The organism is Pseudomonas sp. DTU12.1 (assembly GCF_009873475.1).
Classification (GTDB): domain Bacteria; phylum Pseudomonadota; class Gammaproteobacteria; order Pseudomonadales; family Pseudomonadaceae; genus Aquipseudomonas; species Aquipseudomonas proteolytica.
Genome location: NZ_CP045254.1, coordinates 627,629 through 685,299 on the forward strand (window position 1 = coordinate 627,629; position 57,671 = coordinate 685,299).

Annotated in this window: 52 protein-coding genes (2 of these 52 running past the window's edge); 20 read left to right on the plus strand and 32 right to left on the minus strand. The window is 62.1% G+C overall.

Features of this window, described 5'->3' with window-relative positions:
• A protein-coding gene (locus GDV60_RS02755) for a response regulator transcription factor (RefSeq protein WP_092237281.1) crosses the window boundary here: on the plus strand, window positions 1–474 show its 3' portion. Its footprint begins 189 nt before the window's first position; the window shows 474 of its 663 coding nt (coding positions 190–663); the start codon falls outside the window, past its left edge; the stop codon is at window positions 472–474.
• A gap of 54 nt (window positions 475–528) precedes the next feature.
• On the opposite strand, the gene GDV60_RS02760 is transcribed toward GDV60_RS02755, so the two are convergent.
• The 10 genes from GDV60_RS02760 to GDV60_RS02805 all read right to left on the minus strand — a co-directional run bounded on the left by GDV60_RS02760 (window position 529) and on the right by GDV60_RS02805 (window position 13,519).
• The gene (locus GDV60_RS02760) at window positions 529–1,149 is read right to left on the minus strand and encodes a TetR/AcrR family transcriptional regulator (RefSeq protein ID WP_092232884.1); all 621 of its coding nucleotides are present in this window, start codon (window positions 1,147–1,149) and stop codon (window positions 529–531) included.
• A 32-nt stretch (window positions 1,150–1,181) separates the two neighbouring features.
• On the minus strand, window positions 1,182–2,864 hold the full coding sequence (gene phaC / locus GDV60_RS02765; protein WP_029296033.1) for a class II poly(R)-hydroxyalkanoic acid synthase: 1,683 nt from the start codon (window positions 2,862–2,864) through the stop codon (window positions 1,182–1,184).
• A gap of 102 nt (window positions 2,865–2,966) precedes the next feature.
• On the minus strand, window positions 2,967–3,824 hold the full coding sequence (gene phaZ / locus GDV60_RS02770) for a poly(3-hydroxyalkanoate) depolymerase (protein ID WP_029296035.1): 858 nt from the start codon (window positions 3,822–3,824) through the stop codon (window positions 2,967–2,969).
• A 195-nt stretch (window positions 3,825–4,019) separates the two neighbouring features.
• Window positions 4,020–5,699 carry a class II poly(R)-hydroxyalkanoic acid synthase gene (gene phaC, locus GDV60_RS02775; protein WP_029296037.1) on the minus strand — a complete coding sequence of 560 codons (1,680 nt, stop codon included), beginning with the start codon at window positions 5,697–5,699 and terminating at the stop codon, window positions 4,020–4,022.
• A 249-nt stretch (window positions 5,700–5,948) separates the two neighbouring features.
• A complete protein-coding gene (locus GDV60_RS02780) occupies window positions 5,949–6,326 on the minus strand; it encodes a gamma-butyrobetaine hydroxylase-like domain-containing protein (protein WP_159906204.1) in 378 nt (125 codons plus the stop codon).
• Between the two features lie 168 nt (window positions 6,327–6,494).
• Window positions 6,495–7,832 (minus strand): ATP-dependent protease ATPase subunit HslU, encoded by a 1,338-nt coding sequence (hslU, locus tag GDV60_RS02785; RefSeq protein WP_029296041.1) that lies wholly within the window; start codon window positions 7,830–7,832, stop codon window positions 6,495–6,497.
• Between the two features lie 38 nt (window positions 7,833–7,870).
• Entirely contained in the window at window positions 7,871–8,401 is a 531-nt protein-coding gene (gene hslV, locus GDV60_RS02790; protein WP_017738857.1) for an ATP-dependent protease subunit HslV, read from the minus strand.
• Window positions 8,402–8,656: 255 nt separating this feature from the next.
• Window positions 8,657–9,358 carry an SPOR domain-containing protein gene (locus GDV60_RS02795; protein ID WP_029296044.1) on the minus strand — a complete coding sequence of 234 codons (702 nt, stop codon included), beginning with the start codon at window positions 9,356–9,358 and terminating at the stop codon, window positions 8,657–8,659.
• A 1-nt stretch (window position 9,359) separates the two neighbouring features.
• The gene (argS, locus tag GDV60_RS02800; RefSeq protein WP_029296047.1) at window positions 9,360–11,096 is read right to left on the minus strand and encodes an arginine--tRNA ligase; all 1,737 of its coding nucleotides are present in this window, start codon (window positions 11,094–11,096) and stop codon (window positions 9,360–9,362) included.
• Window positions 11,097–11,299: 203 nt separating this feature from the next.
• Window positions 11,300–13,519 carry a primosomal protein N' gene (locus tag GDV60_RS02805; protein WP_029296049.1) on the minus strand — a complete coding sequence of 740 codons (2,220 nt, stop codon included), beginning with the start codon at window positions 13,517–13,519 and terminating at the stop codon, window positions 11,300–11,302.
• A 202-nt stretch (window positions 13,520–13,721) separates the two neighbouring features.
• Between GDV60_RS02805 and rpmE the strand changes: the two genes are divergently transcribed.
• From rpmE to GDV60_RS02820, 3 genes are all read left to right on the plus strand, one after another.
• Window positions 13,722–13,952 (plus strand): 50S ribosomal protein L31, encoded by a 231-nt coding sequence (gene rpmE / locus GDV60_RS02810; RefSeq protein WP_029296053.1) that lies wholly within the window; start codon window positions 13,722–13,724, stop codon window positions 13,950–13,952.
• A gap of 14 nt (window positions 13,953–13,966) precedes the next feature.
• Window positions 13,967–14,773: a thermonuclease family protein gene (locus GDV60_RS02815; RefSeq protein WP_159906206.1), complete on the plus strand. Its 807-nt coding sequence runs from the start codon at window positions 13,967–13,969 to the stop codon at window positions 14,771–14,773.
• 182 nt (window positions 14,774–14,955) lie between these two features.
• Window positions 14,956–16,224, plus strand: a complete 1,269-nt coding sequence (locus GDV60_RS02820; RefSeq protein ID WP_159906208.1) for a malic enzyme-like NAD(P)-binding protein — start codon at window positions 14,956–14,958, stop codon at window positions 16,222–16,224.
• Window positions 16,225–16,405: 181 nt separating this feature from the next.
• Here GDV60_RS02820 and GDV60_RS02825 read toward each other — a convergent pair whose 3' ends face one another.
• Window positions 16,406–18,850, minus strand: a complete 2,445-nt coding sequence (locus tag GDV60_RS02825; protein WP_371128933.1) for a penicillin-binding protein 1A — start codon at window positions 18,848–18,850, stop codon at window positions 16,406–16,408.
• A 220-nt stretch (window positions 18,851–19,070) separates the two neighbouring features.
• Between GDV60_RS02825 and pilM the strand changes: the two genes are divergently transcribed.
• The 13 genes from pilM to GDV60_RS02890 all read left to right on the plus strand — a co-directional run bounded on the left by pilM (window position 19,071) and on the right by GDV60_RS02890 (window position 35,370).
• Window positions 19,071–19,724, plus strand: a complete 654-nt coding sequence (pilM, locus tag GDV60_RS02830) for a type IV pilus biogenesis protein PilM (RefSeq protein ID WP_133714080.1) — start codon at window positions 19,071–19,073, stop codon at window positions 19,722–19,724.
• Window positions 19,724–20,275: a PilN domain-containing protein gene (locus tag GDV60_RS02835; RefSeq protein WP_029296063.1), complete on the plus strand. Its 552-nt coding sequence runs from the start codon at window positions 19,724–19,726 to the stop codon at window positions 20,273–20,275. The genes pilM and GDV60_RS02835 overlap by 1 nt, the downstream gene beginning before the upstream one ends.
• Window positions 20,272–20,892 carry a type 4a pilus biogenesis protein PilO gene (locus tag GDV60_RS02840; protein ID WP_104911417.1) on the plus strand — a complete coding sequence of 207 codons (621 nt, stop codon included), beginning with the start codon at window positions 20,272–20,274 and terminating at the stop codon, window positions 20,890–20,892. Before GDV60_RS02835 ends, GDV60_RS02840 begins: the two co-directional genes overlap by 4 nt.
• The gene (locus GDV60_RS02845; RefSeq protein ID WP_159906210.1) at window positions 20,889–21,404 is read left to right on the plus strand and encodes a pilus assembly protein PilP; all 516 of its coding nucleotides are present in this window, start codon (window positions 20,889–20,891) and stop codon (window positions 21,402–21,404) included. The genes GDV60_RS02840 and GDV60_RS02845 overlap by 4 nt, the downstream gene beginning before the upstream one ends.
• Before the next feature lie 69 nt (window positions 21,405–21,473).
• Entirely contained in the window at window positions 21,474–22,805 is a 1,332-nt protein-coding gene (locus GDV60_RS02850; protein WP_092232908.1) for a type IV pilus secretin PilQ, read from the plus strand.
• A gap of 4 nt (window positions 22,806–22,809) precedes the next feature.
• Window positions 22,810–23,328: a shikimate kinase AroK gene (gene aroK, locus GDV60_RS02855; protein ID WP_029296072.1), complete on the plus strand. Its 519-nt coding sequence runs from the start codon at window positions 22,810–22,812 to the stop codon at window positions 23,326–23,328.
• A 147-nt stretch (window positions 23,329–23,475) separates the two neighbouring features.
• On the plus strand, window positions 23,476–24,576 hold the full coding sequence (gene aroB / locus GDV60_RS02860; protein WP_092232911.1) for a 3-dehydroquinate synthase: 1,101 nt from the start codon (window positions 23,476–23,478) through the stop codon (window positions 24,574–24,576).
• Window positions 24,577–24,586: 10 nt separating this feature from the next.
• On the plus strand, window positions 24,587–26,161 hold the full coding sequence (locus GDV60_RS02865; RefSeq protein WP_104911419.1) for an SPOR domain-containing protein: 1,575 nt from the start codon (window positions 24,587–24,589) through the stop codon (window positions 26,159–26,161).
• A 351-nt stretch (window positions 26,162–26,512) separates the two neighbouring features.
• Complete coding sequence (gene gltB / locus GDV60_RS02870) at window positions 26,513–30,958, plus strand: glutamate synthase large subunit (protein WP_159906212.1); 4,446 nt, start codon at window positions 26,513–26,515, stop codon at window positions 30,956–30,958.
• Window positions 30,959–30,990: 32 nt separating this feature from the next.
• On the plus strand, window positions 30,991–32,409 hold the full coding sequence (locus tag GDV60_RS02875; protein ID WP_010213750.1) for an FAD-dependent oxidoreductase: 1,419 nt from the start codon (window positions 30,991–30,993) through the stop codon (window positions 32,407–32,409).
• Between the two features lie 243 nt (window positions 32,410–32,652).
• On the plus strand, window positions 32,653–33,720 hold the full coding sequence (gene hemE / locus GDV60_RS02880; RefSeq protein WP_029296084.1) for a uroporphyrinogen decarboxylase: 1,068 nt from the start codon (window positions 32,653–32,655) through the stop codon (window positions 33,718–33,720).
• Window positions 33,721–33,842: 122 nt separating this feature from the next.
• Complete coding sequence (locus GDV60_RS02885) at window positions 33,843–34,106, plus strand: helix-turn-helix transcriptional regulator (RefSeq protein WP_224791169.1); 264 nt, start codon at window positions 33,843–33,845, stop codon at window positions 34,104–34,106.
• Window positions 34,099–35,370: a type II toxin-antitoxin system HipA family toxin gene (locus tag GDV60_RS02890; RefSeq protein ID WP_159906214.1), complete on the plus strand. Its 1,272-nt coding sequence runs from the start codon at window positions 34,099–34,101 to the stop codon at window positions 35,368–35,370. The genes GDV60_RS02885 and GDV60_RS02890 overlap by 8 nt, the downstream gene beginning before the upstream one ends.
• Before the next feature lie 238 nt (window positions 35,371–35,608).
• Here GDV60_RS02890 and GDV60_RS02895 read toward each other — a convergent pair whose 3' ends face one another.
• On the minus strand, window positions 35,609–36,841 hold the full coding sequence (locus GDV60_RS02895) for an MFS transporter (RefSeq protein ID WP_240160215.1): 1,233 nt from the start codon (window positions 36,839–36,841) through the stop codon (window positions 35,609–35,611).
• A 155-nt stretch (window positions 36,842–36,996) separates the two neighbouring features.
• Here GDV60_RS02895 and GDV60_RS02900 point away from each other — a divergent pair, with 155 nt between their 5' ends.
• A complete protein-coding gene (locus tag GDV60_RS02900) occupies window positions 36,997–37,890 on the plus strand; it encodes a LysR family transcriptional regulator (protein ID WP_029296092.1) in 894 nt (297 codons plus the stop codon).
• Between the two features lie 87 nt (window positions 37,891–37,977).
• On the plus strand, window positions 37,978–38,361 hold the full coding sequence (locus GDV60_RS02905) for a type II toxin-antitoxin system PemK/MazF family toxin (RefSeq protein ID WP_159906216.1): 384 nt from the start codon (window positions 37,978–37,980) through the stop codon (window positions 38,359–38,361).
• 236 nt (window positions 38,362–38,597) lie between these two features.
• Here GDV60_RS02905 and GDV60_RS02910 read toward each other — a convergent pair whose 3' ends face one another.
• The 20 genes from GDV60_RS02910 to GDV60_RS03005 all read right to left on the minus strand — a co-directional run bounded on the left by GDV60_RS02910 (window position 38,598) and on the right by GDV60_RS03005 (window position 56,585).
• Window positions 38,598–39,047 carry a hypothetical protein gene (locus GDV60_RS02910; RefSeq protein ID WP_159906218.1) on the minus strand — a complete coding sequence of 150 codons (450 nt, stop codon included), beginning with the start codon at window positions 39,045–39,047 and terminating at the stop codon, window positions 38,598–38,600.
• 27 nt (window positions 39,048–39,074) lie between these two features.
• A complete protein-coding gene (locus GDV60_RS02915; RefSeq protein ID WP_070996545.1) occupies window positions 39,075–40,301 on the minus strand; it encodes a beta-ketoacyl-ACP synthase in 1,227 nt (408 codons plus the stop codon).
• A complete protein-coding gene (fabG, locus tag GDV60_RS02920; protein ID WP_159906220.1) occupies window positions 40,301–41,029 on the minus strand; it encodes a 3-oxoacyl-ACP reductase FabG in 729 nt (242 codons plus the stop codon). Before fabG ends, GDV60_RS02915 begins: the two co-directional genes overlap by 1 nt.
• The gene (locus GDV60_RS02925) at window positions 41,022–41,486 is read right to left on the minus strand and encodes a hotdog family protein (RefSeq protein WP_159906222.1); all 465 of its coding nucleotides are present in this window, start codon (window positions 41,484–41,486) and stop codon (window positions 41,022–41,024) included. The genes fabG and GDV60_RS02925 overlap by 8 nt, the downstream gene beginning before the upstream one ends.
• Window positions 41,483–42,649, minus strand: coding sequence for a beta-ketoacyl-[acyl-carrier-protein] synthase family protein (locus tag GDV60_RS02930; protein WP_159906224.1), 1,167 nt, complete (start codon window positions 42,647–42,649; stop codon window positions 41,483–41,485). The genes GDV60_RS02925 and GDV60_RS02930 overlap by 4 nt, the downstream gene beginning before the upstream one ends.
• Window positions 42,646–43,128: a DUF3261 domain-containing protein gene (locus GDV60_RS02935; protein ID WP_159906226.1), complete on the minus strand. Its 483-nt coding sequence runs from the start codon at window positions 43,126–43,128 to the stop codon at window positions 42,646–42,648. Before GDV60_RS02935 ends, GDV60_RS02930 begins: the two co-directional genes overlap by 4 nt.
• On the minus strand, window positions 43,125–43,859 hold the full coding sequence (locus GDV60_RS02940; protein ID WP_169870417.1) for a class I SAM-dependent methyltransferase: 735 nt from the start codon (window positions 43,857–43,859) through the stop codon (window positions 43,125–43,127). The genes GDV60_RS02935 and GDV60_RS02940 overlap by 4 nt, the downstream gene beginning before the upstream one ends.
• Before the next feature lie 11 nt (window positions 43,860–43,870).
• Entirely contained in the window at window positions 43,871–45,118 is a 1,248-nt protein-coding gene (locus GDV60_RS02945) for an NAD(P)/FAD-dependent oxidoreductase (protein WP_224791170.1), read from the minus strand.
• A 57-nt stretch (window positions 45,119–45,175) separates the two neighbouring features.
• The gene (locus GDV60_RS02950) at window positions 45,176–47,488 is read right to left on the minus strand and encodes an MMPL family transporter (protein ID WP_159906230.1); all 2,313 of its coding nucleotides are present in this window, start codon (window positions 47,486–47,488) and stop codon (window positions 45,176–45,178) included.
• Window positions 47,478–48,128: an outer membrane lipoprotein carrier protein LolA gene (locus GDV60_RS02955; protein ID WP_159909173.1), complete on the minus strand. Its 651-nt coding sequence runs from the start codon at window positions 48,126–48,128 to the stop codon at window positions 47,478–47,480. The genes GDV60_RS02950 and GDV60_RS02955 overlap by 11 nt, the downstream gene beginning before the upstream one ends.
• 395 nt (window positions 48,129–48,523) lie before the next feature.
• Window positions 48,524–48,952, minus strand: a complete 429-nt coding sequence (locus GDV60_RS02960; RefSeq protein WP_029296114.1) for a thioesterase family protein — start codon at window positions 48,950–48,952, stop codon at window positions 48,524–48,526.
• Window positions 48,945–50,489, minus strand: a complete 1,545-nt coding sequence (hutH, locus tag GDV60_RS02965; protein ID WP_104911427.1) for a histidine ammonia-lyase — start codon at window positions 50,487–50,489, stop codon at window positions 48,945–48,947. The genes GDV60_RS02960 and hutH overlap by 8 nt, the downstream gene beginning before the upstream one ends.
• Window positions 50,470–51,408, minus strand: a complete 939-nt coding sequence (locus tag GDV60_RS02970; RefSeq protein ID WP_104911428.1) for a glycosyl transferase — start codon at window positions 51,406–51,408, stop codon at window positions 50,470–50,472. The genes hutH and GDV60_RS02970 overlap by 20 nt, the downstream gene beginning before the upstream one ends.
• Window positions 51,405–52,139 (minus strand): glycosyltransferase family 2 protein, encoded by a 735-nt coding sequence (locus GDV60_RS02975; protein WP_133713952.1) that lies wholly within the window; start codon window positions 52,137–52,139, stop codon window positions 51,405–51,407. The genes GDV60_RS02970 and GDV60_RS02975 overlap by 4 nt, the downstream gene beginning before the upstream one ends.
• A 218-nt stretch (window positions 52,140–52,357) precedes the next feature.
• Window positions 52,358–54,028 carry an acyl-CoA synthetase family protein gene (locus GDV60_RS02980; RefSeq protein WP_159906232.1) on the minus strand — a complete coding sequence of 557 codons (1,671 nt, stop codon included), beginning with the start codon at window positions 54,026–54,028 and terminating at the stop codon, window positions 52,358–52,360.
• Window positions 54,025–54,570, minus strand: coding sequence for a hypothetical protein (locus GDV60_RS02985; RefSeq protein ID WP_159906234.1), 546 nt, complete (start codon window positions 54,568–54,570; stop codon window positions 54,025–54,027). Before GDV60_RS02985 ends, GDV60_RS02980 begins: the two co-directional genes overlap by 4 nt.
• Entirely contained in the window at window positions 54,567–54,821 is a 255-nt protein-coding gene (locus GDV60_RS02990) for an acyl carrier protein (RefSeq protein ID WP_003209389.1), read from the minus strand. Before GDV60_RS02990 ends, GDV60_RS02985 begins: the two co-directional genes overlap by 4 nt.
• A 9-nt stretch (window positions 54,822–54,830) precedes the next feature.
• The gene (locus GDV60_RS02995; protein ID WP_070996513.1) at window positions 54,831–55,100 is read right to left on the minus strand and encodes a phosphopantetheine-binding protein; all 270 of its coding nucleotides are present in this window, start codon (window positions 55,098–55,100) and stop codon (window positions 54,831–54,833) included.
• Entirely contained in the window at window positions 55,078–55,890 is an 813-nt protein-coding gene (locus GDV60_RS03000) for a 1-acyl-sn-glycerol-3-phosphate acyltransferase (protein ID WP_159906236.1), read from the minus strand. Before GDV60_RS03000 ends, GDV60_RS02995 begins: the two co-directional genes overlap by 23 nt.
• A complete protein-coding gene (locus tag GDV60_RS03005; RefSeq protein WP_159906238.1) occupies window positions 55,866–56,585 on the minus strand; it encodes a beta-ketoacyl synthase chain length factor in 720 nt (239 codons plus the stop codon). Before GDV60_RS03005 ends, GDV60_RS03000 begins: the two co-directional genes overlap by 25 nt.
• A gap of 348 nt (window positions 56,586–56,933) precedes the next feature.
• Here GDV60_RS03005 and GDV60_RS03010 point away from each other — a divergent pair, with 348 nt between their 5' ends.
• Window positions 56,934–57,671: the 5' portion of a ParA family protein gene (locus GDV60_RS03010; protein WP_159906240.1), read on the plus strand. 33 nt of this gene lie beyond the right edge of the window; the window shows 738 of its 771 coding nt (coding positions 1–738); its start codon is at window positions 56,934–56,936; its stop codon lies off the right edge, out of view.

The window sequence follows — 57,671 nt, forward strand, 5'->3', positions numbered from 1 at the left end:
ATCCAGGCGCTGAACAGGCGTTTCAGGCAGTGCCGGCCGTTGATTGTCTGTTCGCACTACACGCCGGCCACGGTTTCACTGTCATTGAAAGCCGGATGTTGGGGGATTCTGGGTAAAACCCAGAACTTGACGGAGTTGATTACGGCGATTCGCACCGTCGCCCAGGGCCGCATATACCTGCAACCTTGTATGGTGCCAGCCCTGCAGGGCATGCAATCGGTGCTTGAGGTCGCGAGCATGAAGTCGAAAATGGACTTTGCAACGCCGTTGCAATTGAACGCTTGTCTCTCACCCAAGGAGCAAGAAGTACTGCGGTGTTTTTTGGATGGTATGTCGGTGAACTCAATTGCGGCAAAGTTCTCGCGTAGTGCAAGTACGATCAGCACACAAAAACAATCGGCTTATCGAAAGTTGGGAATCAGCAGCGACAGTGAACTGTTCAAGTTCACGCACCAGTTCAGGAAGTCGGGATAACCTGACGGGAGGCTGAACCTGGCCCCTTCCACAGGCGGGGTTCGGCCTTGACCGTCAAACCGGGTCATCCAGGTAACGCAGGGCGAAACGCTCGGTCGCCAAGCGTGCGGGCATCAACAGGTGCGGGGCCACCAGCATCATCACTTGATAGACCACGACTCGCACCTCAGCCTCGCGATCAAGAATCCGCTGGTAATCCAGGGAAAACAGCAGGGTCATGGTGATCTGCTCCACCAGTTGGCCCAGGGCCTGGGTTTCGCTGACCAACTGGCCTTCGGTCTTGAGCCGCGCCAACAGTGAAGCCAGGGTGCGCTTGAGTGCGGTCAGCAGGTTGCGAATGCCCTTGGCCAGCTTCGGCAAGCGCCCGGCGAGGTTCGACAGGTCCTGGAACAGGAACCGATAGTGCGCCATGCGTTCGACGATCAAGTGCAGGAACAACCAGTAATCCTCCGGCGCCAACTGCACTTGCGCCGGTGGGTCGAGCAGTGGGGCCAGTTCGCCCTGGAAGCGCTCGAACAGCCCGATGACCAGGGGTTCCTTGCCATGGAAGTGGTAATAGAGGTTGCCGGGGCTGATCCCCATTTCATTGGCCACTTCCATGGTTGAAACATTCGGCTCGCCCTTTTGGTTGAACAACTGCAGGGCACATTCAAGGATACGGTCGCGGGTTTTCATCCAGTCTTCTTAGTGTTCAAGGGGCCAGGGTGTCAGCGAACCCGCACATAGGTGCCGGGCGCCGCCTCCATCGGTGGGTAGTTCTGGTTGCCCAGGGCCGTCAGGGTCTCGCGCTGCACTCCGGAGCGTTGCTGGATCCACTCAAGCCACTGCGGCCACCAACTGCCCTCGATATGGCTGGCGTCGTAGTACCAGGCGCGCGGGTCGCTGCTCAGCTTGAGGTTTTCGACAAAGTTGGCCTTGGGGTTGCCCGGGGGGTTGAGGATGCTCTGGATGTGCCCGCTGTTGGAGAGCACGAAGCGTTTTTCACCGCCCAGCAGCAAGGTCGAGCGGTAGACTGCGTCCCACGGCGTGATGTGATCGTTGATCCCGGCCACGCTGAAGCTGTCGACCGTGACTTTCTGCAAATCGATGGGCGTACCACACACTTCCAGGCCACCGGGATGGCTCAGCGGGTTGTGCTTGAAGAAGTCCAGCAGATCGCCGTGCAAGGCTGCCGGCAAGCGGGTGTTGTCGTTGTTCCAGTACAGGATGTCGAACGCCGGTGGTTCCTTGCCCAGCAGGTAGTTGTTGATCCAGTAGTTCCAGATCAGGTCGTTGGGGCGCATCCAGGCGAAGACCTTGGCCATGTCGCGGCCATCCAGCACCCCTTGTTGGTAGGAGCGGCGCTTGGCTGCCTCCAGGGTCTGTTCGTCGGCAAACAGCATGGCGGGGCTGTCGATCTGGCTGTCCAGCAGGCTGACCAGGTAGGTGGCGCTGGCGACCCGGCGTTGTTGGCGCTTGGCCTGCAGGTGGCCTTGCAGGGCCGCGATGGTCAGGCCACCGGCGCAGGCGCCCATCAGGTTCACTTCACGGGCGCCGCTGATTGCCCGGCAGATATTCAGCGCTTCTTCCAGCGCCGCCACATAAGTGGACAGGCCCCATTCGCGATGGCGCACATCCGGGTTGCGCCAACTGACCATAAACACCTGCAGGCCGTTCTTCAGGGCGTACTGCACGAAACTGTTGGCCGGGCTCAAATCGAAAATGTAGTACTTGTTGATTTGCGGCGGCACCACCAGCAGCGGCTTGGCGTACTGTTTTTCGCTCATGGGCTTGTACTGGATCAACTCCAGCAGTTCATTGCGAAACACCACCGAGCCTGGCGTGGTGGCGACTGTCTTGCCCACCTCAAACGCCTGCTTGCTGACTTGGCGCGGCAGGCCGTTGTTGTGCAGCACGTCATCGAACAGATTGCCCATGCCGCGTACCACGCTGTTGCCACCGGAGTTGAGCAACTCCTTGATCGCCAGCGGGTTGAGCAGGGTATTGGACGGCGACACCGCATCGTTGAGCAACGAGAAGACAAAGTGTGCACGCGCGCGATCGTCGTCACTCAAGTGGCTGTCGTCGATCCAGTGCCGGGTCTGTTTCTGCCAGCTCAAATAGGCTTGCAGGCTGCGCCGGTACAGGGGGTTGAGTTTCCAGGTGGGGTCGGCAAAGCGGCTGTCGTGGGGGTTGGGCTCATGTACGGTTTCACCCAATAGCACCCGACCCAGTTGCCCACCCAGCGCCAGGGCATGGCGGGCGCTGTGCAACGGGTTGCGCAAGCCATGGGCCGCGACACTGCGCAGGGTCGACAGCAGATCCCGGCCGCGCAGGCCGGTGATTGCACTTTGTGCATTGATGAACGCGGCGGGTGTGGGGGCCGGGACATTTACGGGTCTGTCACGCATGGGTCAACACTCCTTCGTCAATTCGCCAACAAGCACGCCAGTTCAGAACCATAGTCGGTTCTGGCCAAGTTGCGCGTAAGGGTCGTCCTGACCCGCTACTGCTCAGGTATTGCTGTAGGGCGCCGGCTGCGGATGGATCACCGCACGCAAGCGTTCTTCCTGGAGAAACTTCATGATGATCGGTGCCACCGCTTCGGCCCGGGTAATCAGAAACAGGTGGCCGTCGTCGATGATGTGCAACTGCGCATTGGGAATGCGCCAGGCCAGCATGCGCATATTGACCAGCGGGATCAGCGGGTCGTCGTCGCCGGCCAGCACCAGGGTCGGCTGCTTGATCTTGTGCAGCCAGTGAATGCTGGTCCAGCCCAGGCCTGCGAACAGTTGCCAGTAGTAGCCCAGCTTGCCCGCCGAGCGCACTTTGCTCGCGTGCTCGGCGGCCAGCTTTGAATCCCGGCGGAACGAGCCGCCATAAATCATTGGCGCGATGCGCACCACGTGGGACGGTTGGATGTAGCGCCGGGGGCTGGCCATCAGCCACAGCACTTTTGGCTTGCCCGGCACCATGAAGGCGCCGGCGGCGGTGGCGGCCAGGATCAGTTTCTTGCAGCGTTCCGGGTAGTCATAGGCAAACTGCTGCGCCAGGGCGCCGCCCCAGGAAACCCCAACGGCATTGACCTGGCCGTAGTCCAGGTAATCGAGCATGCGCGCGGTGAGCTTGGCCAGGCCGGGAAAGCGATAGGGGCGGCTGGGTGTCGACGAGCCGCCGACCCCCGGTACATCGAAGGCAATCACTTCCAGGTCCGGATCCAGGGCCTGGACGAACGGAAACACCAGCTCAAGGTTGGCGCCGATGCCGTTGAAAATCAGCAGTGGCGTCAAGTGAGACTTGCCCGGTCGTACCGCCGTGCGGATGGTCTGGCCATCCAGGTCGATGGTACGGAAGATGAACGGTTGCGGCATGCTCAAACCCTGTGAAGTGTTACTGCTGGAATGCGGCCCATGTAGGAGCGGGCTTGTGTGGGAGCGGGCTTGCCCGCGATGGCATCAACTCGGCCTGACAGAGACACCGTGTTGCCTGCATCGCGAGCAAGCCCGCTCCCACCCTGACCGAGTTCCCACATTTGATCCCATTTCAATCGCGCAAAAGTGTTTGCCTTAGCGCTCGTGAACGTATGTGCCGGGTGCAGCCTCTGCCGCTGCGTAGGTCTTGTTACCCAAACTCGTAGGTGCTTTCTTTAGCTTGCCCGAGCGTTCCCCTATCCAGCCCTGCCAGTGCAGCCACCACGAGTCGGTATGTTTGGTGGCGTTTTCCTGCCAGTCCAAGGCCTTCTCGCCCATGCTCTCGCTGGTCTGGTAGCGCGCCTTCGGGTTGCCGGGCGGGTTGAGGATGCTCTGGATATGCCCGCTGCTGGACAATACGAACTCGACCTTGCCGCCAAACAATTGCGCCGACTTGTAGCAGGACTGCCACGGTGTGATGTGGTCGTTGGTGCCCGCCAGCGAGTAGATGTCGGCCGTCACCTGCTTGAGATCGATTGGTGTACCGCACACTTCCAGGGCATTGGCCCGTATCAGCGGGTTGTTCTTGAACAGCTCGATCAGGTCGCCATGGAAGGCTGCGGGCAGGCGCGTGGTGTCGTTGTTCCAGAACAGGATGTCGAACACCGGTGGCTCATTGCCCAGCAGGTAGTTGTTGACCCAGTAATTCCAGATCAGGTCATTGGGGCGCATCCAGGCGAAGACCTTGGCCATGTCCCGGCCTTCCAGGACGCCGGCCTGGTAGGAGTGGCGCTTGGCTGATTCCAGGGTCTGCTCGTCGACGAACAGGGCCACCTGGGTGTCAAGGGTGGTGTCCAGCACGCTCACCAGCAAGGTCAGGGCGTTGACCTTCTTCTCGCCCAGCGCCGCATAGTGGCCCAGCAGCGCGGTGCAAGTGATGCCACCCGAGCAGGCGCCGAGCATGTTGATGTCTTTGCTGCCGGTAATCGCGGTCACCACATCGACCGCCTCTTTGAGCGCCTCGATGTAGGTCGACAGGCCCCATTCGCGCTGGGCCTTGGTGGGGTTGCGCCAACTGACAATAAAGGTCTGCTGGTTATTGCGCAGGCAAAAGCGCGCCAGGCTCTTGTCCGGACTCAGGTCGAATACATAAAACTTGTTGATCTGCGGCGGCACCACCAGCAGTGGCCGTTCGTGCACCTGCTCGGTGATCGGTTTGTACTGGATCAACTCCAGCACGTCATTGCGAAACACCACCGCGCCTTCACTGGTGCCCAGGCTCTTGCCCACTTCAAAGGCGCCCATGTTCACCTGGCTCGGCATGCCGCCGTTATGGACCAGGTCCTTGGCCAGGTGCGAGAGGCCATCGAGCAGGCTCTTGCCACCGGTTTCAAAGAAGCGTTTGACGGCGGCCGGGTTGGCGGCACTGTTGGTTGGCGCCATGGCCTCGGTCATCAGGTTGATGACGAAGTGCCCGCGGCTGATGTCCTGTTCCGACAGGTTGCTGTCGCCGATCCAGTCGTGCAATTCCTTGCGCCACGCCAGATAGGTTTGCAGGTAGCGCTTGTAGAGCGGGTTCTGGCTCCAGGCCGGGTCGTTGAAGCGACGGTCATCGCTTTCCGGGGCAAGTTCGGACTTGCCGAACACCACGTTCTTCAATTCGACGCCAAAGTGGGCGACGTGCTTGACGCTGTGTAACGGTTGCTTGATGGCCTGGGTCAGCACCATCCGCGCAGAAGCCAATAAATCCTTTTTGCGTAACGCGATGATCGGGTTCAGCCCCAGGGTGTTTTCCGAGGCCTGGCGTTTCAAGTCATCGTTATTCTTATTACTCATCTACGACGCTCCATTGTCCGAAAGACGAGTACCGGGTACCGCTGTGCCCCAACTATCGAGGCACAACACAAGCCTGGTACTGCTGCTCGGGTGACCGTTGATACCACATCGTCAAATGCAGGGAACTTGCCAATTCCATTGGTTACCCGAGTTTTATTTAATGCGCAAGCGGGCCAATCGTTGGCCACACGACAGGGCATTCAAGCAGATGAAATTAGAAAATGCCCACTAATGAGCAAGAAGCCTGAGTTAGAGCATCAGCTTGACGACGGACTGGCTCGGGTCGCGGGTTTTTCCGGCCGCCTTGAGCTCGGCAAGATAGTCGGCCCACAACGCGTCCTGACGTACGGCGAGTTGGTAGAGGTAGTCCCAGGTGAACAGTCCGCTGTCATGCTCGTCATCGAAGGTCAATTTCAGTGCGTACTGCCCGGCGGGTTCGATCTTGGTCAGGCCGACATTGAGCTTGCCGAATTGCAGGATCGGATTGCCGTGGCCCTGGACCTCGGCGGAAGGCGAGTGCACCCGCAGCAGTTCGGCACTCAGGTGATAGACCTCGTCCGGCCCGTAGGTCAGCGACAGGGTCTTGGAGGCTTTGTGCAGGTTGATGGCGGTGGGCATTTTAGACATTGGGGGAACCGCTCATGGATGATCCTGAAGGAACCGGCTTTAAAATGTGGGAGCGGGCTTGTGTGGGAGCCGGGCTTGCCCGCGATGAGATCGCCGCGGGGTGTCAGAAACACCGCAGTGATCTCATCGCAGGCAAGCCAGCTCCCACACAAGCCCGCTCCCACAGGCTTACAGGATATAACGAGACAAGTCTTCGTTCTGCGCCAATTCGCCCAGGTGGCTGTTGACGTAGTCGGCGTCGATCTTGATCGCCACGCCATTCTGCGCGCCCGCCATGTCGCCGGCGCTGAAGGAAACTTCCTCCAGCAAGCGCTCAAGCAAGGTATGCAGGCGACGGGCGCCAATGTTCTCGGTCTTCTCGTTGACCTGCCAGGCAATCTCCGCCAGGCGCTTGATACCGTCCGGCAGGAACTCGATGCCCAGGCCTTCGGTCTTCAGCAGCTCGCGGTATTGCTCGGTGAGCGAGGCGTGCGGTTCGCTGAGAATGCGCTCGAAATCGCCAGGGGTCAGCGCCTTGAGTTCCACGCGAATCGGCAGGCGGCCTTGCAGTTCCGGCACCAGGTCGCTTGGCTTGCTCAGGTGGAACGCGCCAGACGCGATAAACAGGATGTGGTCAGTCTTGACCATGCCCAGCTTGGTATTCACCGTGCAGCCTTCGATCAGCGGCAACAGGTCGCGCTGTACGCCTTCGCGGGACACATCGACGCCCCCGGAGTTACCCCGCTTGGCCACCTTGTCGATCTCGTCGATAAACACGATACCGTGCTGCTCGACGGCTTCCAGGGCCTTGGCCTTGAGTTCTTCCTCGTTGACCAGGCGCCCGGCTTCTTCGTCGCGCACCAGCTTGAGGGCGTCCTTGACCTTGAGCTTGCGGTTTTTCTTCTTGCCCTTGCCCATATTGGCAAACAGGTTCTGCAACTGGCTGGTCATTTCTTCCATGCCAGGCGGAGCGGAGATGTCGACGCCAGCGTGTTCGGCGACTTCGATCTCGATTTCCTTGTCGTCCAACTGGCCTTCACGCAAGCGCTTGCGGAACAGCTGGCGCGTGTTGGAATCCGAGGCGGGAGCGGCGTCTTCATTGAAACCGGTACGTGCCGGTGGCAGCAGGGCATCGAGGATGCGCTCTTCGGCAGCGTCTTCAGCGCGATGGCTGACCTTGGTCATTTCCTGTTCGCGCAGCAGCTTCAGGGCGGCGTCGGCCAGATCACGGATGATCGACTCGACGTCACGGCCCACATAGCCAACTTCGGTGAACTTGGTGGCTTCGACCTTGATGAACGGCGCGTTGGCCAGCTTGGCCAGGCGACGCGCGATCTCGGTCTTGCCGACACCGGTCGGGCCGATCATCAGGATGTTCTTGGGCGTTACTTCAACGCGCAATTCTTCGGGCAGTTGCATCCGGCGCCAGCGGTTACGCAGGGCGATGGCAACGGCGCGCTTGGCATCGTCCTGGCCGATGATATGGCGATTGAGTTCATGGACGATTTCGCGGGGAGTCATGGACATAGTGGTGTGTGGTCCTCAAGCAGGAAAAAGCCGACGGCTTATTCCGCGAGGTCCTGCTCCTCAATGGTCAGGTTGTGGTTGGTGAACACGCAGATATCGCCGGCGATACCCAGGGCGGTCTCGACGATTTCCCGGGCCGACAGGTCGGTTTTCTTCAGCAGTGCGCTGGCTGCGGCCTGGGCGTAGCCGCCGCCGGAACCCATTGCGATCAGGCCGTTCTCGGGCTCAACCACGTCACCGTTGCCGGTGATGATCAGGGACGCGTCTTTGTTGGCGACGGCGAGCATGGCCTCGAGGCGGCTGAGGGAGCGATCGGTGCGCCACTCCTTGGCCAGCTCGACAGCGGCGCGCACCAGATGGCCCTGGTGTTTTTCCAGTTGGCCTTCAAAGCGTTCGAACAGGGTAAAGGCGTCAGCGGTGGCCCCTGCAAAACCGGCAAGGACCTGGCCGTGGTACAGGCGACGCACTTTTTTGGCGTTGCCTTTCATCACGGTATTGCCAAGGGAAACCTGGCCGTCGCCGCCCATGACGACTTTGCCGTGGCGACGAACTGAAACGATGGTGGTCAAGGGGAGAGTCTCCACGCTGCGGGGCGAAAATGCCCTGATGGAACTCATATGGGGGTGGCGAGGGAGATTTCAACCGTAGGACGCATACGCGCACGAGTGGTGTCTAGCGGGCTGGCACAGGCTTGAGCGCACTATAAAACCAGTGTGGGAGCTGGCTTGCCTGCGATAGCGGTGTACCAGTCACTGAAAATATTGACTGATACACCGCTATCGCAGGCAAGCCAGCTCCCACATTTGATTCGTGTTGACTGTGGATCAGCGGCTCTGGCGTTGTTGTAACAACAGGTTGCTAAAGCCAGCACCCGCCAGTTGTTTCTGCGCCACGGTCAGCTGTTCACGGTTGCTGAACGGCCCGACCAACACGCGATACCAGGTCGCCTCCTTCACCGTCCCGGACTCCACCGTCACCGTCTGCCCGAGCAGGATGATCTGCGCACGCACCCGATCGGCATCCGCCTGCTTGGGGAACGATCCCGCCTGCAGGAAGAACTTGGTCACCGGCGCCGCCTTGGTGGTGGCGACCGGTGGTGCCGGCGGCGGGGTAATCCCGGCCAGTGCCGCCTGGGCGCGCGCGGTGTCGATCTTCGCTGCTTCCGCCGGGGTTACCGGGGTGGTCGGCACCTGCGGTGTCGGCAGGGTTTTCTCCGGCACGGCGTCTTGCGGCACGATCACTTCCGACTCCGGCAGCAGCGTGTAGAAGTCGTATTTCGGCTTCACAGGCGCGGTCGGGCTCGGTGGCGTCTTGTTCGCTTCGGCGATCTTGCTGGCCTTCTGTTGCTCCTGCTTGACCCGCTTGACGTCTTCACCCTGGCCCGGCTCCAGTTTCATCAGGAACACGATAAACGCACCGACCGACAGGCCGATGGCCAGCCACATCCAGCCCGGGATCGGTTGTTTGGCCGGTGCCTGGTAGCGGCTGGCGCCGCGCTTGGGTGCAGGTTTTTTCTTGGCTGCCAACTTACATACGCTCCAGAGTTTCCAGGCCCAACAGTTCCAGGCCTTGCTTGAGGGTCCGTCCAGCCAGTGCGGCGAGGCGCAGGCGGCTTTGCTTTTGCGTTTCGTCGTCGGCACTCAGAATCGGGCAGTTCTCGTAGAAGCTGGAGAACAACCCGGCGACTTCATACAGGTAGGTGCACAGGATATGCGGCGTGCCTTTCTCGCCCACGCTGTTGAGCACTTCGCCGAACTGCGCCAGCTTGGCGGCCAGGTCATGCTCTTGCGGCGCTTGCAGGATGATCTGGCCGTCGACTTCGCTGAAATCCTTGCCCAGCTTGCGGAATACGCCCGCCACACGGGTGTAGGCATAGAGCAGGTACGGCGCGGTGTTGCCTTCGAAGTTGAGCATCAGCTCGAAGTTGAAGCTGTAGTCGCTGGTACGGTGCTTGGACAGGTCGGCGTATTTCACCGCGCCAATCCCCACCACCCGGGCGATGTTGCGCAGGTCGGCATCGGCCAGTTCCGGGTTCTTTTCCTTCACCAGGTTGTAGGCACGCTCCTGGGCTTCGTTCAGCAGGTCGATCAGCTTCACGGTGCCGCCGTCGCGGGTCTTGAACGGACGGCCATCGGCGCCGTTCATGGTGCCGAAGCCCATGTGTTCCATGTGCATCGGGTGGGTGACGAAACCGGCGCGGCGCGCCACTTCGAACACTTGCTGGAAGTGCAGGGCCTGGCGCTGGTCGACGAAATACAGCGCACGGTCGGCCTTGAGCACGCCGCTGCGGTAGCGCACGGCCGCGAGGTCAGTGGTGGCATACAGATAACCGCCATCGGCCTTGACGATGATCACTGGCAGCGGCTCGCCGTCGGCGGTCTTGAATTCGTCGAGGAACACGCACTGGGCGCCGTTGCTTTCAACCAGCAGGCCCTTGGCCTTGAGGTCGTTGACCACATTGATCAGGTCGTCGTTGTAGGCGCTTTCGCCCATGACGTCGGCCATGGTCAGCTTGACGTTCAGCAGTTCGTAGATTTTCTGGCAGTGGGACAGGGAAATATCGCGGAAGCGTGCCCACAGTTCCAGGCATTCCTGGTCGCCGGCCTGCAGCTTGACCACCAGGCCACGGGCGCGGTTGGCGAACTCTTCGGATTCGTCGAAGCGCTTCTTGGCGGCGCGGTAGAAGTTTTCCAGGTCCGACAGCTCGTTGCTGGTGATGGGGTTTTCTTGCAGGTACGCCATCAGCATGCCGAATTGCGTGCCCCAGTCGCCCACGTGGTTCTGGCGGATCACGGTATCGCCGAGGAACTCCAGGACCCGCGCCACGCCGTCGCCAATGATGGTCGAGCGCAGGTGACCAACGTGCATTTCCTTGGCCAGGTTGGGGGCCGACAGGTCGATGGCCACACGCTGTACCGGGCCGGCCTTGCGTACGCCGATTTTGGCGTCGGCCAGGGCGGCGTCCAGGCGTGAAGCCAGGGCCTGGGTGTTCTGGAAAATATTGATAAAGCCGGGGCCGGCGATTTCGGCCTTGCTCACCTGCGGGTCGGCCGGCAGTGCGGCAATGATTTTTTCCGCAAGGTCCCGCGGTTTCATGCCAGCAGGCTTGGCCAACATCATTGCGATGTTGCTGGCGAAGTCACCGTGGGTCTTGTCTCGAGAGTTTTCCACCTGGATCGCCGGCGTCAGGCCTTCAGGCAACACACCTTCGTTGACGAGTTGGGTGAGGGCTTGTTGGATCAACTGGCGAATTGTGTCTTTCATGGTGTTCTCTTTCGACCGCAAGCGGCGGTGCGCGATGCGCAGGTGGAAAAACTGGACATTATCCGGTGCGAGGGCGGGCTTGCCAACCATTCAGACCAGTTGGCGGACCTGCGGCCCTTATCGCAGGCCAGCCCGCTGCCACATTTGACGGCGTTCACCGTTCAAATGTGGGAGCTGGCTTGCCTGCGATAGCAATTTATCTCTCAGTACAAATCCACCGGATCGACATCCAACGACCATCGCACCTGTCGCCCGCTGGGCATTTGCTCCAGCGCAAGCAACCAGCTACTTAATAGCCGATGCAGCGGTGCGCGGGCGGTGGCTTGCAACAGGAGCTGTGCGCGATAACGCCCGGCGCGCCGTTCCATCGGTGCTGGCACAGGGCCCAGCAACTCGATGCCGCTCAGACCCAGCTCACCGAGCAAACGTTCAGCCGCGCTGCACGCTTCATCCAGGAAACTTTCGGCCTGCCCCGGCTTATGGGCTTCGGCGCGTAACAGTGCGAGGTGCGCAAAAGGCGGCAGGCCGGCGGAGCGACGCTCGCTCAGCGCCTGCTCGGCGAAGGCGAAGTAGCCTTGTTCTGTCAGTTGAATCAGCAGTGGGTGGTCGGCCAAGTGGGTCTGGATGATCACTTTGCCCGGTTCCTCGGCACGCCCGGCGCGGCCTGCGACCTGCACGATCAGTTGTGCCATGCGTTCACTGGCGCGAAAGTCCCCGGAGAACAACCCGCCATCGGCATCCAGGATCGAGACCAGGGTCACGCGTGGGAAGTGATGGCCTTTAGCAAGCATCTGCGTGCCGACCAGGATGCACGGCTGGCCTTTCTGGATGGTGGCGAACAACTGGTTCATCGCGTCCTTGCGCGACGTACTGTCGCGGTCTACACGCAGCACCGGGAAGTCCGGAAACAGAATCCCCAGGCGCTCCTCGGCGCGCTCGGTGCCTGCGCCTACTGGCCGCAGGTCGACTTTGCCGCATTGCGGGCAATGGCGTGGCACCCGTTCCACATGGCCGCAGTGGTGGCAGCGCAACTCGCCGGAGCGCTGGTGTACGGTCATCCGCGCGTCGCAACGGTTGCATTCCGACATCCAGCCGCAGTCGTGGCACAGCAGGGTCGGCGCAAAGCCCCGGCGATTGAGGAACACCAGCACTTGCTGGCCGGCAGCCAGGGTCTGGCCGATGGCTTGTTGCATCGGCCCGGAAATACCGCTGTCCAGTGGCCGGCTTTTCACATCCAGGCGCAGGAAACGCGGTTGCTTGGCACCGCCCGCCCGTTCGTTGAGGCGCAGCAGGCCGTAGCGCCCGGTATAGGCGTTGTGCAGGCTCTCCAGGGAGGGCGTGGCCGAGCCCAGCACAATCGGGATGTTTTCCTGGCGTGCGCGCACCAGGGCCAGGTCGCGGGCGTGGTAGCGCAGGCCTTCCTGCTGCTTGTAGGAGCCGTCGTGTTCTTCGTCGATGATGATCAGGCCGGGGTTTTTCATCGGCGTGAACAGCGCCGAGCGGGTGCCGATAATAATGTCGGCCTCGCCGTCCCGCGCGGCAAGCCAGGACTCCAGGCGCTCGCGGTCGTTGACGGCCGAGTGCACCAGGGCAATCCGCGCATTGAAGCGCTGCTCGAAGCGCGCCAGGGTCTGGGGGCCGAGGTTGATCTCGGGGATCAGCACCAGCGCCTGCTTGCCGGCTTCCAGGGTTTCGCGGATCAACTGCAAATAGACTTCGGTCTTGCCGCTGCCGGTGACGCCGGCCAGCAGGAACGCGTGGAAGCTGTCGGCGCCAGCGCTGATGGCTTCAAAGGCGGCGCGCTGTTCCGGGTTCAGCGGCAGTTCCGGTTGGGCCAGCCAGTGCTCATGGCGCTCGCCGGGGGCATGGCGGCGGATTTCCACTTGCACCAGGTCCTTGGCCAGCAGCAGGTCCAGGCTGTCCTTGCTCAACATCAGTTTGCTCAGCAACTGATGGGCAACGCCGTGGGGGTGCTGCGCCAGCGTGGCCAGGGCTTCACGCTGGCGCGGGGCGCGGGCGATGCGCGGGTCGTCCAGGCGCGCGCCGGGGGCCATCGACCAGAAACGCTCCTGGCGGGCCTCGGCCAATTCGCCCTGGCGCAACAACACCGGCAAGGCCCAGCTCAAGGTGTCGCCCAGGCTGTGCTGGTAATACTGGGAGGTCCACAGGCACAGCTTGAACAGCGACGCCGGCAGCGGTGGCGTGGCATCGAGGATGGCCAGGGCCGGCTTGAGCTTTTCTGCTGGCACTTCGCTGTGGTCCGCCACTTCGATCAGGATCCCGATCATCTCCCGCCGGCCGAACGGCACGCGCACGCGCATCCCCGGCTGCAGCTGCGCCCGCACCACACCGGCAGGCGCCCGATAATCGAACAGGCGGCGCAGGGGCGAGGGCAGGGCGAGGCGCAAAATGGCGTCGGGCACGCGGGAAATTCTCATATGGCAGGCGGTGAAGAAGGGCGCGAGCCTAGCAGACCCGCAGGGGAGTGTCCTGCCACAGTTTCTGATGAAAGGGGGCATGGCGGCGCTTGCGCGTTTAAAAAGCTCTGGTAGAATCCGCGGCCTAATTACGTGCGGTATTCGACAATAGTGTCGAGTGGCGGCACGCTAGCCTGAGGAAGACACCATGAAAGCCGATATCCATCCAGCGTACGAAACCATCCAAGTTACTTGCAGCTGCGGCAACAAGTTCGAAACTCGTTCGAACCTGTGCAAGCCACTGGGTACTGACGTATGCAACGAGTGCCACCCGTTCTACACCGGTAAGCAGAAGACTCTGGATACTGGCGGCCGTGTACAGCGCTTCGCCGACCGTTTCGGTGCTTTCGGCAAGAAAGCTCCAGCTGCTGCAGAGTAAGGTTCAAAAGCCTGATGGGCTTTTACCTGCTAATGAAAAAGGCGTCCCTTGCGGGCGCCTTTTTTGTGCCTGCGATTTGGCTGTCGGCCGCCCAGGCCGAGGTGTTTTGCCCCGCCCCAGCAGCGATCAGTACCTTCGAGGTGCAGCGCGTGGTCGACGGCGACACCGTCCGCCTCAAGGACGGCCGCAGTGTGCGGATGATCGGCGTCAATGCCCCGGAGACCGGCAAGAAAGGCCGCCCGGACGAGCCATTCGCCGTGGCGGCGCGCCAACGCCTGCAAGGGTTGGTGGATACCAGTGGTGGTCGGGTCGGGGTGGTGCCGGGCCGTGAGGGCAAGGACCGTTACGGGCGGACCCTGGCCCATCTTTATGGGGCCAACGGCGCAAACCTGGAGGCCCAACTGCTCGCCGAGGGCCTCGGATTCCTGGTGGCGGTGGCGCCCAATGTCGACTTGGTCGCCTGCCAGCAAGCGGCCGAACGCAGTGCGCGGGCTGCCAGGTTGGGCCTGTGGCGCCAGTCGCCCGTGCACAAAGCCGAGCAAATCAGGCAGTCGGGCTTTGCCGTGGTCAGTGGCCGCGTAAGCAAGGTCGAACGCAATCGTGGCGGGATCTGGATCGAATTGCAGGGCTCTCTGGTATTACGGGTTGCACCCAATCTTGTCGGACAATTCGATGACGCCTTGCTCCGGCGCCTGCAAGGCCAGGATATCGAGGCCCGTGGCTGGGTGGTGGACCGCTCCCGGCGTGGCGGCCTGAAAAGTGGCCAGGCGCGTTGGCTGCTCCCGTTGACCGATCCCGGCATGCTGCAATTGGCACAATAAGAAAAATTGTAGACATTTTTTCTATCGATTGTGAACAGTTGTAGGCCTTGTATCCCGTGGCTCTTGGCCGAAAGTCGTAGGGTAGGGCCCTTGACACCTGTGACTGCTCAGTCTTGTGGGGACTTTGCGAGGCGAGTATCCTCGGCGATCCGTCGTCCAACAGTAAAAAGCGGAATGCCGATATGTCTGATTTGAAAACTGCCGCTCTCGAATATCATGCCCATCCTCGTCCAGGAAAGCTGAGTGTCGAGCTCACCAAAGCCACTGCTACCGCACGCGACCTGTCGCTGGCGTACAGCCCCGGTGTAGCCGAGCCCGTGCGTGAAATCGCCCGCGATCCCGAACTGGCCTACAAATACACCGGCAAGGGCAATCTGGTTGCAGTGATTTCTGATGGCACCGCGATTCTTGGCCTGGGTAACCTCGGCCCATTGGCGTCCAAGCCAGTGATGGAAGGCAAGGGCGTACTGTTCAAGCGCTTTGCCGGCATCGACGTCTTCGACATCGAAGTCGACTCCGAAAGCCCGCAGGCCTTCATCGACACCGTCAAGCGCATCTCCATCACCTTCGGTGGCATCAACCTGGAAGACATCAAGGCACCTGAGTGCTTCGAGATCGAAAAGGCCCTGATCGAACAGTGCGACATCCCGGTTTTCCACGATGACCAGCACGGCACCGCGATCGTTACCGCGGCCGGCATGATCAACGCCCTGGAAATCGCTGGCAAAACCCTGTCCGACGCGAAGATCGTCTGCCTGGGCGCCGGCGCTGCGGCCATCTCCTGCATGAAGCTGATCGTGAGCATGGGCGCGCGCCTTGAAAACATCTACATGGTCGACAGCAAGGGCGTGATCCAGTCCGAGCGTACCGACCTGAACCAGTACAAGGCGATGTTTGCCCACCCGTCCTCCAAGCGCACCCTGGCAGACGCACTGGACGGTGCTGACGTGTTCGTCGGCCTGTCCGGCCCGAACCTGCTGAGCGCCGAAGGCCTGAAGTCCATGGCGACCAACCCGATCGTGTTCGCCTGCTCGAACCCTGATCCGGAAATCGCCCCGGAACTGGCGCACGCCACCCGTAACGACGTGATCATGGCAACTGGCCGTTCGGACTACCCGAACCAGGTCAACAACGTACTGGGCTTCCCGTTCATCTTCCGTGGCGCCCTGGACGTTCGCGCCAAGCGTATCAACGAAGAGATGAAAGTGGCTGCCGCCAATGCCCTGCGTGAACTGGCCAAGCTGCCGGTACCCCAGGACGTGTGCGACGCCTACGGTGGCGGCAAGCTGGAATTCGGCCGTGAGTACATCATCCCGAAACCAATGGACAAGCGCCTGATCACCGTGATCTCCGATGCCGTGGCCAAGGCCGCCATCGAGACAGGTGTGGCAACCCTGCCGTATCCGAAGAACTACCCGCTGCAAAGCGTGGATGATGTGTTCAACGGCTAAGCCGTTGTAGCGCACCAACAAAAAGCCCCGGCTCTTGCGAGTCGGGGCTTTTTTGTGGCTCTACACATAACCCCTTGTGGGAGCGGGCTTGCTCGCGAAGGCGGTGGATCAGTCGGCATTTTTGGTGACTGACCCACCGCCTTCGCGAGCAAGCCCGCTCCCACAAGGGGGTCTGTGTTAATCAGAACAGATCGATCGGCGCCGACTCATCCGCCGGCAACGGGCTGCCCGGTGCCACGCCATTGCCCAGTTCATTCATCGACGGCGGCGTGTCTTCGCTCTTGAACAGTTCAAAGTACGCATTCGGCGTGCCAGGTGTTGCAGCGCGGCCGCTGATCGGGTCGATGCGCAGGCTCAGGATGCCTTCCGGCTCGGCCTGGGTGTGCGCCGGCTTGTCCTTGAGGGCGCCGCCCATGTAGCTCATCCAGATCGGCAGCGCGACGGTGCCGCCGTATTCGCGGCGACCGAGGCTTTCTGGCTGGTCGTAACCGGTCCAGACGGTGGTGATGTAGTCGGCGTTGTAGCCGGAGAACCACGCATCCTTGGATTCGTTGGTGGTACCGGTCTTGCCCGCCAGGTCCGTGCGGCCCAGGGCCAGCGCACGGCGGCCGGTGCCGCGCTTGATCACGTCCTGCAGCATGCTGGTGAGGATATAGGTGGTACGTCCGTCAACCACGCGCTCAGCCACCGCCGGTGTTTGCGGGGCGGCTGCGGCAGCGTCGGCGGGCGCAGCGCCGGGCACGGGCTCGATGGTGATGCCGCCGTTGGCGGGTGCGGCCAGGCCATCGCTGGCGGCGACACCGTTGGGCACGCTCGGCGGGTTTGCAACAAACAGCGTGTCGCCGTTGCGGCTCTCGATCTTGTCGATCAGGTACGGCGTGATCTTGTAGCCGCCGTTGGCAAACGTACTCCAGCCCGTCGCGATTTCCATCGGGGTGAGGGTGGCGGTGCCCAGGGCCAGAGACAGGTTGGGCGGCAGGTCCTGCTTGTTGAAGCCAAAGCGGGTCATGTAGTCGATGGTCTTGCCCACGCCCATCGCCTGCAGCAAGCGGATCGACACCAGGTTGCGCGACTTGTACAGCGCCTCGCGCACGCGGATCGGGCCGAGGAAGGTGTTGGTGTCGTTCTTCGGGCGCCAGACCTTGTCCAGGTACTCGTCGACAAACACGATAGGCGCGTCGTTGACCAGGCTGGCTGCGGTATAGCCGTTATCCAGCGCGGCACTGTAGACAAATGGCTTGAAGCTGGAACCCGGCTGGCGCTTGGCCTGGGTGGCGCGGTTGTAGTTGCTCTGCTCGAAGGCGAAGCCACCGACCAGGGCGCGGATCGCACCGTTCTGCGGGTCCAGGGATACCAGGGCGCCCTGGGCGACCGGGACCTGGCTGAATTTCAGGCTGTCGTCCTTCTGGCGCTGCACGCGGATCAGGTCACCGACCTGGGCCACGTCCGACGGCTGCTTGGGCATCGGCCCCATGCTGTTGGTGTTCAGGAAGGGGCGCGCCCACTTCATGCTGTCCCATGCCACATGTTCTTCGCCGCTGCGGGTCAGCACCTGCACGCCATCTTTCTTCACTTGGGTGACGATGGCCGGATCCAGGCCGCTGATGGAGCGCTGCTTGCCCAGTTCGACCGTCCAGGCGCTCAGGGTCTTGCCCGGCAGGCGTGATTCCGGCCCACGGTAGCCATGGCGCTGGTCGTAGGTGATCAGCCCTTCATGCACAGCGTTGTTGGCGATTTCCTGCAAATTGCTTGGAATTGTCGTAGTGACGCGGAAACCTTCGGTGTAGGCGTCGCTGCCATAGCGGCCGACCATTTCGGCGCGGGCCATCTCGGCGATGTACGGTGCGCTGACTTCTGGCGTCGGTACGTGGTAGCTGGCGTTCAACGGCTCGGCCACCGCCGTTTCATAAGCGTTCTGGTCGATCTTGCCCAGCTTGTACATGCGCCCCAGGATCCAGTCGCGACGTTCCTTGCTGCGGGCCGGGTTGGCCAGCGGGTTGAAGCGCGACGGCGCCTTGGGCAGGCCGGCAATCATTGCCATTTGTGCCAGGCTGGCGTCACGAATCGACTTGCCGTAGTACACCTGGGACGCCGCCTCGATCCCGTAGGCGCGGTTGCCCAGGTAGATCTTATTGACGTACAGCTCAAGGATTTCATCCTTGGTCAGTTGGCGTTCGATCTGCAGCGCCAGGAGGATTTCCGTGGCCTTGCGCGAGAAGCTGCGCTCGCTGGTGAGGAAGAAGTTCTTCGCCACCTGCATGGTGATGGTGCTGCCGCCCGATTGAATGTGTCCGCTTTTTACCAGTTGTGTGGCCGCGCGCACCAGGCTGCTGGGGTCCACGCCATAGTGGTTGGCAAAATTATCGTCTTCGGCCGAGAGCAGGGCATTGATGAAGTTGGGCGGAATATCGGCGAAACGGATCGGGGTGCGGCGCATTTCGCCGAACTCCGCGATCAGTTTTTCATCGCTGCTGTAGACCCGCAAAGGAATCTGCAACTGGATACTTCTCAGGGCCTCTACCGAGGGCAATCCAGGACTAAGGTAGAGATAGGCGCCGCTGAACACGAGCAGCAGCCCGCAAACGATAGCGACGAAGGAGTACCCGAAAAACTTCAGCAGACGAATCAAGGCTTTTGGATTTCCAGAGAAAAGAATGAGTTAGGTGTCGGGATAGGCATGACTAGGAATGTATCGACCCGACCTGCGGATAAAAAGCGGGAAAAAACGCTGGGCATTAAAGCATTTTTCGCCTCGGGGCGTCATGGGCGCCGCTCAACCGAGCCGACCGAATGCATCAAACCCGGAACTGACCAGCCCTGAGACAGGCAAAGCTTTAGGGAGTTTTATGAGAAAGGGATTTTTCAGGCGAAAAGCCAAAACCGTACTGGGTGTGGACATCCAGGACAGCGGCATCAACGTACTAGAGCTGGCCCGCGCCGGCGAAGGCTATGCCGTGCGCGCGTATGCAAGCCAGCCTTTGCCGGGCCATGCGGTGGTCGACAGTAATATCGTTGATCTGGAGGTTGTCGCGCAGACCATTTCCAAGGCATTGTTCCGGGCGCAGATCCAGGTCACGCAGGCGGCGGTTGCCGTGGCGGGCCCTGCGGTGATCAGCCGGGTGGTTGCGCTGGAGGCTGGGCTTGAGCCCGACGAGATGGAGCAGCGCTTGCGCTGTGAAGCCGACCAGTACATTCCTTATCCGTTGGATGAGGTTGCCATTGATTTTCAGGTGCAGGGCCCATCGGCTCATGAACCCGGTTATGTTGATGTGCTGCTTGTGGCGTGCCTCAAGGAGCAGGTGGAAGCGCGCGAAGCGGTATTGGCCATGGCTGGCCTGGTTGCGCGAGTGGTGGATGTAGAGGCGTTTGCCGTGGCGCGGATGACCGACCAGGTGGTCGCCCGGATAGCGCCGGGGAGTGGGATCAATAGTGCACAATGGGCAGCCGATGCCCAGGGATTGCGGGTCGCCTGCGGTTTGGCCCTCAGGAGTTTCGATTGATGACAAGAATCAACCTTTTACCCTGGCGTGAAGAGCGCGCTGAGCGCCGTCGCAGGTTTTTCCTGATTTTTCTGTTGCTGATCACCACTATTGCATTGGCTGCGGTATGGCTGGCCGACCGGGTCATTGATCGGGCGATTGATCGACAAGTGGCCCGTAACAATCACTTGAGCAAGCAAGTCACGGTATTGGACTCGCGGATCAAGACCATCGACGAACTGCGCGAACAGCGTCAGCAACTGATGGAGCGGATGAAAGTGGTCGAAGACCTGCAGGGGCATCGCGCATCCGGCCAGGAGTTGTTCGACCAGTTGGCCCGGGCGATGCCGGATGGCGTCCAACTGAGCGAGGTCAGCGTCAGTGGCACATCGGTGGAGGTCACTGGCACGGCAGTGTCCAGCGATGATGTCGCCCGGCTGATGCGCAGCCTGGAGGCTTCCAACACGCTGCGCGCGCCCAATCTGCGGCATGTCCGGGCCGAAGAGGGTGGTGCAGGCAGCGCCTTCCAGTTGATGGTGGACCATGGGGAGCACCTGGAGACGCAGCGGTGAGTCTTTGGTCCAGTCTGTCAGGGCTGGCACTCCCACAACTCTCCACGCTGTACTGCAACATCGCACGCTGGCCGTTGGCTGGCAGGCTTCTGGTGGGCGCGGTGCTTGCGTTGCTGCTACTGCTGGCGGGGGATGCGGTGTACCTGGGCGGCGCCCGCGAGGTGTTGCAACGCCAGGAAGCAGGGGAAGTAGCGCTGCGCCAGCAGTTTGCTGCCAAAGCCCGGCAAGCCGCGCAATATGACGGGGTGGCGCGTGAGCTTGAGAACTTGCGCATCGCCTTCAACGAGCAGTTGCGGCAAATGCCCACGCTGACGCAGATGCCTGGCCTGCTGGAAGACTTCGCCCGGCTGGGGCAAGCCAGCGGGGTGCTGGTCGAGCAGCTCAGCGTGCTGGACGAGCAGGTGCAGCCCGTGTTCGTCGAGCGGCCGATGCAGCTCAGGCTGCTTGGCACCTATCACGACCTGTTGGCTTTCATCAGCGGGGTGGCTGGGTTGGGGCATATCGTAACCCTGCATGACTTTGTCATTCGCCCTGTGAGTCCACAGGATGGCGCATTGCTGAGCCTGACGATGCTTGCCAAGACCTACAGGTACAGCAACCAGGGAGCATTGCCATGAACCGCCTCATGGTTACGGGCCTGGGTCTGCTGCTTCTGGCGGGGTGCGAGCGTGACCCGCAGTTGCAGGCGCTGAACGACGAGTTGCAATTGATTCGCCAGCAGGTGGTACCTCTTGCTGACGAAACGCCCACAGCATTGCCGGGGCTGCGGGTTGTCTCCAGCTCGCCACCCGTGCGTGATCCCTTCCAGCCACCGGACCAGCCCGCCAGTCGACCCACCGGCAAAGCCGGACCTGCGCCGGACTTCGACCGCCCCCGGCAGTTTCTCGAAGGGTTTGCCGTGGACCAGTTCCAGATGGTCGGCACCTTGTCGTTGGGCGCGCAGACATTTGCCCTGCTGCGTGGCGCCGCAGGTGTTCATCGCCTGGCGGTGGGAGATTACCTGGGGGCCGACCATGGGCGTGTCGTGGCGATCCATGAGGGGCAGTTGGAGCTGGTCGAACTTTTTTCCGACGGTGAGGGTGCCTGGCTTGAGCGCCCGCGCACCTTGGTGTTGAACGTGAATTCATAACGGAAGCAAAAAATGAAAAGGATTATTTCGTCCTTCGGTGTGGCGCTATGGATAGCGTTCACGGCACCGATGACTGAGGCTGTGCCCAAGCGGATTGACCTGATTCAGTTGCCACCCCCTGGTGCTTCGCCTTTGGGCGCCGGACGAGGGGCCTATAGCGGTGACAGGCTCTCTCTCAACTTCCAGGACATCGAGGTCCGCGCAGTCCTGCAGCAGATTGCCGACGTGGCTGGCCTGAACCTGGTGGCCGGTGATGATGTGCAGGGCTCGATCACCCTGCGGCTCAAGGACGTGCCCTGGGATCAGGCCCTGGACCTGGTGCTGCAAGCCAAGGGGCTCGACAAGCGGGTGACGGCCAATGTGCTGCTGGTGGCGCCGGCTGAGGAACTGGCCGCCCGTGAGCTGCTGGCCTTGGAGTCGCGCAAGCTGATGACCGAGCTGGCGCCCTTGCGGCGGGAGCTGCTGCAAGTCAATTACGCCAAGGCGGCCGAGTTGGCCAAGCTGTTCCAGTCGGTGAGCGGGCCTGAGGGTGTGGCCGATGAGCGTGGTTCGGTGACGGTAGATGACCGTACCAACAACATCATTGCCTACCAGACGGGGGAGCGCCTGGAGGAGCTGCGGCGCATCGTCAATCAATTGGATATCCCGGTGCGCCAGGTGATGATCGAGGCGCGGATAGTCGAGGCCAATGTCGACTATGACAAAAGCGTGGGCGTGCGCTGGGGTGGGTTGTTGCGCAATAAAGGTCATTGGAGCGGGGGTGGGGTTGGTAAAAGCCCGTCCGGCGAGGGCGAGCCGCCCGATAGCTCGCCGTTCGTTGACCTGGGCGTGGTCAACGCAAGCTCTGGTCTGGGCATCGCGTTTATCACCGATAACGTGCTGCTGGACCTGGAACTCACAGCCATGGAAAAAGGCGGCAATGGCGAGGTGATCTCCCAGCCCAAGGTGGTCACTTCCAACAAGGAGACCGCGCGGATTCTCAAGGGCACCGAGATCCCCTACCAGGAAGCCACTGCCGAGGGTGCGACGTCGGTGTCGTTCAAGGAGGCCTCGCTTTCTTTGGAGGTGACGCCGCAAATCACCCCGGATGACCAGGTCATCATGGAGGTCCGGGTGACCAAGGATGAGCCGGACTACCTGAACAAACTCAACGATGTGCCGCCGATCAAGAAGAACGAGGTCACGGCCAAGGTTCTGGTCAGGGACGGCGAGACCATCGTCCTGGGCGGGGTTTTCTCCAAAAACCAAAGCAAGGTGGTAGATAAAGTGCCATTTTTGGGCGATGTGCCGTATCTTGGCCGCCTTTTCCGGCGTGATGTCGTTGCCCAAAGAAAATCCGAGCTGCTGGTATTCCTGACTCCGCGTATTATGAATAACCAGGCGATTGCTGTGAGTCGTTGATTCTGTGCGAAATTTGATTCTTGTAGGGCCGATGGGGGCTGGAAAAAGCACCATCGGCCGTTTGCTGGCCAAAGAGCTGCGCCTGCCATTCAAAGACTCCGATAAGGAAATTGAATTGCGCACGGGCGCCAATATCCCGTGGATCTTCGATAAGGAAGGCGAACTGGGCTTTCGTGACCGCGAGCAGGCGATGATTGCCGAACTGTGCGGCTGCGATGGCGTGGTATTGGCCACCGGCGGCGGTGCGGTGATGCGCGAGGAAAACCGGCGGGCGCTGCATGCCGGCGGTCGGGTGGTCTATTTGCATGCGTCGGTCGAGCAGCAAGTCGGGCGCACCGCACGTGATCGCAACCGGCCATTGCTGCGCACCGCCAACCCCGAGAAAACCCTGCGGGACTTGCTGACGCTGCGCGATCCGCTTTATCGGGAAATCGCCGATCTGGTGGTGGAAACCGATGAACGGCCGCCGCGCATGGTCGTAATCGACATTCTCGAGCGCTTGCAGCAACTTGCGCCCCGTTAAAGCCAGGGCCGAAATGCGCTATCCTCGGCAACGCGTTGCAACCGTCCGAGGTGTGGCGTAGAGCCATCAGGCAGCGTCCGATCTCGACGGTGCCGACAACGTTAATACAGGGCAGGACGCCTGCTTCCATCTTCAGCGCGGGGACACATGCAGACACTTAAGGTCGATCTTGGCGAGCGTAGCTACCCGATCCATATTGGCGAAGGTTTGTTGGACCAGCCCGAGTTGCTCGCACCGCATATTGCCGGGCGACAAGTGGCGATCATCTCCAACGAGACAGTGGCGCCGCTCTACCTTGAGCGTCTGAGTCGCAGCCTGGCAGCGTATTCGGTGATTTCGGTGATTCTTCCCGACGGCGAAGCGTTCAAGAACTGGGAAACCCTGCAACGGATCTTTGACGGACTGCTCACCGCGCGCCATGACCGGCGTACCACGGTGGTCGCCCTTGGCGGCGGCGTGATCGGCGACATGGCCGGTTTTGCGGCCGCGTGCTACCAGCGTGGCGTGGACTTTATCCAGGTGCCGACCACCCTGCTGTCCCAGGTCGACTCGTCGGTGGGCGGCAAGACCGGCATCAACCATCCCCTGGGCAAGAACATGGTCGGCGCGTTCTACCAGCCTAATGCCGTGCTGATCGATACTGCTACCCTCAATACCTTGCCGCCCCGCGAGCTGTCAGCGGGCCTGGCGGAAGTCATCAAGTACGGGTTGATCTGTGACGAGCCGTTCCTGACCTGGCTTGAAGAACACGTCGATGCCTTGCGCAACCTGGACCAGGTGGCGCTGACCGAGGCTATCTCCCGCTCCTGCGCGGCCAAGGCCCTGGTGGTCAATGCCGACGAGCGTGAGTCGGGCGTGCGCGCCACCTTGAACCTGGGCCACACCTTCGGCCATGCGATTGAAACCCACATGGGCTATGGTGTCTGGTTGCATGGCGAGGCTGTAGCGGCTGGCACAGTGATGGCGTTGGAGATGTCGCAACGCCTGGGCTGGATCAGTGTCCAAGAGCGTGACCGCGGTATCCGCCTGTTCCAGCGCGCCGGGTTGCCGGTCATTCCTCCCGAGGAAATGACCGAGGCTGACTTCCTCGAACATATGGCGATAGACAAGAAAGTGATCGATGGTCGTTTGCGTCTGGTGCTGTTGCGCCGAATGGGCGAAGCGGTAGTGACCGACGATTATCCGAAAGAGATTCTACAGGCCACGCTGGGAGCGGATTACCGCGCCCTGGCCCAGCTGAAAGGTTAACCAGATCCCGATGACTAGTTTGCATGCCGACGAGGCTTTCCTCGGCCATTACCAGTTGAGCCATGACCCTTTTGCGCCACGGGTCCCCGGTTTCAAGTTTTTCCCTGCACAGCGCAAGCCGGTGCTTGGGCAGTTGCACCACCTGGCGCGCTACAGCCAGTTGCTGCTGGTGGTCACCGGCCCCTTGGGCAGCGGCAAGACCCTGCTGCGCCAGGCGCTGGTGGCCAGCACCAACAAGCAATCGGTGCAGAGCGTGGTGGTTTCCGCCCGTGGCGCCGGCGATGCGGCAGGCGTGTTGCGCCAGGTTGCCCAGGCGCTGGACGTGGCCAATGCCGAGCCGACTGCGATTCTCAAGCAAGTCGTGCAACTGGGGCTGACCGGCCAGGAAGTCTACCTGCTGGTGGACGACGCCGAGCAGCTCGACGAGTCTGCCCTCGAAGCCTTGCTGGCGCTGGCGGCGGGTACGCCGGAAGGTCGTCCCCATGTGTTCCTGTTCGGTGAGGCCTCGCTGATTGCCGATCTTGAGCAGCTCAGTGGCGAGCAAGAGCTGTTTCACGTCATCGAATTGCAGCCCTACGAAGAAGAAGAAACCCGCGAGTACCTGGCCCAGCGCCTTGAAGGTGCTGGCCAGGGCATCGAACTTTTCTCCGCCCAGCAGATCTCTGATATTCACGAAAGCTCCGACGGCTGGCCTGGCACCATCAACCAGGTGGCCCGGGATGCGATGATTGAAGCAATGATTGCCAGCCGCTCTGCGGTTAAGCGTCCAAAGATGGGGTTCACCATGCCGAAGAAACACGTACTGGCGATTTCTGCTGTTGTCGTGGTTGCCGTTGCCGCCGCCTGGCTGATTCCTGGCCGCAGCAAGGCCCCGACCGCTCCGGGCGCACCCACCGAGCAGGCCCAATTGCCACTGGGCAAGCCCACGACCAATGGCGCACCAGCCGTTGAGTTTGCCGGGTCCGGCCAGCCTACCAACCTGCCGATGGTCGGCCAGCCGGTCATGCGTGGCCCGCTGGCAGAAGAAGCCGGTGCCATTTCCGAAGGCGATGACGGTGTGCCGGTAGAAGGCTCCAGCGCCACGCCACCAACCGTTACCACCGTGGCTCCACCACCGGGCGCAACAGCCAGCGCTGCACCTGTGCCTGCGGCCACGCCAACGCCTGCCCCGACCCAGGTCGCCACCGCCAAGCCAGCCCCGGCGCCAGTGGTCAAGCCGACGCCAGCCCCTGCGGCCAAGCCAGCGCCTGTCGCCAAGCCTGCTGAAAAACCGGTGACCGTGGCCAAGGCCGCTGCCGGCAGTGGCTGGTACGGTAGCCAGCCGGCCAAGAACTACGTGGTGCAGATCCTCGGCACCAGCTCCGAAGCCAACGCCCAGGCGTTCGTGAAAGAGCAGGGCGGCGAGTACCGTTATTTCAAGAAAGTGCTCAACGGCAAGCCTCTCTACGTGATCACCTACGGTAGTTTCGCGAGCCGCGCGGCAGCCGATTCCGCGATCAAGGCCTTGCCAGCGAAGGTTCAGGCTGGTAAACCTTGGCCTCGCACTGTTGCCAGCGTTCAACAAGAACTCGCAACAACTCGCTGAAGATCCGGCGACCTTACCCAGGTCGCCCTCCCAGCACCTCAAAAAAAACGACAACAGCGTGCAGCCCTGAAGGCCGCGCGCTTTGTGGTGTCTGCGTCACAGTAGCTTTTGAGTAGCGGCGGTCGAAATTAAAAAAGTTTTGACTAGCACAGCATATCGCTTTAAACCTTTCATAAATGCGACATAGATTTGCGACAGTTCGTCGCCAAATTTGTGGGCGTCTGTGTCGGTGTGTACAATGACCTCCCTTTTGCCCCCGCTAAGCCGGCGTACGTTCGGCGTGGAAGGTAACCGGTTGAATTGAAAAGAAATTTGCCTCGAAATAAGAGGCAGCCTGGTGAGAAAGTGTCTATGAAAGCAGGTCTGTACCAACCCGATGAATTCAAGGATAACTGTGGTTTCGGCCTGATAGCCCATATGCAGGGCGAACCCAGTCATACCCTTCTGCAAACGGCCATCGAGGCCCTGACCTGCATGACCCACCGCGGTGGGATCAACGCTGACGGCAAGACCGGTGACGGTTGCGGCTTGCTGATTCAAAAGCCCGACCAGTTCCTGCGCGCTGTCGCCAAGGAAACCTTCGGCGCCGATCTGCCCAAGCAATACGCCGTGGGCATGGTGTTCTTCAATCAGGACCCGGTCAAAGCCGAGGCCGCTCGCGAGAACATGAACCGCGAGATCCTCGCCGCTGGCCTGCAACTGGTTGGCTGGCGCAAAGTGCCAATCGATACCAGTGTGCTCGGCCGCCTGGCCCACGAGCGCCTGCCGCAGATCGAACAAGTGTTCATCGCAGGCGACGGCCTGAGCGACCAGGACATGGCGATCAAGCTGTTCACCTCCCGTCGTCGCTCGTCCGTGGCCAACGCCCTGGACACTGATCACTACATCTGCAGCTTTTCCCACAAGACCATCATTTACAAAGGCCTGATGATGCCGGCGGACTTGACCGCCTTCTATCCAGACCTGAGCGATGAGCGCCTGCAAACCGCGATCTGCGTGTTCCACCAGCGCTTCTCCACCAATACCCTGCCGAAATGGCCGCTGGCCCAGCCATTCCGCTTCCTCGCCCACAACGGCGAGATCAACACCATCACCGGCAACCGCAACTGGGCCGTGGCCCGTCGCACCAAGTTCGCCAACGACTTGATGGACCTCGAAGAGCTCGGCCCGCTGGTCAACCGTGTGGGTTCCGACTCCTCGAGCATGGACAACATGCTGGAACTGATGGTCACCGGCGGCATCGACCTGTTCCGTGGCGTGCGCATGATCATTCCGCCAGCGTGGCAGAACGTCGAGACCATGGACCCGGACCTGCGGGCGTTCTATGAGTACAACTCGATGCACATGGAACCGTGGGACGGCCCGGCCGGCGTGGTCATGACCGACGGCCGCTACGCGGTGTGCCTGCTTGACCGCAACGGCCTGCGCCCGGCGCGTTGGGTGACCACCACCAACGGCTTCATCACCCTGGCCTCGGAAGTTGGCGTGTGGAACTACCAGCCTGAAGACGTGATCGCCAAAGGTCGTGTCGGCCCTGGCCAGATCCTTGCCGTGGACACCGAAACCGGGCAGATCCTCGACACCGACGCCATCGACAACCGCTTGAAGTCGCGCCACCCGTACAAGCAATGGCTGCGCAAGAACGCCCTGCGCATCCAGGCGACCATGGAAGACAACGACCACGGTTCGGCCTTCTACGACGTCGACCAGCTCAAGCAGTACATGAAGATGTACCAGGTCACGTTCGAAGAGCGCGACCAGGTCCTGCGTCCGCTCGGCGAGCAAGGCTACGAGGCGGTTGGCTCCATGGGCGACGACACGCCAATGGCCGTGCTGTCCCAGCGTGTGCGCACGCCATACGACTATTTCCGCCAGCAGTTCGCCCAGGTGACCAACCCGCCGATCGACCCGCTGCGTGAAGCCATCGTGATGTCCCTGGAAGTGTGCCTCGGTGCCGAGCGCAATATCTTCCAGGAATCGCCAGAGCACGCCTCACGCGTGATCCTCAGTTCGCCGGTCATTTCCCCGGCCAAGTGGCGCTCGCTGATGACCCTGGAGCGCCCAGGCTTTGACCGCCAGATCATCGACCTGAACTACGACGAGAGCCTCGGCCTGGAAGCCGCGGTGCGCAACGTCGCCGATCAGGCTGAAGAAGCCGTGCGCGCCGGTCGCACGCAGATCGTGCTGACCGACCGCCATATCGCCCCGGGCAAGCTGCCGATCCACGCATCCCTGGCCACCGGCGCGGTGCACCACCGCCTGACCGAAAAAGGCCTGCGCTGCGACTCCAACATCCTCGTCGAGACCGCCACCGCCCGCGACCCGCATCACTTTGCGGTGCTGATCGGCTTTGGCGCCTCGGCGGTGTATCCGTTCCTGGCGTACGAAGTACTGGGCGACCTGATTCGTACCGGCGAAGTGCTGGGCGATCTGTACGAAGTATTCAAGAACTACCGCAAAGGCATCACCAAGGGCCTGCTGAAGATCCTGTCGAAGATGGGCATCTCCACTGTCACGTCCTATCGCGGTGCGCAACTGTTCGAAGCTATCGGCTTGTCCGAAGAAGTCTGCGAGCTGAGCTTCCGTGGCGTGCCGAGCCGCATCAAGGGGGCGCGTTTCGTCGATATCGAAGCCGAACAGAAAGCCCTGGCGGCCGAAGCCTGGAGCGCGCGCAAGCCGATCCAGCAAGGTGGCCTGCTCAAGTTCGTGCACGGTGGCGAATACCACGCGTACAACCCGGATGTGGTCAACACCCTGCAAGCCGCTGTGCAGCAGGGCGACTACGCCAAGTTCAAGGAATACACCGCGCTGGTGGATACCCGCCCGGTGTCGATGATCCGCGACCTGTTTCAGGTGAAGACCCTGGACACGCCGATGGACATCGCCGAAGTCGAGCCGCTGGAATCGATCCTCAAGCGCTTTGACTCCGCCGGTATTTCCCTGGGTGCCTTGTCGCCCGAGGCCCACGAAGCCCTGGCCGAAGCCATGAACCGCCTGGGTGCGCGTTCCAACTCCGGCGAAGGCGGCGAAGACCCGGCGCGCTACGGCACCATCAAGAGCTCGAAAATCAAGCAGGTCGCCACTGGCCGTTTCGGGGTGACCCCGGAATACCTGGTCAACGCCGAAGTGCTGCAGATCAAGGTGGCCCAGGGCGCCAAGCCCGGTGAAGGCGGGCAACTGCCGGGCGGCAAGGTCAACGGCCTGATCGCCAAGCTGCGTTACGCAGTGCCAGGCGTGACCCTGATTTCGCCACCGCCGCACCACGACATCTATTCGATTGAAGACTTGTCGCAGCTGATTTTCGACCTCAAGCAAGTCAACCCGCAGGCCCTGGTCTCGGTGAAACTGGTGGCGGAAGCCGGCGTGGGCACCATCGCCGCTGGCGTGGCCAAGGCCTATGCCGACCTGATCACCATCTCCGGCTATGACGGCGGCACCGGCGCATCGCCGCTGACCTCCATCAAGTACGCCGGTGCACCGTGGGAGCTGGGCCTGGCCGAGACTCACCAGACCCTGCGTGGCAACGACCTGCGCGGCAAAGTCCGGGTGCAGACCGACGGCGGCCTGAAAACCGGCCTCGACGTAATCAAGGCCGCAATCCTCGGCGCCGAAAGCTTTGGCTTCGGTACCGCGCCAATGATCGCCCTGGGCTGCAAATACCTGCGCATCTGCCACCTGAACAACTGCGCCACCGGCGTGGCGACGCAGAACGAGAAGCTGCGCAAGGATCACTACATCGGCACCGTCGACATGGTGGTGAATTTCTTCACCTACGTCGCCGAAGAGACCCGTGAGTGGCTGGCCAAGCTCGGCGTGCGCTCCCTGGAAGAGCTGATCGGCCGTACCGATCTGCTGGACATTCTCCAGGGCCAGACCGCCAAGCAGCACCACCTGGACCTGACGCCGCTGTTGGGCAGCGATCACATCCCGGCAGACAAGCCACAGTTCTGCCAGGTAGAGCGCAACCCGCCGTTCGACAAAGGCCTGTTGGCCGAGAAGATGGTCGATATGGCCGGCTCCTCGATCAATGACGCCAGCGGTGGCGAGTTCGCCCTGGATATCTGCAACTGCGACCGTTCCATCGGTGCGCGGATCTCTGGCGAAATCGCGCGCAAGCACGGCAACCAGGGCATGGCCAAGGCGCCGATCACTTTCCGCTTCAAGGGCACGGCCGGCCAGAGCTTTGGCGTGTGGAACGCCGGCGGCCTGCACATGTACCTCGAAGGCGACGCCAACGACTACGTGGGCAAGGGCATGACTGGCGGCAAGCTGGTGATCGTTCCGCCAGCGGGTAGCGTCTACAAGACCCAGGACAGTGCCATTATCGGCAACACCTGCTTGTACGGCGCCACCGGTGGCAAGCTGTTCGCTGCCGGCACTGCCGGTGAGCGTTTCGCCGTGCGTAACTCCGGTGCCCACACCGTGGTCGAAGGCACTGGCGATCACTGCTGCGAGTACATGACCGGGGGCTTTGTCGCGGTACTGGGCAAGACCGGTTACAACTTCGGTTCGGGCATGACCGGCGGTTTCGCCTACGTGTTGGACCAGGACAACACCTTCGTCGACAAGGTCAACCACGAGTTGGTCGAGATCCAGCGGATCAGCGGCGAAGCCATGGAGTCCTACCGGAACCACTTGCAGCACGTGCTGGACGAGTACGTCGAGGAGACCGGCAGCGAATGGGGTCGTAACCTCGCCGAGAACCTCGATGATTACCTGCGTCGTTTCTGGCTGGTCAAGCCCAAGGCTGCCAACCTGAAATCGTTGCTTTCCAGCATCCGTGCCAACCCGCAGTGATATGCGCCTGAAGAGTTTGATGAGGTTTTAACATGGCTGAACGTCTGAATAACGACTTCCAGTTCATCGATGTCGGGCGCAAAGATCCGAAGAAGAAACTGTTGCGTCAACGCAAGAAAGAGTTCGTGGAAATCTACGAGCCCTTCAAACCCCAGCACTCGGCCGACCAGGCCCACCGCTGCCTGGGTTGCGGTAACCCGTATTGCGAGTGGAAGTGCCCGGTGCACAACTTCATTCCCAACTGGCTCAAGCTGGTAGCCGAGGGCAATATCCTCGCCGCCGCCGAGCTGTCGCACCAGACCAACACCCTGCCGGAAGTCTGCGGCCGGGTGTGCCCCCAGGATCGTCTGTGCGAGGGTGCCTGCACCCTCAACGACGGTTTTGGCGCGGTGACCATCGGTTCGGTGGAGAAGTACATCACCGACACCGCGTTCGCCATGGGCTGGCGCCCGGACATGTCCAAGGTCAAGCCGACCGGCAAGCGTGTCGCCATCATCGGCGCAGGCCCGGCGGGCCTGGGCTGTGCCGACGTGCTGGTACGCGGCGGCGTGACCCCGGTGGTGTTCGACAAGAACCCGGAAATCGGTGGTCTGCTGACCTTCGGCATCCCCGAGTTCAAGCTGGAAAAGACCGTGCTGAGCAATCGCCGCGAAGTCTTCACCGGCATGGGCATCGAGTTCCGCCTGAACACCGAGATCGGCAAAGACGTGACCATGGAGCAGTTGCTCGAAGAATACGATGCGGTATTCATGGGCATGGGCACCTACACCTACATGAAGGGCGGCTTTGCCGGTGAGGACCTGCCGGGCGTGTATGACGCGCTCGACTTCCTGATCGCCAACGTCAACCGCAACCTGGGCTTTGAAAAGTCGCCGGAAGATTTCGTCGACATGAAAGGCAAGAAGGTCGTGGTACTGGGCGGTGGCGACACCGCGATGGACTGTAACCGCACGTCGATCCGCCAGGGCGCCAAGTCGGTGACCTGTGCCTATCGTCGTGACGAAGCCAACATGCCCGGCTCGCGCAAAGAGGTGAAGAACGCCAAGGAAGAAGGCGTGAAATTCCTCTACAACCGCCAGCCGATCGCCATTGTGGGTGAAGATCGCGTCGAAGGCGTGAAGGTGGTCGAGACCCGTCTCGGCGAGCCGGACGCCCGTGGCCGCCGCAGCCCCGAGCCGATCCCGGGTTCCGAAGAGATCATCCCGGCCGACGCCGTGGTCATCGCTTTCGGTTTCCGTCCAAGCCCGGCGCCGTGGTTCGAGCAGTTCCAGATCCAGACCGACAGCCAGGGCCGCGTCGTAGCCCCGGAACAAGGCCAGTACAAGCACCAGACCAGCAACCCGAAAATCTTCGCCGGTGGCGACATGGTGCGCGGTTCGGACCTGGTAGTAACCGCGATCTTCGAAGGCCGCAACGCCGCCGAAGGCATCCTGGACTACTTGCAGGTCTAATACGGGTCCCCTGCTGTAACGGGATCAAAAATGTGGGAGCGGGCTTGCTCGCGAATGCGCTGTATCAGTCACTAAATATGTCGACTGAGCCACCGCATTCGCGAGCAAGCCCGCTCCCACATTTGTTTTGCAGCGCTCTCATGTCCGCGACAAATTGACCCGATAGACAAAAGGCTGACCTGCAACCGTGCCTTTTGCGTCCGGCTCTGAGAAAATGCCCGCACTTTTTTTGCGGATGCCGACATGACTGCCCTCAAGAACGACCGTTTCCTTCGTGCCCTGCTCAAGCAACCTGTAGACGTCACCCCGGTGTGGATGATGCGTCAAGCCGGTCGCTACCTGCCGGAATACCGCGCCAGCCGCGCCAATGCGGGCGATTTCATGAGCCTGTGCATGAATCCGGAGTTCGCCTGCGAAGTCACGATGCAGCCGCTGGACCGCTATCCACAACTGGATGCGGCCATCCTCTTCTCCGATATCCTGACCATCCCCGACGCCATGGGCCAAGGCCTGTACTTTGAAACCGGCGAAGGCCCGCGCTTCAAGAAAGTGGTCAGCACCCTGGCCGATATCGAAGCCCTGCCGATCCCGGATCCCCACAAAGACCTCGGTTATGTGATGGACGCCGTCAGCACCATCCGCCGTGAGCTCAATGGCCGCGTACCGTTGATCGGCTTCTCCGGCAGCCCGTGGACCCTGGCCACCTATATGGTCGAAGGCGGTTCGTCGAAAGACTTCCGCAAGACCAAGGCCATGCTCTACGACAACCCACAAGCCATGCACCTGCTGCTGGACAAGCTGGCGCAGTCGGTCATTTCCTACCTCAACGGTCAGATCATGGCCGGTGCGCAAGCGGTGCAGATCTTCGACACCTGGGGTGGCAACCTGTCGGCGGCGGCGTACCAGGAGTTCTCCCTGGCCTACATGCGCAAAATCGTCAGCGGCCTGATCCGCGAACACGAAGGCCGCAAAGTGCCGGTGATCATGTTCACCAAGGGCGGCGGCCTGTGGCTGGAAAGCATTGCCGACGCCGGTGCCGACGCACTGGGCCTGGACTGGACCTGCGACCTGGGCGAAGCCCGTCGCCGTGTGGGCAACCAAGTGGCCCTGCAAGGCAACATGGACCCGACCGTGCTCTACGCCAAGCCCGAAGCCATCCGTACCGAAGTAGGTCGCATCCTCGCCAGCTACGGCAAGGGCAGTGGCCACGTGTTCAACCTTGGCCACGGCATCACCCCGGAAGTGAACCCGGAGCATGCAGGCGCGTTCCTGCGGGCGGTGCATGAGTTGTCGGCGCAGTATCACGAGTGATTTCAGCTCATAAAAAACGCCCGGCTTAGGCTGGGCGTTTTTTTGGGCCCGAAACAGACGTAAGGTGCTAGTAAAGTCCTTCATATAGGACTTATTCTGCTTTTTATTTAAAAAAGTCCAATATGGGTGACATCATGCTGCTGGCGAATCCACCTCAACTTGGCGAAAGGATACGCCAGTTACGTCGCGCCAAAGGTTACAGCCAGGCGCAACTGGCGGATCGGGCCAAGTGCAATCGCAAGACCATCATTGATCTGGAAGCGGGTGAGAACGTTGCGATGTACACGGTATTCCGGGTGATCTCGGCACTTGGGATGGCATTGGAAGTCGTCGACAAACGCATAGATCTCAAATCCCTGGCGGACCTGGTAGAGCACGATGAGTAGAGTCAAGTTACTCAATGTCGTTACCCCGCAGGGGCGTTCGGGCGAGTTGTCCAAGGGCTCTCAGTTCTCGTTTGCGTACGCATCTGCCGATACCGAGCGCGAGGTGTCGCTGGTCATGCCTTATGACCCGACGCCTGCGGTCAGCAACGTGTTGCATCCGATTTTTGATATGAACGTGCCGGAAGGTTTTCTCGCCGATCAGATAAAGCGCCGTATGGCCAGGCACATTCAGGTAGATGAGATGCGCCTGCTATCGGTTATTGGCGGGAACCAGATCGGGCGCCTGACCTATCAGAACCCCGTCGAAGCGTCGGCTGCCGTGCGTGCCCAGGTAGGGCTAGGCCAAATTCTTTCGGCTGACAGTACCCAGGACATCTTTGCGTTTTTGGTGCAGACCTATTTCGAGTCGGGTATTTCCGGCGTGCAGCCCAAAGTGTTGGTGCCTGATCTGGACAAGCTGGCCGGTGGCCGTAAAACCCTGCTCAGTTCCGACCTGATCGTAAAGTCCGGTGCCGATGAATACGCTCATCTGGCCCAGAATGAATTCCTCTGCATGGAAGCCGCGCGCATTGCGGGGCTGGAAACACCGCCATTCTGGTTGTCCGAAGCAGGCGATCTGTTTGTCATGGAACGCTTTGACCTGACACCGTCTGGGCGACTGGGTTTTGAAGACATGGCGGTGCTTTTGGGCCTCAACAAAGACCCCCATGACAATTACAAGTATTCCCAGAGCTACGAAACCCTGGCTACGGTCATTGACCATGTCTGTGCCCATGGCGAGCCGCTGCGCGAGCTTGAGCGGTTTTTCTCTTCCGTCTGCCTGTCAGTGATGGTGCGCAATGGCGATGCGCACTTGAAGAACTTCGGGGTGCTCTATACCCATCCTGGCGCGCGTGAAACGGTGCGGTTGGCGCCGGTGTTTGATGTGACTACCACCACGGTGTATGAACACTACAACCCCAAGTCCGGACGCTCATTGGTTGATCGCACGTTGGCAATCAAGATGAACAAGGTGAAGACCTACCCGGATCGCCAGCAACTGATGGAGTTCGGTCGTAAACACTGTGCCGTGGAAAAGCCAGGGATAATCATCGAGCGAATCGCAGAGGCCATGTCCGAGGCGCTCGTCACCCATCAAGCCCGAATCGACGTTGAGCTGTTTTCGGCGATGCAGGCCGAATGGGATGCGGGGCGTGCCATTGCGTGTCATGACTCGTTGGTGGGCGGTATGAAACGAAAACCTGTGGTGAAAAAAACGCGGTAACGCGGTTTTTCTGACTGACGATTAATGCCGAAATCCAAGCAGACAGGGCCATTGTGGCGAGCGGGCTTGCCCCGCGCTGGGCTGCGAAGCAGCTCCAATAAGCCGCTACGGAGTATCTGATACACCGCATTCGGCTTACTGGGGCTGCTTCGCAGCCCAGCGCGGGACAAGCCCGCTCGCCACAGGGGTAGTTCGTCAGTGCCGGAATGTTGTGTAGATACCGATGGCCAGCCCGCTCCTACCGTTTGAGGGGCGCCAACTTCGCCAGCTTCAACGCCACCAGCAGCGCAACGATCAACAGCGCAACGATAAACCCGCCAATCCCGTTCCACCCCCCGTAGTGCCAGAAAACACCCCCCGCTGTACCGGCAATACTCGACCCCGCGTAGTAGCTGAACAGGTACAGCGACGACGCCTGCCCCTTGGCTTTCAGCGCCCGTCGGCCAATCCAGCTGCTGGCCACCGAATGGGCGCCGAAGAAGCCGAAGGTGAAGACCAACATGCCGATGATGATCAGTGGCAGCGGGCTGAACAGGGTCAGGGTGATGCCGGCGAGCATCAGCACGATAGTGGCCCACAACATGCGGCGCCGGCCCAGGCGGTCGGCCAGCGAGCCGATCTTCGCCGAGCTGTAGATGCCCGACAGGTACACCACTGACAACAGGCCGACCACCGCCTGGCTCATGTCATAAGGGGCGGCCAGCAAGCGGTAGCCGATGTAGTTGAACAGCGTGACGAAGGCGCCCATCAGTACGAAGGCTTCGAGAAACAGCCACGGCAGGCCCGCATCCTTGAAGTGCATGACAAAGCCGTTGATCAGGTTGCGCGGCTTGAGGCTGCTGGCGCGGAAGTTGCGCGACTCGGGGAGGATCTTCCAGAACACGGTTGCCGCAATCAGTGCCAGTGCGCCGATGATCAACATCGCGGTGTGCCAACTGACGAAATCGATCAGCACGCCGGTGATCAGGCGCCCGCTCATGCCCCCAATCGCATTGCCGCCGATATACAGGCCCATGGCCAGGCCGATGTGCTGCGGATGGATCTCTTCGCTGAGGTAGGTCATGGCCACGGCCGCCAAGCCACTAAGGGACAGGCCCAGCAGCGCACGCAGTAACAGGATGCCTTCCCAGGTCGGCATCAGGCCGCTGGCGATGGTGCATACCGCCGCGCAGAACAGCGAGGTGACCATCACTGGCTTGCGCCCCAGGCGGTCGGAAATCGGTCCGGTGATCAACAGGCCAAAAGCGAGCATCGCCGTGGAGACAGAGAGGATGAGGCTGCTTTGCGCGGCATTGATGGAAAACTCGTGGGACAACGCCGGCATCATCGGCTGCACGCAATACAGCAGGGCAAAGGTGGCAAACCCGCCGGAAAACAGGGCCAGCACCGTGCGCATGAACATCGGCGTATCTTTTTCGATGTACACATCGTTGAGTTGCGCCACCACCTCGTCGAGGGCGGTGGGTGGCAGTTCCTGGGCGAGTGGAGCAACAGCAGATTTCACGCGGGACCTCGGTGGCAAAGGCTGCCAGGGCTGGCAATGAAAAAAGAATATAGCTGGCTAATGATTCTTTCCAATATATTGTTCGACCTGTTTGATAGCTTTTACGACCTAATGAGGTTTTCATGGAATTGCGCCACTTGCGCTACTTCATCGCCGTGGCTGAAGAGCTGCATTTCGGCCGGGCTGCCCAGGTATTAGGCATCTCCCAGCCGCCGTTGAGCCAGCAGATACAGGCCCTGGAACAGGAGGTCGGCGCCCGCTTGTTTGAACGTACCAATCGTCGGGTCGAGCTGAGTGAGGCTGGCCGCTTGTTCCTCACAGAAGCCCGCCTGGTACTGGCCCAGGTCGACAAGGCCGCAGACGTGGCGCGCCGTGCGCAGTTGGGGGAATTGGGCGAATTGAAGATCGGCTTCACCTCTTCGGCGCCATTCAACTCCAGCATCCCACAGGCGATTTTTGCTTTTCGCCAGGCCTTCCCGGCGGTGCACCTGAACCTGCAGGAAATGAGCAGCACCGAGGTGGCGGGGGCACTGGTGGACGAGTCGATCCAGGTCGGCCTGATGCGCCCGCTGCCCTTGCCGGACTCATTGAGTGTCGTGGAGTTGATGCGCGAGCCCCTGGTGGCGGTGCTGAGTGCCGGCCATCCGTTGGCCCAAGGCAGCGAGCGGGGCCTGCACCTGACGCAGTTGGCTGACGAACCTTTTGTGTTTTTCCCACGGGCCTACGGCAGTGGTTTATATGCGCAACTGATCAACCTGGCCCGCGATGCCGGCTTCAGCCCGTACTTCGCACAAGAGGCCGGCGAAGCCATGACCATCATCGGCCTGGTGGCGGCGGGGTTGGGGGTGTCGGTGTTGCCGGCCTCGTACCAGCGCATCCGCATCGACGGCGTGGTCTACCGCACCTTGCTCGACCCGGAGGCAGTGACGGCGGTGTGGCTGGTGCAGCGCAAGGACCAGCAGTCGCCCATGGCCAAGGCGTTTGTCGAGCTGCTGACGCGCAAGGCGTTGGTGTAGCGGCGGTCACATATCAGGTAACGGAACCGGTTTAGTGATTTGCTTTGGCGTTGCGCAAAATCGTTTCTTTTTCACTGAGTGACATGGATGACACTTCTCTACCAACCCAAAGAAGGCAGTGTGTTGATTTGTGATTTTCGAGGTTATGAGGTGCCGGAAATCATCAAGATCAGACCTGTCATTGTGATACGCAGGCACAGGACCAATAGGCTGTTGGTAACGGTTGTGCCCCTAAGTACCACGCCGGCGCAGACGGTACTCGCACACCACTTGCAGCTTGAAAGCCATTTACAGGGCGCAAACCCAGTGTGCTGGGCGAAATGCGACATCGTTGCCACCGTCAGCCTTGGACGACTTGACCGAATCAAGAGTAAGGATCGGCATGGTAAACGAACTTACAAAATCGACGAACTTTCCAGCGAGCAGTTTTTGGCTGTAAAGGCGGCGGTGCGTGGCGCACTTGGCCTTTGACGAATCGGTTAGCTGACAGGAGGCGTTTTGCCACGGATTGTCCTATCCGGCTTTTCAGGCATACTGCCCCAGTTCCCGAAAGGGGCTTGTGAGACTCTGAGGATCCTGGAAATCCAGCTATCGCAGAGCCGGGCAGGACAAAGGCGATGACAAGCCAGCCTGCTTGTGAAGAGGGCGCCGAAAGGCGCCCTTTGTCGTTTCTGGTGTTAGGTGGATGCTGGCTTGCCAGGCGCCACTCAGTTCTGCTTCGACGTCCCCGTCTCCTTGAACAACTGCGCCGCCGTACCCGCTTGCGCCGCGCCGTTTGTGCGCAGCCCGGCCATGATGTCGCGGTCGAGCATGCTCACCCAGCGGTTGTAGTTGCGATGAATCTTGCCGTCCTTGTAGCCCAGTTCCTGGCTGTCACGGTAGGTGATGGCGTAGCTGGTGCCGGTATAGCGGATGTCGATCTCGGCGTAGTAGCGGTTGCGCACGTTGATCTGGGCCTGGATCAGGCGTGGGTCGGCGCGCTGGACGGTCCAGTTGCGCTTGTCCAGGGCGGTGAGGATGCTCTGTTTCATTTTCTCTTCGCTGACCCGCTCGTTGGCGGCGAGCGCGTGCTGGGTGTTGAGCACCGGTTTGCTGGTACAGCCGGCGGCGGTCAGCAGGGTCAGGGCGATGAGGGTGGCGCGTAGCAACGAAGACATTCCGTTCTCTCCAATCAAATAAAAGGCTTACTGCCAGCGGCGAAAGATCAGCGACGTGTTGACGCCGCCAAAGGCAAAGTTGTTGTTCATCACGTAGTCGTTGTGCATCTGGCGGAACTCGCCGCGCAGGTAATCCAGTTCGCCGCAGCGCGGGTCGACTTGATCGAGGTTGAAGGTCGGCACGTATTGGTCACGGTTCATCATTTCGATGCTGAACCACGACTCCAGCGCGCCGCAGGCGCCCAGGGTATGGCCCAGGAAGCTCTTCTGCGAACTGATGGGCATGCGGCTGCCGAACAGGCTGCTGGTGGCCAGGGTTTCGGCAATGTCGCCTTGTTCGGTGGCGGTGCCGTGGCCGTTGACGTAGCCGATGGCATCCGGCGTCAGGCCGGCATCTTCCAGGGCCAGTTCCATGGCGCGACGCATGGTGACCTGCTCCGGACGGGTGGTGTGCTGGCCGTCAGCGTTGCTGCCAAAGCCGACGATCTCGGCATGGATATGCGCGCCACGGGCCAAGGCATGTTCCAGCTCCTCAAGCACCAGCATGCCGCCGCCTTCGCCGATCACCAGGCCATCGCGGCCGCTGTCGTAGGGGCGTGGGCTGGTTTGCGGGGCGTCGTTTTTCAGGCTGGTGGCGTAGAGCGCATCAAACACCATGGCTTCGGTGGGGCACAGCTCTTCGGCGCCACCGGCGAGCATCAATGGCAGGCGGCCGAACTTGATCGCCTCATAGGCATAGCCGATGCCCTGGCTACCGCTGGTGCAGGCGCTGGACGTGGGGATCAGGCGCCCGGTGAGGCCAAAGAAAATGCTGATATTGGCTGCCGTGGTGTGCGGCATCATGCGCACATAGGAGTTGGCGTTCAGGCCCTCGGCCACCGAGTTGAGCAGCATATTGCCAAAGGCCTTGATCTCATCGGTGCTGCCGGTGGACGAGCCGCAGGCCACGCCCATGCGTCCGTCCTTGATCGACGCATCGCCCAGCAGGCCGGCGTCCTGCAACGCCTGCTCCGCGGCCCACACGGCCAGGCGCGAGACCCGGCCCATGCTGCGCAGTTGCTTGCGGGTCCAGTGGGCCGGCACCACAAAATCATCAATCGGCCCGGCCAAACGGGTGTTCAGTTCGCTGAAGCGATCCCACTCATCCATGCGCCGGATGCCGCTGCGCTGGGCACGGAAGTTGGCGACGATGGTTTCCCAGTCGCAGCCCAGGGAGGTCATGCCGGCCATGCCGGTGACTACCACACGTTTCATCAGCACAGGCCCCCGTTCACGGCCAGGACCTGGCGGGTGATGTAGCCGGCTTCGGCCGACATCAGGAAATTCACCGCACTGGCGACTTCTTCGGGCGTACCCATGCGTTGCGCGGGGATCATTTTCATCAGTTCTTCCACCGGCACGTTCTCATCAAGCATTGCCGTGTCGATCAGGCCGGGAGCCACGCAGTTGACGGTGATCTTGCGCTTGCCCAACTCGATTGCCAGGGCCTTGGCCGCGCCGATCAAGCCGGCCTTGGACGCGCTGTAGTTGACCTGGCCACGATTGCCGATCAGCCCCGAGACCGAAGTGATGCACACAATGCGCCCGGCCGCGCGGCGCCGGATCATCGGCATCATCACCGGGTGCAGCACGTTGTAGAACCCATCGAGATTGGTGCGCATCACCACGTCCCAGTCGTCTTCCGACAGCGCCGGGAACGCGCCATCGCGGGTCAGCCCGGCGTTGAGCACCACACCGTAATAGGCGCCGTGGGCCTCAACGTCGGCTTCGAGGATCTGCTTGCAGGTGGCACGGTCTGCCACATCGAATTGCAGCACCCGCGCCTTGCGGCCCAGGGCCTGGATTTCGACCTGTACGGCATCCGCCCCGGCGCGACCACTGCGGCAATGCAGCACGATGTCATGGCCGGCCTGGGCCAGGCGCAGGGCGATAGCGCGGCCGATACCCCGGCTGGAGCCGGTGACCAGTACGGATTCAGTCATGACGCGTGTCCTTCGATTCAGCTAAATAGTTGGCCGCCTGGGGCGGTCGAAATACGTTCAGGCGCGCGCTGGCCTGGATCCCGTCGCCGGTCAGGTGGCATTCGAACACACCCATGCCGTTGTCGTCTTCCAGGGAGCGCAGGCCGTGGATGGTCAGTTCGGTGCCGACGGGAAAGTGCTCGACGTTGCATTCAAACTTACGGGTGCCCAACAGGAACCCCAGCTCGACGGCCTCACCGTTCTGCCGCGCCCGGCAGCCGGCATAGGCGGCGACGCTTTGCGCCATCAACTCGACGCCGACCCAGGCCGGCAGGCTGCCGTCGGGGCGGTTGAACAGGCCGCCAGGCTTGACGGTGAGGCGGGTGCGGATCTGCTCTTCATCGAACGCCAGCACCTGGTCGATCAGGATCATGTCCCCGGCGTGGGGCAGCAGTTCGGCGAGCGGCCAATTGATCATGGGGCGTCTCCGATAATCAGGCTGACGTTATTGCCGCCGAAGGCAAACGAGTTGCTCATCAGGCAGCGTTTTTCCAGGGTGTCGCCGACCTTGGCCCAGCGCAGGGCGGGCAGCGCCGGGTCGGCCTGGCCGTCCCAGATATGCGGCGCCAGCGCGCCCTCGACCAGGCTCAGCCAGCAGAACGCTGCTTCCAGCGCCCCGGCGGCGCCCAGGGTATGGCCGGTCATCGGCTTGGTCGAGGAACAGGCTACGCCAGCGGGAAACAGTGTCGCCACGGCCAGGCTTTCCATGGCGTCGTTGTGCTGGGTCGCGGTGCCGTGCAGGTTCAGGTAGCCGATCTGCTCCGGTGCCAACTTCGCACTGGCCAGGGCCTTGCTCATCGCCTGCAAAGCGCCCTTGCCCGTGGGTTCCGGCGCGGAAATATGGTGTGCATCGCAGCTCGCGCCGCTGCCCAGCAGGGCAATGGGGGCCGGGGTCTTGCTCATCAGGAACAGCACCGCCGCCTCGCCGATGTTGATGCCATTGCGGTTCACCGAAAACGGGTTGCTACGCTCGCAAGACACGGCCTCCAGGGAGGTAAAGCCATTGAGGGTCAGCTTGCACAGGCTATCGACCCCGCCACACAGCACTGCATCGCACAGGCCCAGGTCCAGCAGGCGACGCGCGCTCATCATCGCGCGAGCGCTGGAGGTGCAGGCAGTGGAAATCACATAGGCCGGGCCGCTCAGTTGCAGCCAGTCGGCGAGGAAGTTGGCCGGGGCGCCGAGTTCTTGTTGCCGGTAGTCGTAATCTTCGGGGAACTGCCCTTGCTGCAGGTAATGGGCAATGCCGCGACTGGCTTCATCGATGCCCGAGGTGCTGGTGCCCAGTACGATGCCGACGCGCGAGGCGCCAAAGGTCTGGATCGCCTGCCGGATCGGGCCTTCGATCTGCAAGGCGGCTTCCAACAGCAACTGGTTATTGCGGCTGTTCTGCTGGGCCAGGTGCGGCGGCAGCGCCGCCAGTTCGCCGGGCACGCTGCCCACCGGCAGTACCCGATCGGGCACCCAGCCGCTCTCGGCGCGCATGCCCGAGCAATCCCCGGCAAACAGGTTGCGCCGCACTTGCTGCTGGCCACGGCCCAAGGCGCAGATGATCCCGAGGGCATTGAGGTAGGCGGTCATGGGCTGCTCTCAAGCGCGGTGACGCGATAATCCAGGTGCTGGGCGGGCATGCTCACGGTGAAGGTCAAGGGCGCGCGGTAAATCACTTGCCAATGCGGCTTGAGCGCCCGCACACCGTCGTCCTCACGGGCTTGGGGATAGCTGCCTGGCAGCTCGGCGGCGGGCGTCAAAGCGAACAGCAAGGCGGCAAACAATTCACGGGCTTGGGGGTTGGGCGGCAATAAACCATCCGCTTGCCAACTGCCGGCCACCAGTTTTTGCCGGGCGAGGGGGATGCCCAGTGGGTCCATCAGCGACCAGCGCAGTGCTTCGCCCTCGCGCTGGATCACCAGCAGCCAGTCCTGGCGCTGGCCGTCCTGCTCGCGCTCGATATGCAGTTGCACGGGCAAGGCCAGGCTTGGCGTATGCACCGGCAGCGGCGGCTGGCTGGCACACGCGGCCAGCAGCAACAGGCAGCCGATCAACAACGCACGCATCATGCTGGCGTGCCTGTGAGTGGCTTGCGTGCGACCACATTCACCAGGGTTTCTTCACGCTCGCCAAACGGCTTGGGCTGGCGCAGGCCCCAGCGCTCCAGCAGGCCGAAGTCTGCCGAGCGGCTCCACCACAGGTACGGGTACGAGACATTCTGCGGGCCGAACTCGAAACCCTGGTCGCGGATCATCTCCAGGTACTCGGCGGCGCTTTTCTGCACATGCATCGGGTGGCGGAACAGCCAGCGAATCACCCAGGTATCGATATAGGCTTCGGTGGACTCGGCAAACAGCAGGTAACCGCCGGGCTTGAGCACCCGGTAAAACTCGGTCAGTGCCCGTTGCTGCTCCACCAGGTGGTGGAAGGTCTGGTGGCAGAACAGGATGTCGACACTTTCATCGGCCACTTTAAGCGTTGCGCAATCGCTGCCGATCAATTCGATCTCAATGCCCTGGCGTGCGGCTTCGGCACGGCTCAAGTCGAGGCTGTGCGGGTCGGCGTCAAGGCCGATCAGGCGCTCGGGGGCGAACACCTGCTGCAGGTAACGGAACGATTTGCCCTGGCCGCAACCGGCATCCAGCAGCACTGGTGCTTCTGGCAACGGGTCGCTGAACAGGCTGCGCAGGTCGTTGATCGCCACGCGCAAGACGTGATGCTGCCAGGTGTGGCTGCGCAGGAACCAGAAGCCGAATTTGGTCTCTTCGACGTAGTTTTTGCTCAAGTACTCTTTTGACACAGATGGGCTGCTCATAGGTTTTCCCCCGCACAGATTTCCGAAAGCATCCGCAAACGGCGCTTGGGTTCGCTGACAAAGGGGTTGCGTTCGTCCCAGGCATAACCGGCGAGGATCGAGCTGATCATGCGGCGGATTTCCGGGGAGCTGCCAGGGTGGTAGATCACATCCTGGAACGTGCCGGCGTACCAGCCTTCGACGTAGCAACGGAAGGTATCGACCCCGCGCTTGAGCGGTTCGGCAAACTCGGTCTGCCAGTCCACGCTCTCGCCTTTGAGCTGGCGATGCAGGACGCCTGCGGCCATGCTGGCCGAGCGCATGGCGATGGTCACGCCCGAGGAGAACACCGGGTCGAGGAACTCCGCCGCGTTGCCCAGCAGCGCAAAGCCGGGGCCGTGCAAGGTGGTGACGTTGGCCGAGTAGCCGCCGATGGTCCGCGCCGGGGTATCCCACACTGCGTTCGCCAGAACGTTGGACAGGCTCGGGGTTTGTTCGATAAAGCCGCGCAGGCAGGCATCGAGATCCCCATCACAACCGTCGAAATGCTCCTTGGCCGCGACCACGCCCACCGAGCAGCGCCCGTTGCTGAACGGGATGGTCCAGAACCAGATATCACGCTGGGTGGGGTGGGTGGTGATGAGGATCTTGGTGCGGTCGAAGCCTGGGTGTTCGATACGGTCTTCGACATGGGTGAACACCGCCTGGCGCAACGGAAAGTTCGAGGGTGCTTCCAGGTTCAGCAGGCGGGGCAGCACGCGGCCGTAACCGCTGGCGTCGAGCACGAAGCCGGCCTTGATGTGGTATTCGCGGCCATTCTCGCGGCGCACATGCAGGTAGCGGTGGCCAGCGGCGAAGTCCACGCCGACCAGGGTCTGGCCGTAACGGATCTCTACGCCTTGCAACGCCGCCTGATCGGCCAGCAACTTGTCGAAATCGGCCCGCTGGACCTGGAAGGTAGTGGGCTTGCCTTCACTGAACGTGTCACCGAAATCAAAGGCACTGTAGCGCTCGCCCCAGGCAAACGCGGCGCCGGTTTTCAGCTGGAAGCCGGCGGCGTTGACCGCCTCGAGCATGCCGGCTTCTTCGATAAAGTCGATGCAGTGGGACAGCAGGCTCTCGCCGATGGAAAAACGCGGGAAGTGCTCGCGCTCGATGATCAACACATCATGCCCGTTACGCTTGAGCAACGCGGCCGCAATGGCACCGGACGGGCCGGCACCGATCACCACGACCTGGCGACGTTCCATTTCAACTGTGGGCACTGTGGCTCCTTGCCGGGTTGGCGATCATCACATTCAACTGAAAAAAATTAGTGGGCATCATGGCGCATGTTCCTGGCGGCCGGCCCAGGGTGCCAGCATAAAGCTGAAGGCCAGGCCCAGGCTGACCGACAGGCCGAAGTTACTCACCGCCGGGGTGCTGGAGACTGCCAGCAAACCAAAGGACAGCCAGGTGGTGACGGCGGCCAGCAATGTCCCCAGCAGACTGACCGCGGCACCGCCGATCTGTTCGCGCATGAGGATCGCATAATCGACGCTGATCGCTGTGACCAGCAGCAGGCCAAACAGGCTGAACAGGGTCAACGGTTGCCCCAGCCAACCGAGGCTGGCCAGGCTGCACAGGGCGGCCAGCAGCGGCAGGGCGACAATCCGCAGTGCGCCACCCAGGCCAAAGGGCAGGACCAGCAGCAAGACGATCAGTACACAGGACAATAATTTCAATTCGGCGGCGCTGACCTGGGTCGCGGCAAATACCTGGTTCAAGTCGCCGAGGCGGTCTACCAGCTCCACCCCCGCTAAGTCCTGGGCCTGGATCCGCAGCAGCGCCGGGTTGTTCAGGCCTTGCAGGCTGACCATCGCTGCCACGCCGCCATCGACATTGCCCAGCCACAACAGGCGCCAGGGCTCGGCCAATGGTCCGTTCAGGGCGTCGTCGATATCTTCGGTGGGCAGCGCCTGCAGTTGCGCCAGTTCGGCTTGCAGGGCGCTGGCGGGGATGCCGAGGTCCAGCAGCGGTTGCCACAGCGCCGGCAACTGCGAGAGGGCCTCGCGCACTTGCTGCTGTTGGCTGGGGGTGCTGACCAGTTGATTGAGTGCCAGGTAACCCTGCAGCTTGTCCATGTGCACCAGTTGATCCAGGCGTTGGCTCAGGGCAGCCTGGCGTTCCAGCAACTGCTGTTGATTGTCCGCCCGCACCAGGAAGAACTGGCTGGTGGGCTGGTAGCCGGTAATCCGCGCAATGGCCTGGGCCTCTTGCAGTAACTGCGGCGGCGCGCCGATCCACTGGCGAATATCGTTCTTGCTGTTCAGCTGCCACAGGCCACCGGCGCAGAACAGCAGGGCCAGCACCAGCAGCGCCTGGCTTGGCAGGCGCTTGAGCAGCGACTCGCGCACCCCCAGCAGGAACTCGGCGACCCGCAGTGGCCATTGCGCCGGGCGCAGGTCGATGCCGTTGAGCAGCGCCGGCAACAGGCACACTGCCGACAGATAGGCGCCCACCAGGCCGGCGGCGGAGAACACCGCGATCTGGGTCAGCGCCGGGAATGGCGTCCAGGCCAGGGCCAGGTAGCCGATGCAACTGGTGGCCAGGCTCAGGCTCAGGCCCGGCAGGGTCAGGCGCAAGGCCGGCCAACTGCGCCAGGGTTGCAGGCTCCAGCTCTTGGACAGGTAATGCAGTGGGTAGTCGACCGCCACGCCGATCAGGCTTGCGCCCAGTACCAGGGTCATTACATGCATATGGCCAAACAGCGCCACGCAGGCGACTGCGCCAAACAGCATGCCCACCAGCACCGGGACAAAGGCCAGCAACACGCGCCAACGGCGGAACGCCAACAGCAACAGCAACAGAATACCCACGGTCGCGCCGCCGCCGACCCAGGTCATCTCGCGGCTGGCCTGCTGTTGACCGTTGGCCGCGTACAGCAGGCCGCTGGCGGCAAGCAGTTGCACGCCTTGCTCGCTGGCCTGGTCGCGGCTTGCTTGCAGGAGGTCGGCGACTTGCAGCGGCAGTTTCATATCAAAGGCATTGCCCTGGGTACGCGCGCGCAGCAGCACCCAGCTTTGCCCGTCGGCATCGGCGATCAACGCGCCGCTGCCGATATCCAGCTGCACCGCGCCGTGTTGCGGCTGGCTGTTCTGGATGCGCCCGGTCAGGCCCAGCCAGTCGTCCTGGCTCGACACCAGGCTGAAGCCGGTAAAGGGGTCGAACAGTGTCTGCACCCGCTGCTGGATAAAGGCTTCGGGCTCGGCGATCAACTGTTCGCGGTCCTTGGCCGAAAGCATCGCCAGGCGCCCTTGCAGCAGTTGCTGGCGCAGGGCTGGCAGGTCGGCCTGCAGAGTCCAGGTGACCTTCTCAAACAGGCCACTGGCTTGCCAGCGCTCACCCAGTTGTTGGGCCATGGTCAGCGCTTGCTGGCGCTCGGCATGCCCGACCAGCACCAGCATCTCGCGGTTCAGCGGCTCTTGCATGCGTTGCTCGGCCGCCAGTTCCAGGGCGTTCGGGGTGTTGCCCGGCACCAGCTCCATCAGGTTCGCCGACAACGGCGCGCCATGGCGCCATTGCCAGCCGGCCAGGGCCAGCACGGCCACCAGCAGGATCAGGAACAGACGCGGCAACCAACGCTCACTGGGCAAAGTCGTGTTGCTCCGCGTCGCTCAAGGGTTGTGTGCTGGTGCTGTCCTGCATGCGCAACAGGGTACTGTCGCCCTGGGTTTCCAGCAGTTCGATGGTGTGCACCAACTCGCCGCCATCGATATTGATCTGGGTGAACACTTGCTTGAGCAGCAGCGAGCGTGGGATCAGCGTGAGTTTCCAGGCCTTGGCCTCACCTTGCAGTTGCAACTCGAAGTCGCGCTGCAAGCCACTGCTGTCGCCTTGCAGCACGGCAAGGAACAAACGGTTCTGCTCAGCGCCGGCGCTTTTGTTCGGCAGGGGCTGCCAGCCGCTGGCATCGCGGCGGGCTATGCCTTGGGCGTTGATGCGATAGTCCTGTTGCAACGGGGTTTTGAGCAGCCAGAGCAGGCCGTGGTCCCGGGCCAATACGAAGGTGCCTTTGCTGGTCAACGGCTGGGGCAGGGCACGCAGGTGTTTCTCCTGGATGAAACTGCCGTGGATCACCGAGGGCTTGGCCAACTGATCGCTCAGTTGTTGCAAGTCGAAGGCATAAGCCCCAAAGCTCAAAAACAACCCAACCCCTGTAGGAGCGAGCTTGCTCGCGAAAAACCCGAGGACGCCGCGCAGTGTCAGGCACCCCGCGTTATCGTTGACGACCATCGCGGGCAAGCCCGCTCCTACAGGGAAGTCCTTTCGCCGGCCCTCTGTAGGAGCGAGCTTGCTCGCGAAAAACCCGAGGGCGCCGCGCAGTGTCAGGCACCCCGCGTTATCGTTGGCGACCATCGCGGGCAAGCCCGCTCCTACAGGGAAGTCCTTTCGCCGCCCCTCTGTAGGAGCGAGCTTGCTCGCGAAAAACCCGAGGACGCCGCGCAGTGTCAGGCACCCCGCGCTATCGTTGACGACCATCGCGGGCAAGCCCGCTCCCACAGGGAGGTCCTTTCGCCGCCCCTCTGTAGGAGCGAGCTTGCTCGCGAAAAACCCGAGGACGCCGCGCAGTGTCAGGCACCCCGCGCTATCGTTGACGACCATCGCGGGCAAGCCCGCTCCCACAGGGGTCAGCATTTCAGGGCCCTTTCGACGGCGGTGGTGAATACGCTGGGCGAGGCCAACTGCATTTCGCGGCTGGCGATTTCGACGGCCACTTGCACGGTGCTGGCGCGGGTCAGGCGTTCGCCGCTGGCAAGGTCGGTGATCAGGTAGTTGACCTTCAAGCGGTTCTCCCACTCCACCAGGCTGGCGCGCACGTTGATGGTCTGGCCAAAGGTGGCGCCACGCACGTAGCGCAGTTGCATGTCGATCACCGGCCACGCATAGCCGGATTCGAGCATCGCCGTGTAGTTGTGGCCGAGCTTGTCCAGCAGCGCGCAACGGGCGATTTCCAGGTATTTCACGTAATGGCCGTGCCAGACCACGTTCATCGTGTCGATGTCGAAGAACGGCACGAGGATCTGCGTGTCGCTGTGCAATACGCCGGGGCTACGCATGCAGCCTCCAGTGTTGCGCGGCGATGCGTTGCAGGCACAGGCGCAGTTCGCCTTCCAGGGCGCGGTCTTCAATCACCGGAGGGAAGTCCTTGGCCAGCTCGATGTGCATGGCCGCCAGGGCCGGCGGCAATGGCCGTGCATCTTCAACCTGGGCGCGCAGCCACACGCCCTGGTTGGCGGCGAGCAAGGTGGCGGCGGCCACCTGTTCGGTCAGCTCCAGCACGCGGATCGCATCGCGGGCGGCGATGGTGCCCATGCTCACCTTGTCCTGGTTGTGGCACTCGGTGGAGCGCGAGAACACGCTGGCCGGCATGGTGTTTTTCAACGCTTCGGCGGTCCAGGCGCTGGTGCCGATCTGCACAGCCTTGAAGCCGTGGTTGATCATCGCGCGATCCGCCGGGGCGCCCGACAGGTTGCTCGGCAAACCATGGTTGTAGCGCTCGTCCACCAGCAGTGCCAGTTGCCGGTCGAGCAGGTCGGCGACGTTGGCCACCAGGTTTTTCAGGCTGTCCATGGCAAAGGCGATATGCCCGCCGTAGAAATGCCCACCGTGCAGCACGCGCTCGGCTTCGGCGTCGATGATCGGGTTGTCGTTGGCGCTGTTGAGTTCGATCTCGATAAACGAACGCAGCCAGTTCAGGCTGTCGGCCAGCACACCGAGGACGTGGGGCGCGCAGCGCAGCGAGTAGCGGTCCTGCAAACGGTGCAGCGGCGCGGTCGGGGCGTCGATGGCCAGGTCCTTGCGCAGCCAGGCCGCAACCTGCATCTGCCCGGGGTGCGGCTTGGCGGCGAACAGGCGCTCGTCAAAGTGCTCCGGGTTGCCTTGCAGCGCCACCACGTTCAACGCGGTAATACGCGTGGCCAGTTGCAGCAGGTAGTCGGCGCGGGCAAAGGCCAGGCAGGCGAGGCCGGTCATCACTGCGGTGCCGTTCATCAGTGCCAGAGCTTCCTTGGGCCGCAGCACCAACGGTGTCCAGCCCAGCTCGCGGTGGACGTCGGCGGCTTGGCGGCGCTCGCCGTGGAACAACACTTCGCGCTCGCCGGACAAGGTTGCGGCCACGTAGGACAGCGGCGTCAGGTCGCCGCTGGCGCCCACCGAGCCCTCTTCGGGGATCAGCGGCAAGATGTCGTGTTCAAGGAACGCCTGCAGGCGCTCCAGCAGTTCAACCCGTACCCCGGACACGCCATGGCACAGCGACTGCAAGCGCGCCGCCAGCACCGCACGGGTGGCCTGGGCGTCGAGCAACTTGCCCAGGCCGCAGCCGTGGAAGGTGTACAGGTGACGCGGCAAAGCCTCGACATGCTGCAACGGTACCGCCACCACACACGAATCGCCGTAGCCGGTGGTCACGCCGTAGATCACGCCTTCCTTGTCCAGCAGCGAATCGAGGAACTGCGCGCCCTTGGCGATGCGCTGGCGGTAACCGGCATCGTCTTGCAGGCGGGTAGGCGCCTGACGGTTGGCCAGGGCCAGCACGTCTTCGATGCGCAAAGGGAGTTCGCCGAAGGTTACCGGCTCAAGCAGATGCGTCGTCATCGGTCTTCCAGAAAGGGTAAAAGTTGAACCATTGTTGGGGCGCTTGCAGGCAGAACTGGCCCAGGCGCTCGGCATAGCGGGCGGTCCAGTGGGCGATTACGTGCTGGCGGTCGCTGCGTTTCCATTCGATCAATTGGGCGAAGGGCTCGATGATCAATCGATAGCGCCCCTGGTGCTTGAGGCACATCAGCAGGTTGACCGGGCATTTGAGCAGGCCGGCCAGCAGCCAGGGGCCCTGGGGGAATGCCGCGTCATGGCCGAGAAAGTCCACGCGCACCGTGCGCCCGCCATGCAGCGGGATACGGTCGCCGGCAATCGCCAGCCATTCACCGTCGTCCAGGCGCTGGCTTAGCAGCAGCATCACCGCCGGGTCCAGTTCGCTGACCTGGATCAGGCGCAGGTTACTCGCCCCGGCTTCGCCCAGCAGGCGGTTGAACTGTTCGGCATGCTTGGTATGCACCAGCACGTTCATGGTGACTTTCTCGCCCAGTTCCGCCAGGGCGCGGCACACTTCCAGGTTGCCCAGGTGGGCGCCCACCAGCATCTGCCCGCGCTCGCCGCGCAGTTGCCCGCGCAGTTGGGCGGGGTCGATGATTTCGATCTGCTCCAGGCGCAGCTTGCCGTTCCACACATCGAGCTTGTCCAGCAAGGCGTCGGCGAAGGCCATGAACTGGCCGAAGACCTTGGTGTGGCTGGGGCGCAGGTCGTCGCGCCCGCTCCAGTCGGCCAGGCGCTGCTGGTATTGCCAGATGCTCCGGCGCGCGGTGCGGCCAAACAGGAAAAAGTACAGGACGATGCCATACAGCAGCGGGCTCAGCAGCCGGCGCCCGAGCACTTTGGCGGCGAACGCGGTGAGTTTCATCAGCCAGAAACTGCCGCGCTCCTGGCGGTCGGCCCAATGCCGGGGGCTGTCGCTCATGCCTGCCACCGTCGCCACAGAATCAACGGCGCACGCATCAACATGCCGAAGAACAGCCGGGTGTGCATCGACGAAATCAGCAGGTTGTCGTGGAACAGCCGAAAGTGCGACAGGCCATCGGCCGGGTAATGCACCTTGGTCGGCAGCCAACGCATCGGCTGGTTGCGCCACGACAGGCGTACGAGGATGTCGGAGTCGAAATCCATGCGCTTGCCGATCCGCGCCGAGTCCATCAGCGCCAGCACCGGAGGCAGGGGGTAGATGCGAAAGCCGCACATTGAATCGCGGATTTGCAGGGACAGGCTGTTGATCCATACCCAGAAGTGGGTCAGGTAACGGGCGTAGAGACGGCCCTTGGGCACGCTGTCGTCGTATTCGGGGTAGCCGCAGATCACCGCATCAGGGTGGGTGCGTGAGGCGTCGAGAAACAGCGCGACTTCGCGCAGGTCGTGCTGGCCGTCGGCGTCTACTTGCAGGGCATGGGTAAAGCCCAGGCGCGCGGCTTCGCGAAAGCCGGCCATCACGGCTGCGCCCTTGCCTTGATTGACGGGCAGGGTCAGCAGCGACACGTTATCCAGGCTGGCCAGTTGCGCCAGCACCACCGCGCAGGCCGGGCTGCTGCCATCGTCCACCAGCAGGCAGGGCAGGCCGTGGTCCAGCAGGCTACGGACCACGGCGGGCACGGCGGCTTCGTGGTTGTAGACCGGGATCAGGGCGCAGGGGTTATGCATGACAGGCCTGCTTGCGGTGTAGGGAGGTGGATGGGGCTATGGCTGTGGCTGTGGCTGTGGCGAGCGGGCTTGCCCCGCGCTGGGCTGCGCAGCAGCCCCAGAAAGCCCTACGCGGTTTTTCAGACAGAATCCCGTTGCCGGTTTTGGGGCTGCTGCGCAGCCCAGCGCGGGGCAAGCCCGCTCGCCACAACAAGCCCATTAGCCGCGGGAACAGGGGCTCACTCATGGGGTTGCTCCAGCAAAACCCGCCCACTGGAACACGCCGCACTGTCGTTGCGATAGGCAAAGTACAACTTGCCGCGCTCGCGATCAAAACGCAGGTGCAGTTCGATCACGTCGCCAGGGCGTACCAGTTGCTGGAACTTGAGCACTTCCATGCCGGCAAACGTCGGCGGCAGGTCGAGCAATTGCTGGCCCAGGTTGAACGCCCATTCCACCTGCACCACACCCGGCAATACCGGCGTGTGAGGGAAATGCCCGCTGAAGTAGGCCAGGTCCGGGGGGATGCTCAGTTGCAGGGTCCATTCGCCGTCAGTTTCGACTTGCGCCAGCACTTGCGGGGCCTTGGGGCGCGGCGCCAGGAGCAGGGCTTCGATCTGTGCCTGGGGCAGTTTGCCCTGGGGGTTGAACGGCAGCTGCCGCAACAAGCGCCAGCGACGGGGCAGGGCCAGGGCTTCGCAGTGTTGGCTCAGGTGTTGGCGCAGGGCCTGGGTGACGCTGCGCCGGCCTTGGTTACGCAAGGCGTGCAGGCCGTCGCCACTGAGCACCACCAGGGCGCCGAGGGATGCGCGGTTTTCCTGGACCACCCCCAGGCGCGCTTCCGCAACCCACGCGTGCTCGGCCAGGGCGTGTTCGAGCATGGGCAGGGAGATGCGTTTTTCTTCCAGCTTGACGATCCGATCCAGGCGCCCGAGCAATTCGAAGCGGCCGTCGGCGTAGATCTGGGCGGCGTCGGCAGTCTGTTCGACATGCCCGGCCGGCAGGTACGGCGAGGCAATGCGCAAGGCGCCCTCGGCATCCTGGCTCAGGCACACATCGGCAAACGGCTGCCAGGGCGTTTGGTCCTGGCGCCAGGCAATGCCGCCGGTTTCCGAGCTGCCGAGGATCTCGGTCGGCCACTGCTGCAGGCGTTGGTGCAGGCTGTTGGCCGCGTCGATGGGCAGCGCACCACCGGAGGAGAACACGCGCTTGACGCTGCTCAAGGCCGCCCAGTCGAGGTTATCGCCCATGCGTTTGAGCAGGGCCGGGCTGGCCACCCAGGCAAAATGCGGGTGCTGGCGACTGATGCGCTGCACGTCCTCGGGGAACGGCAGTTGCTGGCGCACAAAGCTGCGACCGGCGCACAGCGGCCACAGCACCCGGAACAGCAGGCCATAGATATGCTGGGTGGCGACGCTGCCGATGATGCACGCCTGGCCCAGGTCGGCGCCCCACAAGGCTTCCAGGGCCCGCACCTCGTTGGCCAGTTGGCGCAGGGTCTTGTCGATGCGCTTGGGCTCGCCGCTGGAGCCGGAGGTACACAGGCCCAAATGGCAGGCGTCCAGGTCCAGGGCGGCGGCGGCCAGCGGCGGTTGGTAGAGCGCATCCAGGTCGCCCGCTTCGGTCAGCCAGGCGTCAACATCAGCGGCCCAGCGTTGGCGCGTCTGGGGTTGCAGGTCGGCTGGCAGCAACACGCTGACCCCGGCCTGCCAGGCGCCCAGCAAGGCAATCGCCAGCTCGCCGGCGTCGTTCAAGTGCACCGCCAGGCGCTGGATGCCGCGGGCTTGCAGGCCGGCCGCCAGGCTCAGGGCCCGTTCGCACAGCTGTGCGTGGTTCATCGCAGGTTCGGTGGTGACCGAACGCAGTTCCACAGGCTCAAGCAACAGATGCTCAAGATTGACCCAATTCATACGCGGCCTCGAACCCTTTGTCGTACCAGCCATTCCACGGCAAACAACAGGCCCATCAAGCCATAGGCGATCAGGCCGTTGTACAACATCCACCAGCTCAGCGGTGCCCACAGGGTGAGCGCGGCGGCGAGCAGGCCGTTACACAAAAAAAACACACTCCATACCACGGTGACCTGGCGCGTGTACGCAATAGCCTTTTGCGGCAGATGCGGGTCACTCAGGCGCGCCAGGCGCTCGACCATCGGCGGGCCGTATTTCAGGCTCAGGCCGAACAGCGCGAGCATGAAGGTGCTGACCAGGCTCGGGTACCAGCGCAGCAGTTGCGGGTTGTCGAACCAGGCCAGCAGCAGGCAAAACACCACCGCGACAAAGGCCATCCAGCCACTGCCGGGGCGCCGTGCGCGGGTCAGCGCGCGCAACAGCCACAGGCAGGCCAGCAGCAGGCCGAATTGCCAGGGCGCGAAATGCTCCGTGCCGTAATACACCGCAAAAGGATACAGCAGCCCTACCAGCAACAGGCCAAGGCCGATCAGCCGGCTCATGCGGCCGGTTGGACCAGACGGTAGACCGCCTCGACCACGTCATTGACCGTACGCACGGCCTTGAACTCTTCGGCGGCGATTTTCTTGCCGGTCTGGCGCTTGATATGGTCGATCAGGTCCACCGCATCGATGCTGTCGATTTCCAGGTCCTGGTACAGGTTGGCGTCGAGGGTGACCCGCTCCGGCTCCAGTTCAAACAGTTCCACCAGGGCGTCGCGCAGGGTGTTGAAGATATCGTCACGAGTTTGCATGGTCGGGTCTCAAGCTGCCTGTCTGGCCGTGACGAACGCCGCAAGGCTGGCCACGTTGATAAAGTGATTGCGGGTGTCCTTGGCGTCGGCATCGATCTTGATACCGTACTTTTTCTGGATCGCCAGGCCCAATTCCAGGGCATCTACCGAATCCAGGCCCAGGCCTTCGCCGAACAGGGTTTGCTCGCTGCCGATGTCGCTGGCGTCGATGTCTTCCAGGCCCAGGGCCTCGATGATCAGGGTTTTAATGTCGTGCTCAAGGCTGTTGGGGTTGCTCATCTTCGGCGAGCTCCTTAATGAAATAGTGATGCAGGTAATCGTTGAGCTTGCGTGAGGCCTGGGGTGCGGGCCCTTGTGAGGCAAACACCTGTGGGTCTATATCGGCCCCCACCTGCAAACTGAAGTGAAAGCGGCGGTTGGGGATGCGATACCAGGGCTCGGCCTTGGTCAGCGTGGTCGGGCTGACCTTGAGCACCACGGGGGTGATGATTGTCGCACCGCGCAGGGCGATGGCGGCGGCCCCGCGATGAAAGGCCGGCGGCGCGCCTGGCACGGTGCGGGTGCCTTCGGGGAAGATGATCAGGGTCTGGCCGCCACGCAGGGCGCCTGCGGCGGCATCGAGCATGTCGATGCTGCCGTCGTTGCTGATATAGCCGGCATCGCTCACCGGGCCCCGGGTGAAGGGGTTTTGCCACAGGCTTTGCTTGACCACGCAATTGGCCTGGCGCACCAGGCCGATCAGCACCACCACATCGATCAGCGACGGGTGATTGGCGATGATCATCTGCCCGGGGCGCCCGAGTTTTTCGGCGCCTTCGACGCTGTAGGTCAGAATGCCGGCGCGGTACATCATGTTGATAAAGAACCAGAACAACCGCCCGATGGTCAGGCGCGCGCGACGTTGGTGTTGCTGGGCGTCCCCCGGCAGGCAGCTGAGCAGTGGAAACACCAGCAGGCGCAGGCACAAGCCGCCCAGGCCGAACAGCACGAAGCTGGCCGCCGTGGCGAACAGGCGCCAGTAGTAGGCGTCCCGGGGCTTGTCGGTCAGGGTTTGCGTTGCCAGTTCCATACTCGGTTCTTCCAGGCATGTTGGCAGGCACCTTGCTCGTTGAGCAGGGTGCGCAGCAGGTTCAGGGCGTGGGGCCACTGGGTCTCGGTGGGTTGGACCGTTGCGGTGTGCAGCGCCAGTTGCCATTCGTCGCCTGGGGTCAGCAGCAGGCCCAGGGCATAGGGGAACGGCACATCATTGATCCAGCGCGTGTAGGCCGGGGGTGGCTGTTCTTCGGTAATCACCAGCAGCACGGCCGGCGCGCCTTCGTTTAGCAGGGCCGCCGCTTCGAGCATGCCGTGCTCCAGGCCGTCGCCTGCCGCTGCCAGGGCGGTCATTTCGCTGGTTTCATTGCGCAGGATCGACCATAGGCCAATCACCGCATTGTGTACCGACAGGCTGAACTGGGTGGGCGACAGGGGCTGGTCATTGGCCAGGTCGCTGAGGATATCCAGGGTGCGGGGGGTTTCGCCATGACGTGAAACAAACACCAGCGGCAGGTCCTGCAGGCCTTCTGCCAAGGGCCAGCCGACGCTGAAGGCCATCCGGGCCAGGCGGCTCAGGCGCCGGCGCTGCATGGCCGGCAGGAACGACACATCGGGCGCGGCATCGCTTTGGGCCAGCAACGTCGGGGCCTGGCACCAGTCGCGCCAGGCATCCACGCTGTCGAGCCCAGGGGCCCAGGCGCGCCATTGGGCGATGTTGAAATTGATCACTGAGAAGATTTCCCGCCCCTGCGGGCTTCCTTGTGCTGCAGTTTGCCCCGCAATGGCGGGACATGGCGCGATGGCCGAGTGGCGCGCATTATCCCGGTGCGGTGGGGTTCTAGCAAACTTTGGTAAAGAATTGTTCACGAGATATTACAAAGTCAGCGAAATGAATCATCGATTCTCCGCCAATGGCTGTAGGTGTTTGGTGTCAGGCAGGTCTGTGTTGGTTGGCGTAATACGAGATAGTTATGCGGGATCGATCCTCTGATGCTGTAGTACATGCTTGATCAAGGTAGCGAGCGGGCGCTTTTGCCCTCTACACTCGGGCATTCATTGATACACGGAGGTTTTTCCATGCGGCGCGTGGTGTTCAATCAAAAAGGCGGCGTTGGCAAATCCAGCATCGCCTGCAACCTGGCGGCGGTCAGCGCTAGCGAAGGCTATCGAACCCTGTTGGTGGACCTCGATGCACAGGCCAACTCGACCCAGTACCTGACGGGGCTGACGGGTGACGATATCCCCATGGGCATTGCCGATTTCTTCAAGCAGACCCTGTCATCCGGGCCGTTTTCGAAGAAAAACCAGGTGGATATCTACGAAACCCCATTCGACAACCTGCACGTCATCACCGCCACCGCGGAACTGGCGGACCTGCAGCCCAAGCTTGAGGCCAAGCACAAGATCAACAAGCTGCGAAAACTGCTTGATGAATTGGCCGAGGATTACGACCGGATTTACCTGGATACGCCGCCGGCCCTGAACTTTTATGCGGTTTCCGCGCTGATTGCAGCTGATCGCGTATTGATCCCGTTCGATTGCGATAGTTTTTCGCGTCAGGCGCTGTACGGCCTGCTGGCGGAAATCGAAGAGCTCAAGGACGACCACAACGGAGGCCTGGAAGTGGAAGGCATCGTGGTCAACCAGTTCCAGGCCCGGGCGAGCCTGCCGCAGCAGATGCTCGACGAGTTGATTGCCGAAGGCCTGCCGGTGTTGCCGGTGTACCTGGCCAGTTCCGTGCGCATGCGCGAGTCCCACCAGGAAAGCAAACCGCTGATCCACCTCGACCCGCGCCACAAACTGACCCGACAGTTC

Coding starts and splice junctions, on each gene's coding strand:
- phaC (WP_029296033.1), bottom strand. CDS start 2,864: ATGCGTGACAGACCCGTAAATGTCCCGGCCCCCACACCCGCCGCGTTC.
- GDV60_RS02910 (WP_159906218.1), bottom strand. CDS start 39,047: ATGTCTTCGTTGCTACGCGCCACCCTCATCGCCCTGACCCTGCTGACC.
- GDV60_RS02985 (WP_159906234.1), bottom strand. CDS start 54,570: ATGAGCCGGCTGATCGGCCTTGGCCTGTTGCTGGTAGGGCTGCTGTAT.
- GDV60_RS02845 (WP_159906210.1), top strand. CDS start 20,889: ATGAACCGCCTCATGGTTACGGGCCTGGGTCTGCTGCTTCTGGCGGGG.
- GDV60_RS02915 (WP_070996545.1), bottom strand. CDS start 40,301: ATGAAACGTGTGGTAGTCACCGGCATGGCCGGCATGACCTCCCTGGGC.
- GDV60_RS02900 (WP_029296092.1), top strand. CDS start 36,997: ATGGAATTGCGCCACTTGCGCTACTTCATCGCCGTGGCTGAAGAGCTG.
- phaZ (WP_029296035.1), bottom strand. CDS start 3,824: ATGCCGCAACCGTTCATCTTCCGTACCATCGACCTGGATGGCCAGACC.
- GDV60_RS02850 (WP_092232908.1), top strand. CDS start 21,474: ATGACTGAGGCTGTGCCCAAGCGGATTGACCTGATTCAGTTGCCACCC.
- GDV60_RS02930 (WP_159906224.1), bottom strand. CDS start 42,649: ATGACCGCCTACCTCAATGCCCTCGGGATCATCTGCGCCTTGGGCCGT.
- GDV60_RS02975 (WP_133713952.1), bottom strand. CDS start 52,139: ATGCATAACCCCTGCGCCCTGATCCCGGTCTACAACCACGAAGCCGCC.
- GDV60_RS03000 (WP_159906236.1), bottom strand. CDS start 55,890: ATGGAACTGGCAACGCAAACCCTGACCGACAAGCCCCGGGACGCCTAC.
- GDV60_RS02875 (WP_010213750.1), top strand. CDS start 30,991: ATGGCTGAACGTCTGAATAACGACTTCCAGTTCATCGATGTCGGGCGC.
- GDV60_RS02760 (WP_092232884.1), bottom strand. CDS start 1,149: ATGAAAACCCGCGACCGTATCCTTGAATGTGCCCTGCAGTTGTTCAAC.
- GDV60_RS02980 (WP_159906232.1), bottom strand. CDS start 54,028: ATGAATTGGGTCAATCTTGAGCATCTGTTGCTTGAGCCTGTGGAACTG.
- hemE (WP_029296084.1), top strand. CDS start 32,653: ATGACTGCCCTCAAGAACGACCGTTTCCTTCGTGCCCTGCTCAAGCAA.
- hutH (WP_104911427.1), bottom strand. CDS start 50,489: ATGACGACGCATCTGCTTGAGCCGGTAACCTTCGGCGAACTCCCTTTG.
- GDV60_RS02905 (WP_159906216.1), top strand. CDS start 37,978: ATGACACTTCTCTACCAACCCAAAGAAGGCAGTGTGTTGATTTGTGAT.
- GDV60_RS02990 (WP_003209389.1), bottom strand. CDS start 54,821: ATGCAAACTCGTGACGATATCTTCAACACCCTGCGCGACGCCCTGGTG.
- GDV60_RS02780 (WP_159906204.1), bottom strand. CDS start 6,326: ATGTCTAAAATGCCCACCGCCATCAACCTGCACAAAGCCTCCAAGACC.
- GDV60_RS02935 (WP_159906226.1), bottom strand. CDS start 43,128: ATGATGCGTGCGTTGTTGATCGGCTGCCTGTTGCTGCTGGCCGCGTGT.
- argS (WP_029296047.1), bottom strand. CDS start 11,096: ATGAAAGACACAATTCGCCAGTTGATCCAACAAGCCCTCACCCAACTC.
- GDV60_RS02820 (WP_159906208.1), top strand. CDS start 14,956: ATGTCTGATTTGAAAACTGCCGCTCTCGAATATCATGCCCATCCTCGT.
- GDV60_RS02960 (WP_029296114.1), bottom strand. CDS start 48,952: ATGCGTAGCCCCGGCGTATTGCACAGCGACACGCAGATCCTCGTGCCG.
- GDV60_RS02865 (WP_104911419.1), top strand. CDS start 24,587: ATGACTAGTTTGCATGCCGACGAGGCTTTCCTCGGCCATTACCAGTTG.
- GDV60_RS02885 (WP_224791169.1), top strand. CDS start 33,843: ATGGGTGACATCATGCTGCTGGCGAATCCACCTCAACTTGGCGAAAGG.
- GDV60_RS02955 (WP_159909173.1), bottom strand. CDS start 48,128: ATGGTCGTCAACGATAACGCGGGGTGCCTGACACTGCGCGGCGTCCTC.
- aroB (WP_092232911.1), top strand. CDS start 23,476: ATGCAGACACTTAAGGTCGATCTTGGCGAGCGTAGCTACCCGATCCAT.
- phaC (WP_029296037.1), bottom strand. CDS start 5,699: ATGAGTAATAAGAATAACGATGACTTGAAACGCCAGGCCTCGGAAAAC.
- hslU (WP_029296041.1), bottom strand. CDS start 7,832: ATGTCCATGACTCCCCGCGAAATCGTCCATGAACTCAATCGCCATATC.
- GDV60_RS02995 (WP_070996513.1), bottom strand. CDS start 55,100: ATGAGCAACCCCAACAGCCTTGAGCACGACATTAAAACCCTGATCATC.
- GDV60_RS02835 (WP_029296063.1), top strand. CDS start 19,724: ATGACAAGAATCAACCTTTTACCCTGGCGTGAAGAGCGCGCTGAGCGC.
- pilM (WP_133714080.1), top strand. CDS start 19,071: ATGAGAAAGGGATTTTTCAGGCGAAAAGCCAAAACCGTACTGGGTGTG.
- rpmE (WP_029296053.1), top strand. CDS start 13,722: ATGAAAGCCGATATCCATCCAGCGTACGAAACCATCCAAGTTACTTGC.
- GDV60_RS02815 (WP_159906206.1), top strand. CDS start 13,967: ATGGGCTTTTACCTGCTAATGAAAAAGGCGTCCCTTGCGGGCGCCTTT.
- GDV60_RS02970 (WP_104911428.1), bottom strand. CDS start 51,408: ATGAGCGACAGCCCCCGGCATTGGGCCGACCGCCAGGAGCGCGGCAGT.
- gltB (WP_159906212.1), top strand. CDS start 26,513: ATGAAAGCAGGTCTGTACCAACCCGATGAATTCAAGGATAACTGTGGT.
- GDV60_RS02925 (WP_159906222.1), bottom strand. CDS start 41,486: ATGATCAATTGGCCGCTCGCCGAACTGCTGCCCCACGCCGGGGACATG.
- GDV60_RS02890 (WP_159906214.1), top strand. CDS start 34,099: ATGAGTAGAGTCAAGTTACTCAATGTCGTTACCCCGCAGGGGCGTTCG.
- fabG (WP_159906220.1), bottom strand. CDS start 41,029: ATGACTGAATCCGTACTGGTCACCGGCTCCAGCCGGGGTATCGGCCGC.